Source organism: Mesorhizobium sp. STM 4661 (assembly GCF_000359125.1).
Classification (GTDB): domain Bacteria; phylum Pseudomonadota; class Alphaproteobacteria; order Rhizobiales; family Rhizobiaceae; genus Mesorhizobium.
The window spans coordinates 170,608-224,837 of record NZ_CAAF010000038.1; the positions used below are offsets into that span (position 1 = coordinate 170,608).

The window sequence follows — 54,230 nt, forward strand, 5'->3', positions numbered from 1 at the left end:
TCGTGCTTGCCGGCGACTTCGATCTTGTCGGCGGCGGCTCCTACGATTTCGTTGCGGATTTCCGCAAGACCTATCTGGACGATCTGACCAGGGACAAGCGCATTTCGAGAAAGCTCAAGGTGGTCGCCGCCTGCGGCAATGGCACCGCCGGCGCCTTTGCGCCCGAAGCGCTGACGCGGATCGGCTGCGAGGTGATCCCGCTCGACGTCGATCTCGATCATACGTTTCCGCACTACAACCCTAATCCCGAAGACATGCAGATGCTGCACGCGATCCGTGACAAGGTCTTGGAGACAGGAGCCGATGTCGGACTTGGCTTCGACGGCGACGGCGACCGCTGCGGCGTGGTCGACAATGAAGGCAACGAGATCTTCGCCGACAAGGTCGGCGTCATGCTCGCGCGCGACATTGCGCGCCTTTATCCGGGCTCGACTTTCGTCGTCGACGTCAAGTCGACCGGCTTGTTCAACACCGACGCCGCCTTGCGCGCCGATGGCGCCGTCACCGATTATTGGAAGACCGGCCACTCCTACATCAAGCGGCGTGTGGCCGAACTCGGCGCGATCGCCGGTTTCGAGAAATCCGGCCATTTCTTCTTCAACCCGCCGATCGGCCGCGGCTATGACGATGGCCTCATCACTGCCATCGCCATCTGCGAGATGCTGGACCGCAGCCCGGCAAGCAGCATGGCCGATCTCTATCGCGATCTGCCGCTGACCTTCGGCACACCGACCATGTCGCCGCACTGCGCCGACGCGGTGAAATATGGCGTCGTCGAGCGGGTCGTTTCCGACTTTCAGGCCATGAAGCAGGATGGCGCGGCGTTTGCCGGGCAGAAGATCGCCGACCTGATCACCGTCAACGGCGTTCGCGTCGTTGCCGAGGACGGCACCTGGGGCCTGGTGCGGGCGTCGTCGAACAAGCCTGAGCTTGTCGTCGTGGTCGAGAGCCCGGTGTCATCCGAGCGGCGCCGGCAGATGTTCGAAGCCGTCGACGCCGTGCTGCGCCGCAGCCCGGAGGTCGGCGCCTACAACCAGACTTTCTAGGTTCAGGGCCTCATCGCATCGCGCGGTGACAAGGCCATACAAGGGAAGCGGAGCCAGCTTGCCGCTGATCCGTTTCCGTCCGGACCTCATCGCCAACGGGAGCTCAGGCGGGCTTAAGATGTCTGCCCAAGAACGTTCCAGTCGAACTTCCGCGCCCAGTCGGCAAAACTGTGCCAGCGGACCTCCTGGAAATCTCGGTGCAAGGCCTCGATATCGACGTCGTAGCCGATGCGGTCGAACCACTCGAACATCAGCGCCGCGTCCTCGCTTTGCTGGCGGGCTACCGCGATCGGGATTTCCTGATAGTTGATCGGACGGCCGATGGCATGCGAAAGGATCTTCGCCTGGTCTTCGCCGGACAACTCGTCTCCCGCAATATCGAAACGCTTGCCGAACACGCGTTCGCGCCGCTCGACCAGTGCGGCAACGAAGGCCCCGATGTCTGCCAGGGTGACCAGCTGGAGGAGGCGTTTGGCAGGCATCGCGAAAGCGTGCGTGCCCTGGCTGAGCGCCCCGATCGACCACGGCGCGACGATGTTCTCCATGAAGGCGACCGGCGCGCTGATCGTGTAGGGGATGCCGAGCCCGGCAACATGGTTCTCGACGAGATATTTGCTTTCGAAATGCGGGATGCCGGTCTTCTTGTCGGCGTCGGCAACGGACGAATAGATCAGATGTCCGACGCCGGCAGCCTTGGCTGCGTCGGCGGCCAGAATCCCTTGGCGGGTCTCCTCTTCCATCCCCGCCTCATAGCTGTTGCCCATCAAGAACATGGTGTCGACGTCTTTTGCGGCCTTCACAACAGAGGCCATATCGCCGAGATCGCCGGCCACGATCTCGACGCCCGCCGGCGCCAACTGCCGCGCGGCCTCGCTGTCCGGCTTGCGGGTCAAAGCCTTGACGCGATGTCCCCTCGACAGCAGGGCACGCGCAACCGCGCCGCCTTGTTGGCCTGTGGCGCCGGTAACGAGAACGCTTCGTTTGGTGGTCATGTGTCTGCTCCTTATTTCGCTGGAGCAAAACTAGGGTCTGTCAGATTGATGCATAATAGCCTATAATTGAAAAACTTTGTCTCATATCTGGATACAATGTTCGATCTCAACGATATCGTGGTGTTCGTTCGCGTCGTCGAAGCCGGCAGCTTCACCGCTGCCGCGCGGCTGCTTGCCATGCCCAAGACAACAGTCAGCCGGCGCGTTGCCGCGCTCGAGCGCGAGGTTGGGGTCCGCCTGCTGCAGCGCACGACGCGCAGCCTCAACGTGACGGATGCCGGGCGTCTCTACTATGAGCAGAGCAGCCAGGCGCTGCGGACAATCGAGGATGCAAATCTGCGCCTCGCCGAAGCAAGAGCGGAGCCATCGGGCACGATCCGTATTTCGGCTCCCGTCGGCTTCGGCGGCTATTTCCTTACTCAGGCCGTGGTCGACTTTCTTGCGATGTATCCGAAAACCAAGGTCGAACTCCGCCTGACCGACGACAAGCTCAATCTGGTCGAGGACGGCATAGATCTCGCCTTCCGCACCGGGTTCCTTCAGGATTCCACGCTGATCGCTCGCAAACTCGGCTCCGCGCAGAGGCTGCTCTGCTCCAGTCCAGACTATCTCGCGCGCCACGGAGTACCGAAAGCGCCTGTGGACCTCACCCACCACCATTGCGTCATTGCAGGCCCCTCGACGTCAGGCGCTCACTGGCTGCTGGACGGCCCGCACGGACAGGAAACGGTTACGGTGGCCGGACGCTTCGCCGCCAATGAGATGCAGGCGGTGGTTGCCGCTGCTGTTGCAGGCTTCGGCATCGCCCAATTGCCTAATGCCATCGCCGAGCCACTGATCGATGAGGGGCGGTTGCAGCGCGTTCTCAAGGATTACGCGACGCCGGCCGGTGGCCTTCACGTTCTCTACCCGAGCAGCCGGCACCTTTCGCCCCTGGTCAAGGCATTCATCGAGCTGGCAGTCGAACGGATTTCCAATCGGGTAATCACCGCTTAAAAAGCCGGTCAAAAGCGAGAAAGGTTCATGGACCGAATCCGGCTAGGCGGACCCGACCTCAAGCCCCGTCGACGATCAGTCGTACCTGGCAGAATCAATAGGGGCTCGCCACATCCCCAGTCTCGACATAGACCGACTTCAATTGCGAATAGAGCGCCAGTGCTGCCAGCGAGTTCTCACGGCCGATGCCGGATTGCTTGAAGCCGCCGAAGGGTATCTCGACCGGCGTCAGATTATAGGCGTTGATCCAGCAGGTGCCGGCCTGCAGCTCGGCGATGACGCGGTGGGCGCGCGGCAGGTCGCGCGTGAAGACGCCCGCCGCGAGGCCGAACTCGGTGTCGTTGGCGCGCTCGATCACTTCATCTTCGCCATCGAATTTCAGCACGCTCATGACAGGCCCGAAAATCTCTTCCCGCGCGATGCGCATGCCGTCGGTGACCCCGGTGAAGACGGTCGGCTCGACGAAGAAGCCGCCCTGGAAACCCTGCAGGGAAGGTACCTTGCCGCCGCAGGCAAGCGTGGCGCCGTCCTGCTTGCCGGCCTCGATGTAGCCGATCACCTTCTCGTGCTGCGCCTTGTTGACCAGCGGCCCCATCTGCGTCTCTGGATCGAGCGGATCGCCGATGCGGATCCTCTTCGTCCGCTCGGTCAGCCGTTCGACGAAGCGGTCGTGGATGCCCTTCTGCACGAACACCCGCGTGCCGTTGGAGCAGATCTGGCCGGTCGAATAGAAATTGCCGAGCATGGCGCCGCCAATGGCGTTTTCGAGATCGGCGTCGTCGAAGACGATCAGCGGCGACTTGCCGCCGAGCTCCATGGTGGCGTGCTTCATCCTCGAGCCGGCGAGCGACAGCACCTTGCGGCCGGTCGGCACCGAGCCGGTCACCGAGACCTTGGCGACGACGTCGTGCTCGACAAGCCCGGCGCCGACATCGCCATAGCCTTGCACCACATTGAACAGCCCGTCGGGCAGCCCGGCCTCGCTGTAGATCTCGGCCAGCGCCAGCGCCGACAGCGGCGTGTTCTCGGATGGCTTGAACACCATGGCGTTGCCCATGGCGAGCGCCGGTGCGGATTTCCAGCCGGCGATCTGGATCGGGTAGTTCCAGGCGCCGATGCCGACGCAGACGCCCAGCGCCTCGCGCCGCGTATAGGCAAAGGGCCCGCCGAGATCTATCGCTTCGCCATTATAGGATGCGACAGCGCCGCCGAAATATTCGAGGCAGTCGGCCGCCGAAGGCGCGTCCGCCACCAGCGTCTCTTGAATCGCCTTGCCGGTATCGAGCGTCTCGATGCGGGCAAGATCGGCATTGCGCGCCCGCAATATGTCGGCGGCGCGGCGCAGGATGCGACCGCGCTCGACCGGCTTCAGCCGCGCCCAGGCCGGTTGTGCCACGCGCGCCGCCTCGATGGCGAGTTCCAGCACGTTAGGCGTCGCCGAGTGCAGCACCGCGATGGTCTCGCCGGTCGCCGGATAGATCACCGGCAGCGCAGCACCGCCTTCGTCTTCTATGTAGCGTCCGTTGACATAGTGCGATGCCGTTGGCTGGGCGCGCATGGCTTTCTCCAAGTGTGTCGCTGGGCAGACCAGCCGACAATGCTCTATCTGTCCGACGCCTGCCAGCGTGGATTAATCCATGGCTCCTGGTTGGACGGCGCCAGCGGCGTGCGGCCAAGGATGTGGTCGGCGGCCTTCTCCCCGGTCATGATCGACGGTGCGTTGAGATTGCCGTTGGTGACGCGCGGAAAGATCGAGGAGTCGGCGACCCGCAGCCCGTCGACGCCGATGACGCGGCATTCTGGGTCGACGACGCTCATGGCGTCGTCGGCGCGACCCATCTTGCAGGTGCCGCAGGGATGATAGGCGCTTTCGGCGTGATCCCTGATGAAGGCGTCGAGATCGTCGTCCGACTGGACATGTGACCCCGGCGAGATTTCCTTGCCGCGATAGGCATCGAACGCCGACTGGCCGAAGATCTCGCGCGTCAGCCGGATGCAGTGGCGGAACTCGGTCCAGTCGTCCGGATGCGACATGTAGTTGAAGCGGATCACCGGCTTCGATCGGGGATCGGGCGAGCGCAGCGACACCGAGCCGCGCGACTTCGACCGCATCGGCCCGACATGCGCCTGGAATCCATGTGCCTTGGCCGCGGCCTTGCCGTCATAGCGCACCGCGGCGGGGATGAAATGGTACTGGATATCGGGATAGTCGACGCCGGCCTGTGAGCGCACGAAGGCCGCCGCCTCAAAATGGTTGGTCGCGCCAAGGCCGGTTTTGAAGAACAGCCATTGCGCGCCGATCAGCGCCTTGGAAAACGGGTTCAGCACCGAATTCAGCGTGATCGGCTTGGTCGATTCCTGCTGGATGTAGAGCTCCATATGGTCCTGCAGATTGCGGCCGACGCCGGGCCGGTCCGCGACCACCTGGATGCCATTCTCGCTGAGATGCGCGGCCGGGCCGATGCCGGACAGCATCAGGATCTTGGGTGAGTTGATCGAGGACGCAGCGACGATCACTTCGCGGCGCGCCTTGATCACCTGAATCTGGTTGCGAGCCTCGATCTCGACGCCGGTGGCGCGTTGATTCTCGATGATCACCCGCCGCGCGAAACCCTTGACCAGACTCACATTTTGCCGCTTGAGCGCCGGCCTGAGATAGGCGCTCGCCGTCGACCAGCGGCGGCCTCCGAAAATGGTCTGCTCCATCGGCCCAAAGCCTTCCTGCTTCGACCCGTTGTAGTCGTCGGTCAGTTCGAAGCCGGCCTGACGGCCGGCCTCGACGAAGGCGCCGTAGAGCGGATTTTTGCGCGGGCCGCGCTGCACGTGCAATGGGCCGCCATGGCCGCGCCAGCCATCCTCGCCGCCATTCGCGTTTTCCATGCGTTTGAAATAGGGCAGCACGTCGGCGAAGCCCCAGCCGGCTGCGCCTTCTTTGGCCCAATGGTCGAAGTCCCGCGCATGTCCCCGCACATAGACCATGCCGTTGATCGAGGACGAGCCGCCGATGACCTTGCCGCGCGGCGTCGCCAGCACGCGGCCGCCGAGATGCGGCTCCGGCTCGCTGGCAAAACCCCAGTCGTAAAGGCTCATATTGAGCGGGATCGACAGTGCCGACGGCATCTGGATCAGCGGCCCGATATCGCTGCCGCCAAATTCGATGACGATCACCGAATGCTTGCCGTCCTCCGACAGCCGGTAGGCCATGGCCGAGCCGGCCGAGCCGGAGCCGATGATGACGAAATCCGCTTCAAGCATGGTTCATATGCGCCCATGGTTCATATGCGCAATGAAATCGGCGAGCGAGACATTGCCGCCGGTTGCCACCACGAGCACCGTCTTGCCGGCCACATCCACCTTGCCGCCGAGCAGCGCCGCCAGCGATGCCGCGCCCGACGGTTCGAGCACCAGCTTCATCCGCTCGAAGGCGATCCGCATCGCGTTGCGCACCGATTGATCGTCGACCGTGATGCCGCGAACGCCGGCCGTCTTGACCGCCGCGAATGGCGCGTCGCCGGGCTTGCGCGCCATCAGCCCGTCGCAGATCGATTTCGGCCCGATCGGCATGGTTTCGATGGCGCCATGCGCCAGCGACGAACCCATGCCGTTGAAACCTTCGGGCTCGACACCGATGATTTCGGTTGCCGGCGACAGATAGTGGAAAGCCAGCGACACGCCGCCGATCAGCCCGCCGCCACCGACCGCGCAGAACAGCAAATCGGCGCTGGCATCCCTGGCATCGAGTTGCTCGAGTGCTTCCAGCCCCGCACCGGCCTGGCCGGCGACGATTTCCGGATCGTCGAAGGGATGCAGCAGCGTAAGCCCCTCGGTCTCGGCGATCTCGCGCGCCTTGGCGGCGGCAACCTCCTCACGCGCGCGCTCGCCATGGTCGGTCAGCACGACGCGCGCGCCATAGCCGGCAGTTGCCTCGCGCTTGGCGGCCGGCGCGTCGATCGGCATGACGATGGTGACGGGGATGCCCAGCGCCTGGCCGGCGGCGGCCAGCCCTTGCGCGAAATTGCCGGAGGAATAGGCGACGACGCCCTTGCTCGCCTCATCGGGCGACAGCCGCTTCAGCCGCCAATAGGCGCCGCGCACCTTGAACGATCCCGCCCATTGCAGCGATTCCGGCTTGACGAAGACGCGGGCAGCACCCGTCTCGCGGGCAAGGGCCGCCGACTCCAGCAATGGCGTGATCTGCGTCGCCTTCGAAGTGACGGCATAGGCCTGTTTGAGATGATCGAGGGAGGGGATAAGGGTCGTCATCATTCGCCTCGCGGATACCTTTTGCTCTCTTCGAGATTGTCGAGGTTCATGTGATTGCGCATGTAGCGCTCGGACGCCTTCTGCAGCGGCTGGAAATCCCAGGGGTAATAGGCGCCGTTGCGCAGCGCGGGATAGACGATCCAGCGGCGCGCCTGGCTCTCGCGCACGGCGGCGTCGAAGCCGGCCATGTCCCAGCGCGTTCGGACCTTGTCCATGAATGCCGCCACCAGGGCCGCGTTGGCCGGGTCGTCGGCCAAATTGTCTCGCTCGAGCGGATCGGCTTCGAGATCGAACAATTGCGGCGGGTCGAGCTCGCAATGGACGAACTTGTATTTGCCGTCGCGGAGCGCCACCAGCGGCGCGTAGGAGCCTTCGGCGGCATACTCGATCAACACAGGCGCGGTGCGCTCCCCACCGGTGGCAAGCGGCAGCAGCGACTGGCCATCGGTCCATGGCGCAATCGCGCTCATGTCGATGCCGGCGAGGTCACAAAGCGTCGGCGTCACGTCGAGATTGGAGACCGGCGCCTCGATCAGCCCTGCTGGCACACCCTTGCCGCCGATCATCAGCGGCACCCGCACCGAGCCTTCGAAGAAGCTCATCTTGAACCACAGGCCGCGTTCGCCGAGCATGTCGCCATGGTCCGAACAGAACAGGATGACGGTGTCGTCGAGCATGCGCGTGCGCTTGAGAACATCCAGAAGCTCGCCGAGCTTGTCGTCGACATAGGAGATGTTGGCGAAATAGCCCCGCCGCGAACGTCGCACCTGCTCAGGCGTGATCTCGAAAGCGGGATAGTCGCTGGCGCGGTATAGGCGCTGCGAATGCACATCCTGCTCGTCATGCGCGATGAACCCGGTTTCCGGATCCAGTGCCTGGCAGTTTTCGTAGAGATCCCAATACTGCTTGCGCGCGACATAGGGATCGTGCGGGTGCGATAGCGAAACAGTGAGGCACCACGGCCGATGGTTCGCATCGTCCTGCTCGCGCGAAAGCTGGTAGAGCTTCTGCGTGGCCAGGAACACGACCTCGTCGTCATACTCCATCTGGTTGGTGGTCTCGGCGACGCCGGCGCCAGTCACCGAGCCCAGATTGTGATACCACCAGTCGATGCGTTCGCCGGGCTTGCGATAGTCCGGCGTCCAGCCGAAATCGGCGGGATAGATGTCGGTGGTCAGCCGCTCCTCGAAGCCGTGCAGCTGATCCGGTCCGACGAAATGCATCTTGCCCGACAGGCAGGTGTAGTAGCCGGCGGCGCGTAGATGATGGGCGAAGGTCGGGATCGAGGAGACGAATTCGGCGGCGTTGTCATAGACGCCGGTGCGTGACGGCAACTGCCCGCTCATGAATGAGGCGCGGCCCGGCGCGCAGAGCGGCGAGGCGGTGTAGTTGTTGGCAAAGCGCGCCGAGCGGGCGGCCAGCGCCTTGAGATGCGGCACGTGCAGGAAGTCCGCCGGCCCGTCCGGAAACAGGGTGCCGTTGAGCTGATCGACCATGACGATCAGGAAATTGGGTTTCTTGCGTGTCACTGCGTCTGCCGCCGGCTGAGTTTCGTTTCGAGATAGTCCTCGACCAGCGCGATCGCCGTCGCGGCATCAGGCACGCCGTCCTTCAGCGCGCGCCTGATATAGAGCCCGTCGATCAGCGCCGCCGTGGCCTCGGCGACGCGGTCGGCCTCGCTTCTGGGCAGGATGCCGGTCAGCCCGCTCAACAGGTTGGAATGCAGGCGCCGCGCATAGACCCTGAGCAGCCGGCGCAGCGCCGACGATTTCTGCGCCTCGACGTAGAAGGCGAGCCAGGCGGCAATGGTTTCCGGTTGGAACTGCAGGTCGGAGAAATTAACGGCGACCACTGCCGAGACGCGCTCGCGAGGGGTGCCGGCAGAACCGAGGGCGCGTCGCGTGTCGGCGGTCAGCTCGGCCAGGATATGCCGCATCGTCGCCAGCAACAGCTCGTCCTTGGCGCCGAAATAGTGATGGGCCAGCGCCGACGAGACGCCGGCGCGACCGGCGATCTCGGTCATGGTCACGTCAAGCGAGCCGCGCTCGCCGATCGCCGAGATCGTCGCATCGATGAGCGCCTTGCGGCGCAGCGGTTCCATTCCGACTTTCGGCATGCTTGCTCCGGCCCTCTGCAGCAATGATTATTTTTTATTGACGGATCAATCAACAAAAATCCAATCCAATTTTTATGCCGAAGGCCAAGCGCCCGGACAGCCGCCAAGATCGAACTCGAAGATCAAACGATTGTGTGTTTCCGGCCCCTTCACGCGGCCTGAAAAACGGTTCATAGTTGAACAATATTAGAGGCTCGCGCCGCGATATGAAGTGTTAGGCTCGCGGAGAATGGAGATCGCCATGGCAGCATGCATCGTCGGCTGGGCGCATTCGCGCTTCGGCAAGCTCGAAGGCGAGACGCTGGAGAGCCTGATCGTCAAGGTCGCAACAGACGCGCTCGATCATGCCGGAATCGGCCCGGACGATGTCGACGAGATCGTGCTCGGCCACTTCAACGCCGGCTTCTCGGCGCAGGATTTCACCGCCAGCCTGGTCCTGCAGGCCGACGACCGGCTGCGCTTCAAGCCGGCGACGCGCGTCGAGAATGCCTGTGCCACCGGTTCGGCGGCGGTCAGGCAAGGCATCCGCGCCATCGACGCCAATGCCGCCCGTATCGTCCTGGTGGTCGGCGCCGAGCAGATGACGACGACGCCCGGTCCCGAAATCGGCAAGAACCTGCTCAAGGCTTCCTATCTGCCCGAGGATGGCGAGACACCGGCGGGCTTCGCCGGCGTCTTCGGCAAGATCGCGCAAGCCTATTTCCAGCGCCATGGCGACCAGTCGGACGCGCTGGCGATGATCGCGGCCAAGAACCACAAGAACGGCGTCGACAATCCCTATGCGCAGATGCGCAAGGATTTCGGCTATGAGTTCTGCCGCCACGAAAGCGAAAAGAACCCCTTCGTCGCCGGTCCGCTGAAGCGCACCGACTGCTCCCTGGTTTCGGATGGCGCCGCCGCTCTGGTCCTTGCCGACACCGCGACGGCTCTGAAGATGCGCCGTGCCGTCGCCTTCCGCGCCAACCAGCATGTGCAGGATTTCCTGCCGATGTCGAAGCGCGACATCCTCGCCTTCGAAGGCTGCGAGCAGGCCTGGAACCAGGCACTGAAGCAGGCCGGCGTGACGCTCGACGACCTCTCCTTCGTCGAGACGCATGACTGCTTCACCATCGCCGAGCTGATCGAATATGAGGCGATGGGGCTGGCGAAACCGGGCGAGGGGGCGAAGCTGGCGATGAGCGGCGAGACGGCGAAGGACGGCCGGCTGCCGGTCAATCCCTCCGGTGGTCTCAAGGCCAAGGGCCACCCGATCGGCGCCACCGGCGTGTCGATGCATGTGCTGACCGCCATGCAGCTTGTCGGCGAGGCAGGCGGCATTCAGGTGCCGGGCGCAAAACTCGGCGGCATCTTCAACATGGGTGGCGCCGCGGTCGCCAACTACGTTTCCATATTGGATCGGATCAGATAGAAGCTGCCCGTGTTTTTGCGGGGGATCCATGACAAATCCGGTTCTGGTCGAGATTCTGCGCGGCGCGATCGTCGAGAGCGCTCATCGCGGCGCCATCGCGGTCTTCGATGCCGATGGCAAGCCGTTCCTGGAGATCGGCGATACATCGCGCCCGGTGTTCCCGCGCTCGGCGGTCAAGGCGATCCAGGCGCTGCCGCTGCTCGAAAGCGGGGCCGCCGATGCCTATGGCTTCGGCAACCGCGAACTGGCGCTCGCCTGTGCTTCCCACTCGGGCGAGCCGGCGCATGTCGAACTGGCGCGGTCCATGCTGGCTAGTGCAGGCCTCGACCACTCCGCACTGGAATGCGGCGCGCATTGGCCATCGAACCACCATGCGGAGATTGCGCTCGCCCGCGCCGGCGGCTTGCCGAATGCATTGCACAATAATTGCTCCGGCAAGCATTCCGGCTTCCTCTGCACTTGCGTCCACTCGGGCATTGCGCATGGCGGTTATGTCAGGACGGATCACGCCTTGCAGGAGATGGTGCGCGATACAATGCAGACGGTAACCGGCGCTGCCCATGGCGCGGCTGATCGAGCCACCGACGGCTGCTCGATCCCGACCTATGCAGTGCCGCTCAGGAGCTTCGCGCTCGGCTTTGCCCGCATGGCGACGGGGGCCGGATTTACGCCGCTGCGCGCCCGGGCGGCGAAGCGGCTGCTGTCCGCCTGCATGGCCGAGCCGTTCTTCGTCGCCGGCACCGGCCGTGCCGATGTGGCGCTGATGCAGGCTGCTCCTGGACGGATTTTCGTCAAGGGCGGAGCCGAGGGCGTCTATTGCGCAGCATTTCCCGACCTTGGGCTCGGCGTCGCGCTCAAATGCGATGATGGCGCTGGCCGGGCGGCCGAAGCCATGGTTGCCGCGGTCATTGCCAAGCTGCTGTATGCGGACGAGGTTCTGGCGGCGAAGCTGATCGAGCTGGCAAACGCGCCCATCGAAAGCCGGCTTGGCGCCAAGGTGGGTTCGCTCCGGCCGACAGCCGCGCTCAACTGACGTGATTGCGCTCGACGGTCAGATGCGCATAACCGGCATTGCCTGACGAGGCGAGGTCGCCGGTCACCGGCTCGGCCCAGCGCTGGCCGATGATGGCACCGTTCTGCGCGCCGTCGATGACGTTGTCGGAAATGACGGCCGTACCGGCGCCCTCGACCACGGTGACGACGATGCCGGTTCCGGCCTTGCGGATGATGTTTCCCGTCGCGACCACATTGCGCATATACGGTCCCCAGCCGATCTGCATGCCGTAGAGCGGCGCGTTTTCGACGACATTGCCCGACACCGTGGTGTCGGCCTCAACGCTGATGCCGACGCCGAAGCCGGGCGGGTCGGCGGTGTAGGGGCCTGTGGTCGACAAGTTGCGCACGATGTTGCCCTGGCATACCCCCATGCGGCCGCCTTCGTTGAAATTGACGATCGAGATGCCGTTGGCGGCGCCGTCGACGATGTTGTTGCCGATGATCGCGCCTTCGAAGGAGAACTCGGAATAAAGCGCCGTTTCACCGGACCGCGAGCAGGTGTTGCCGGTCATCTGCAGATTGCTGGCGCTGTTGGCGCGGATCGCCGAAAACGCGCAGTCCGAGACGATATTGCCCGAGATGACGACATTGCCGGCGCGGAAGGCATTGATGCCGTTGCCGTTCTGGCCGGTTCCGCCGCTGCGCGCCTGGATGCGTTCGACGCGGTTGCCGCTGACGATGGTGCTGTCCTCGGCCGCTTGCCAGCGGTGCACGAGGATGCCGCCATTGCCGCAGTCGGAAACGGTGTTGCCTGAAATCTCCAGGCCGTCGGCCTCGACCGAATAGATGCCGGCGTCGGCCGCGCCCGATATGTCCGAGCGCTCGATGCGGCCCGAAGCGTGTTCGAGCGACAGTCCGTGCTTGCCGCTGCCTGATATCTGGCAATTGTCGACGACGAGGTGGCCGACGCGGCGAAGATCGAGCAGGCCTTGCGCATAGTCGCCCATCCAGCGGTTGCTGCCGTCGAACACCAGACCGCTGAATTCGATATGCTCGGCCTGTTCGGCCATGAAGAGATGGCCGTTGCCGCCATAGACGATCCGCGATGCGCCGGGCACGCCGGACAGCCTGACACGGCTGGGCAGCGAAAGGTTGGACACAATATAGGTGCCCGGCGGCAGGAACACCGGCATGTCGCGGTCGTTGGCCTGACGCAGCAGCTTGGCGAAGTCCTTGCTCTGGTCGTCAAGCGCGCCGGGCTGCACGCCAAGGTCGGCAGCGTTGATCGAGCCGCGCATCGAGGCATACTCGATGCCGGGCAGGGCAGTCGCGGCCGCCTTGCCGAGCGACAGGCCGATGACGGCAAAGCCGGCGGTTCCCGTGAGAAACTTTCGTCTGTTCAGCATCGGCACAGATTCCCAACATTCAGCCGTCAGATGGCAGGAATCGTGCCAAGACCGGATCGGCTGCCGGCAATGGCTTGTGAAGTCGCGGCTACGCGCCTAAATTCGACGGATGAGCAGGGCCTTCACCCGGGAAGAAGACAGCGAAAACGCCACCGCCGGCATCGGCGAGCGGCCGGTCAGCCCGCTGCGCAATCTGGTGACGGAAAACGGCCTGGCGATGATCGACGCCGAACTCGCCGGTTTGCGCGAAGATCTCACCAAAGCTGAAACCGACGCCGATCGCGAGCGCATCGCACTGGTGTCGCGCGATCTGCGCTACTGGACCGCGCGGCGTGAAAGCGCCGAGCTTTCCGTGCCGGAGCCGGGCAGCGACCTGGTTCGCTTCGGCATGGGCGTCACGCTGGAAAGCGACGACGGCAGGAAAGTGCACTGGAAGATCGTCGGCGAGGACGAGGCCGACCCGGCCAAGGGCAGCATTTCCCACGTTTCGCCGATGGCCTTGGCCTTGTACGGCAAGAAGGTCGGCGACGTGGCGAGCGTCAACGGCAAGGAGTGGGAGATCGTCAAGCTGTCGGACGGCTAACCCTCGAGCTTGACGACATGGTCGCGGAAGAATGCCGCTGCGCCCGCCTCATCGATTTCGCCTGAAGCTACGCCCATGACGAATTCGTAAAGCGTGCCGTTGTCAGCCGTCAAAACATGGACATTCACGATCAGAAATGCGCCGGCGGCAACGATGGCCGTGCGCTTGTTACCGTCGACAAACGCATGATTTCTGGCAATACCGAAGACATAGGCGGCTGCGAGGTCTTCAACCGATGGGTCTCCGTAATTCGCCTTGTTCTCGGCGCGGGCGAGCGCGGATTCGAGGGCATTTTCATCCCTCAAACCTTGCGCTCCACCATGCCTGCGCAGTTGCTCGGCGTGCATTGCTTCGACCGCGCGCCGGGTCAGAAACTCCCAGCTCATTCGGCGAGCTTCTGAAGCGCGACCTTGTACTTGTCCATGACCTGGCGGGCAGCTTCCATCTGCCGCTCAAAGCTGTCGTCCACCGGCTCAAGGGCAATGCCCTTGCTGGTTTCGACGATCTCAAGCTGATCACCCGCCTTCAAATTGAGGCGGTCGAGAATTTCCTTGGGCAGAATCACGCCTTCGGAATTGCCGATCTTGCGAATGGTCGTGTTCATAATGGATCATCCTGTTGCAACGCCGATTATAACTCGATCAGTCGATTGTTGCAACAAGGATTATAACAGGCGTCAACTCGCCTACAGCAGCCGGTCCATCAGCCGGTCCGCCGCTTCCGGAATGACGGTGCCAGGCGGGAAGATTTCCGCGGCCCCCGCTTGCAGCACCGCGTCGTAATCCTGTGGCGGGATGACGCCGCCGGCGACGATCAGCATGTCGTTGCGGCCGAGCTTCCTTAGCGCGTCCCGGAGTTCGGGAATGAGCGTCAGATGTCCCGCCGCCAGCGATGAAGCGCCGATAATGTGCACGTCATGCTCGACCGCGAGTTTGGCGATCTCTTCCGGCGTCTGGAACATCGCTCCGACGGTGACGTCGAAGCCAAGATCGGCAAAGGCGGTGGCAATCACCTTCTGGCCGCGATCATGGCCGTCCTGTCCCATCTTGGCGACGAGAATGCGCGGTTTGCCACCGGACCTTTCCTCGAACGCCACGATCTTGTCCTGCAGCCGGTCGACCACCGGATTGTCGCCAAGCGCCTTGCGATAGACGCCTGAGATCGTCTGCACCGAAGCGACATGACGGCCGAACACCTTTTCCAGCGCCAGCGAAATCTCACCGACCGTGGCATTGGCGCGCGCGGCACGGATGGCGAATTCGAGCAGGTTTTCGCCACTCACGGCGGCACGGCTCAGCGCATCCAGCGCGCTCTCGACCGCGCCGACGTCGCGGGTGCCTTTCAGCCTTTGCAGCTTCGACAATTGGCGGGCTTTGACCTCGGCATTGTCGATCTTCAGCACGTCGACCTCGATGTCCGTCTCAGGGCGATGTGCGTTGACGCCGACCAGGATCTGCTCGCCCGAATCGATGCGCGCCTGCGTGCGGGCGGCCGCCTCTTCGATGCGCAGCTTCGGGATGCCCTTTTCGGTTGCGGCGGCCATGCCGCCAAGGCTTTCGATCTCCTCGATATGGGCGAGCGCGCGCGCCGCCAGATCATGCGTCAACCGCTCGACATAGGCGGAACCGCCCCACGGGTCGATGATGCGGGTCGTGCCGGATTCCTTTTGCAGGATGAGCTGCGTGTTACGGGCGATGCGGGCCGAATGGTCGGTCGGCAGCGCCATCGCCTCGTCGAAGGAGTTGGTGTGCAGCGACTGCGTATGCCCTTGAGTCGCGGCCATCGCCTCGATCATGGTGCGGGTGATGTTGTTGTAGGGATCCTGCGCGGTCAGCGACCAGCCCGAGGTCTGGCAATGGGTGCGCAGCGACAGCGAGCGCTCGTCCTTCGGCAGGAAGTTCTTCAGCATCAGGCTCGACCACAAAAGCCGCGCCGCCCTGAGCTTGGCCACTTCCATGAAGAAGTTCATGCCGATCGCCCAGAAGAAGGAAAGCCGCGGTGCGAAACGGTCGATATCGAGACCTGCGGCGACGCCGGCGCGGGCATATTCGATGCCGTCGGCGATCGTATAGGCGAGTTCCAGGTCGGCCGTCGCACCCGCCTCCTGCATGTGGTAGCCGGAGATCGAGATCGAATTGAATTTCGGCATATGCTGAGACGTGTAGGAAAAAATGTCCGACACGATCCGCATCGAAGGCTTGGGCGGATAGATGTAGGTGTTGCGCACCATGAACTCTTTCAGAATGTCGTTCTGAATGGTCCCGGCGAGATCCTTCCGCGCAACGCCCTGCTCCTCGGCCGCCACGATATAGAGCGCCATGATCGGCAGCACCGCGCCGTTCATCGTCATCGACACCGTCATCTCGTCGAGCGGGATGCCGTCGAAGAGCTGGCGCATGTCGAGGATGGAATCAATGGCGACACCGGCCATGCCGACATCGCCTGCGACGCGCGGATGGTCGCTGTCATAACCGCGATGCGTGGCGAGATCGAAGGCGATCGACAGCCCCTTCTGGCCGGCGGCAAGGTTGCGCCGGTAGAAGGCGTTCGATTCCTCCGCCGTCGAGAAGCCGGCATATTGCCGGATCGTCCAGGGCTGCTGGACATACATGGTCGGGTAGGGGCCGCGCACGAAGGGCGGCAGGCCCGGATAGGTGTCGAGATTGGGCAGTCCCTTGAGATCGCCCTGGTTGTACAGATGCTTGACGCTCAGGCCCTCCGGCGTCAGCCGCTGACCCTTGATCTCGATCGGTACGCGGCGTGGCGCCGACCAGCCGACCTTGCTGAAATCCGGGATCATGACGCTGCTCCGATCACCTGATCGATCTGGATCGGAAACAGCGGCTCGCAGACCGCCACGCTTTCGGTCAACGCTTGTCGCCTCTCGGCCGCCAGCGTTTCGACCGCACGTTCGCCTTTTGACGGGTAAAGCGTCGTGCCGACGATGGCGCGTTCGCCCGCCCGGTAGGCAGCGTTGCGGCGGGCTGAGGCCGCTTGGACCCGCTTCTGGATGTGCCCTTGCTGGAGGCTGGACAGCACGCCGCCTTCCGCCTCGATCCGCTGGAATTCTTCCCAGGCAGCCTCACAGAGATCCGCGGTGAGCGCCTCGACGGCGCCCGAACCGCAGGCGGGGTCGGCGACATGATCGATATGGCTTTCATTGGCCATGATCAGTTGCGCGTTGCGGGCGACGCGGCGGGCAAAACCCGCCGGCAAACCATGCGTGATCGTGTGCGGCAGGATGGAGATCGAATCCGCGCCGCCGGCCGCTGCGGCAAAACCGGCAATCGCGGTGCGCAGGATGTTCGTCTCAGGGTCCACGGTCGTCATCATGCGGAAGGACGTTTCGGCATGGATGTTGGCAGTGGAGGCGGGGATCGAGCAGGCCTCCTGAACGCGCGCCCACAGCCTGCGCAGCGCCCTGATCTTTGCCATCGACACGAACTGGTCCTGGTCGACGCTCAGCGCGAAGCCGATATGGGGCGCTGCATAGACGAGCGGCTGGCGGGCCTCCTCGAACATCCGGAGATAGGAGACCGCCGAGGCCATCATCGTGCCCAACTCCTGCGCCTCCGTGGCGCCTGCATTGTGGAAGACGCGTCCATCCGCTTCCAGCAGAACCCCTGGCACCCCCATCGAGAAAAAATGCGCCAGCGATTGCGGCATCGACGCCTTCAGGGCTTCGATCGACATGCGCAGCCGGCCGGTTCCGGCAAAGATCGCCGCCGGATCGATGCCGAAGGACAGATTGAGCTTTGCCGGGTCGGACCGGCGCTTGGTCAGGAACGCCACCAGCCAGTCGGCCACGGCGCGGCTCCAGGGATGGGCGTCGATGCGGACCTGGACGCGGTTGAGCGGCACGCCGTCGAGCACGGTCTCCAGCGCCTTGGCCGTCCTTGGCAGACCGTAGCCAAATGCATTCGGCGCGCCTTCGAAAACCAGCGACAAGCCCGTGGCGCCTTGCGCGACGTCTTCCAGCGCCTGGCTCCTGGCGCGGTCGATATCCGGATCGTCGACACGCTGACTGATGATCCATGGCGATCTGGGGTTTGCCCGCACCAGAGGCTCCGCCGCCGCGCGATCATAAAGCGGCTCGATGCGGATGGCATCGTCGGTATGGGAGACGAGCTTTTCCTCGAAGGATCCGCCGGCGAGCGCCTTTTCCGCCAGCGCCAGCCATCGCTGCCGCTCGGCGTTCGGAAGTTCGGCATCGTGGATCAAGGCACCGGCGCCCATCCGCTCTCCTCGTCTACAGCGCCGCGCGTCCTTTGGACGTGCAAAGGACGCTGTAGCACTTTTGATCTTGCGCATGATCCACAGCGAAAATCGATTCCGATTTCGGGGTCATACGCTTGTCGGCCGCATCGGCCTGCAACGACAGTCTACGGTTCCCGGTTCCATATCACAATGCGACACGCTTCCTGTGACGGTGAACCGTCAACCGATTGCCAAACATGCACAAAATCCGCAAGCTCCAAAAATCCAATTTCGACCATGGGCATTGTCGCTGCGCAGTACCGTCTTTATACCTGCGGCGACGCCCCTTGCTTTCAACTCTTCAGGGCTTCAACACTTCAGGTTTGCGGAGACCGGACAGATGGCCGACGACACGAGCATTTTCATAGGAGCCAGCCGCAAGCCGGACGACAGCTACCAGCGCCCCGAAAACCTTTTGCTGCAATATGGCAATCGTCACGGCATGGTCACCGGCGCGACCGGCACCGGCAAGACCGTCACCTTGCAGATACTGGCGGAAAGTTTCTCCAATGCCGGCGTGCCGGTCTTCTGCGCCGACATCAAGGGCGACCTGTCGGGCATCGCCATGATGGGCACGGCACAGGATTTTCTGGTCAAGCGCGCCAAGCAGGTCAAGCTCGATCCCTATGAATTCCAGGAATTCCCGGTCATCTTCTGGGATCTGTTCGGCGAGCAGGGCCATCCGATCCGCGCCACCATATCGGAAATGGGACCGCTGCTTCTGTCACGCCTGATGAACCTCTCCGAGGCACAGGAAGGCATCATGAACATCGCCTTCCGCATCGCCGACGAGGAAGGCCTGTTGCTACTGGATCTGAAGGACCTGCAGGCGCTTCTTTCCAATATCGCCGATCGCGCCCAGGAAATCGGGGGCCGCTACGGCAATGTCACCAAGCCTTCGGTCGGCGCGATCCAGCGTACCTTGCTGGTCCTGGAGCAGCAGGGCGCGGCGAACTTCTTCGGCGAGCCGGCGTTGCGGATCGCCGACATCATGCGCACCACCCGCGACGGGCGCGGCGCCATCAGCGTGCTGGCCGCCGACAAGCTGATGATGAATCCCCGGCTCTATGCGACGTTCCTATTGTGGCTGATGTCGGAACTGTTCGAGGAGCTTCCCGAAGTCGGCGATCCCGACAAGCCGAAGCTGGTCTTCTTCTTCGACGAGGCACACCTTCTGTTCGGCGATGCGCCCAAGGTGCTGATCGACCGGGTCGAACAGGTGGTCCGCCTGATCCGTTCGAAGGGCGTCGGCGTCTATTTCGTCACCCAAAATCCGCTGGATATCCCTGAAACGGTTCTGGCCCAGCTTGGCAACCGGGTGCAGCACGCGCTCCGCGCCTATACGCCGCGCGAACAGAAGGCCGTGAGGACGGCGGCCGATACGTTCAGGCCCAATCCCGATTTCGACTGTGCGACCGTGATTACGCAGCTCGGCACCGGCGAGGCGCTGGTCTCGACGCTGGAAGCCAAGGGTGCGCCGTCCATGGTCCAGCGGACGCTGATTCGCCCGCCGTCGTCGCGCCTTGGTCCGATTACGCCTGACGAGCGTCGCAAGCTGATCGCCGAGAGCCCGGTTGCGGGACAGTACGACCAGGTCGTCGATCGCGAATCGGCTTTCGAGATGCTTCAGAAGAAAACCCAGGAAGCCCAGGAGGCGGAGGCCCAGCAGCAGGAGGCCGGCCGCTCGCGCTGGACCATTCCGGGTTTCGGCAATGACAGTCCCCCGCCCCAAACCACCGGCGGCAGGCGCGCCCCGGCGCCGAGACCGTCCAATCGCCAGACGGTGGCGGAAGCGGCGATCAAATCGGTGGTTCGCTCGGTCGGCTCATCCGTGGGCCGGGCGATCGTCCGCGGCATCCTGGGCAGTCTGTCCAGGGGGCGGTAAGGGCATCGTGGGAATGTCAGCTTCGCGCATGAATTGCCATCGCGATGCGTGTTGGTGAACGACCGAAATTGACCGGTAGCGAACCGGCAGCTTCTGGCACGAGATGTGGGTGAGCGGACGTTCAGATCTCAAGGCTTGATGGCTGAAGCTGACCCTAGACTAAAGCGGACCGTTCCCTGACGCGCAGTCCGCCTGAGCCCTTGCCGTTGCCGCACATAGGACTCCACTCCAATACACCTCAAGACGCCAATTCGTCCTGGCGCGGCTGGATCAGTGTCCCCGCCGCATCTTTCCCTGCCGCAAGGATGCGATCCGACAATTCCGTCCCTTCCACCGCGCGGGCCAGCTGAAGCGTGCCGATGAGGGTTGCAAAGACACCCATGGCGGCGCCTTCCGGATCCTTGGTCTGCGGAAGCGCTGCGGACAACTGGCGCACCAAAACCAGCAAGCGTTCGGAATAGACTTCGCGCGTTTCCGGTGGCTGACGCGCGAGCTCCGGCAGCAGCGCGGCAGACGCGCAACCCGTTCCCGGATTATCCCGGTGCTCGGCTGACAGATACGCTGCTATGCCCATCTCCGGGCCACCGGCGGCCAATGCCTCCTGCAACTGCTGCGACTGAATCTCCATGGCCGCCACCAGGCTTTCACGCACAAGCTCCGCCTTGGATCGAAAGTGCGGATAGAAGGCCCCGTTCGTCAGCCCGGCGTCGCTCATGATGGTTGCCAGTCCGGACGCCGCGATGCCGTCACCACGAAAACGTTCGGCGGCGACCTCCACGATCCGGTCGCGGGACGCGTCCTTTCGGCCCTTTTCGTAGCGCATGGCGGCCTTTCCTTTCTGCTATTGCATTATGCTCGTAATGTGATATTATGATCGTAATTCAACCAACGACAAAAAGCTAGTCCTCATGGCTCTGGAGTATCAAATGAGTACCCTTTCGGGAAGAACCGCTGTTGTGACCGGAGCCTCCTCGGGCATCGGCCGCGCCAGCGCCGAGGCATTGGCGCGGGCAGGATTTACCGTTTTCGGGACAAGCCGCCGCAAGGTCAGCAACGGGCCGAGGCAGGTGTCCATGCTGACGTGCGACGTGACCGATGGTGACTCCGTCAGCGCCCTCGTTTCAACCGTGCTCGCGCAGACCGGGCGGATCGACCTCCTGGTCAACAATGCCGGTGTCGGCCTGCTTGGAGGCGCCGAGGAATCCTCGGTTGCGCAGGTGCAGGCCCTGTTCGACGTCAATCTGTTCGGCGTCATTCGCATGACCAATGCGGTGTTGCCGTCGATGCGGCGGCGCGGCGAAGGACGCATCATCAACATCGGCTCGGTGTTGGGCCTCGTCCCTGCACCGTATTCAGCGCACTATTCGGCGGCCAAGCACGCGCTCGAAGGCTATTCGGAATCGCTCGATCACGAGGTTCGCGCCTTCAACATTCGCGTCTCGGTCATCGAGCCGGCATTCGTTCGCACCGTCTTCGACCAGAACGGGATCGAGCCGGATTCCGTGCTGAAGGAATACGATCAGGCGCGAGCCGGGGTCGATGCGCTGCTTCGCGATGTGATGCCCAAGGCCGATCGGCCCGAAGTGGTGGCGGATGTGGTCGTCAAGGCCGCGACCGATGCCCGTCCGCGACGGCGCTATACCGCCGGCAAGGCAGCGCGGCAGGTCAGCATGCTGCGCCGCTTCGCCCCCGCCGGGATGTTCGACAAGAGCTTGCGCAAGCAGTTCCGCTTGCCGGTCTGAACAACAGTGAGACGAAGGATTTCATGCACATGCGACACGCAACCACGACACAATTGGCCGGGCCCCACAGGACGGAGGTGCCGAGCATGACACATGCATTCAATCAGAGTTCACGGGCATTGTTCCAACACGCGCCAACTCGCTCTGTCGATGTCGGCGGCACGGCATTTGTTTACCGGGAGCTCGGACCCAGGACGGGCGTGCCGGTGATCCTGCTCAACCATCTGGCCGCTCAGCTGGACAACTTCGATCCACGCATCGTCGATGGCCTCGCCGCGACCCGGCGGGTGATTGCCTTCGACAATCGCGGCATCGGTGCCTCGGGTGGCAAAACTCCGTCGACCATTTCCGGGATGGCGCGGGATGCCGTTGCCTTTGTCCGGGCGTTGGGGTTCGAGGAAGTCGATCTCTTCGGCTTTTCACTCGGCGGCTTCGTGGCGCAGGAGATTGTGCTGACCGAGCCCAAGCTTGTGCGCAAACTCATCCTGGCCGGCACGGGGCCGGCAGGTGGCCAAGGCATCGACAAGGTGACGGCGCTAACGATTGTGGACATGATCAAGGGCGCGCTGACTTTTCGGGATCCGAAATACTATCTCTTCTTCACAACGACGCCGAATGGTCGCCGCGCCGCGAACGCATTTCTGGAACGGCTGAAGGAGCGCCGGACCAACCGGGACAAGGCGATATCGCTGCGCGCGTTCGGCGCGCAACTCAAGGCGATCAAGGCCTATGGGCAGCAGGCGCCGCAAGACCTGAGCGCCATCCACATTCCCACTTTGGTTGCGAATGGGGACCAGGACAAAATGGTGCCGAGCAGCAATACTCTCGATCTCGCCCGGCGTATTCCCGGGGCGCAGCTGGTCATCTACGCGGACGCCGGGCACGGCGGGGTCTTCCAGAACTACGTCGATTTCGTCCCGAAAGCCCAGTCCTTCCTCGCGGCCTAACGCCCAAGAAACAGTTTTGGAAAGTAACAGCCATGAAAGCATTCGTTGTCGATAAGTATAATAAAAGGGGCATTCTGCGGTTGGCCGAGATGCCAGAGCCGGTTCTCGGGGACAACGATGTCCTGGTCGAGATCCATGCCGCGGGGGTGAACCTGCTGGATTCCAAGATCAGGACTGGCGAATTCAAACTCATCCTGCCCTATCGCCGGCCCTTCATCCTGGGCCACGACGTGGCTGGGAAGGTTGTCAGGGTGGGATCAAAAGTCCGCGATTTCAAATCCGGCGACGATGTCTATGCGCGGCCGCGCGATGGCCGGATCGGGACATTCGCCGAATTCATTGCCGTGAATGAAGCCGATGTGGCCCTGAAGCCCAAGAACCTTAGCATGGAAGAGGCGGCCTCGATCCCCCTGGTCGGTCTAACCGCCTGGCAGGTGCTCATTGAAAGGGCAAATCTGAAGAAGGGACAGAAGGTCTTCATTCAGGCTGGCTCCGGGGGCGTGGGGACGTTCGCCATCCAGCTGGCAAAGCACCTTGGCGCGACCGTTGCGACAACCGCGAGCGCGGCGAGTGCCGATCTGGTCAAGGGTCTCGGCGCCGACGTCGTCATCGACTACAGGAAAGACGACTTCGAGAAGGCGCTGTCGGGCTACGACGTCGTCCTAAACAGCCAGGACGCCAAAACGCTTGAAAAATCCCTGAATGTGCTGAAACCGGGTGGCAAGCTTATCTCCATCTCCGGTCCGCCGGATCCCGAATTTGCCAAGAAGCAGGGGCTGAACGTCGCGCTGAGGCTATTGCTGCGCCTGCTCAGCCGCGGCATTCGAACCAAAGCCAGGCGTCGCGGCGCGCAGTTTTCGTTCCTTTTCATGTGGGCGCAGGGTGATCAGCTGGGCAAGATCACCGCTCTCATCGAATCCGGGGCGATCCGCCCGGTTGTCGACAGGGTCTTTCCCTTTGAAGCGACCAATGAGGCTCTGGCTTACGTCGAAACAGGACGTGCCAAGGGCAAGGTCGTCGTCAAGGTCAGATAGCTAACTCCCTATTTTGTGGGATGCAAGACGCCTTCGCTTGATGTCCGCTCAATGCTGCCGTAGGCACGCCGACTGTGGACGTCGCCTTCGGGTCGCACATCGTGCGGCAAAGTCGGAGGGCTCAGGCCGCTACTTTACAGAAAACCGGATAGAGCGAGAAAGTTCTCGCTCGGCTGTGCTTCAACCAGCTCAGAAAACCTGATCGGCAATCGCCCTAACCGGGCCGAGCAGGATCGATCCTTCCGGCACGCCGGCATCGATCGGAATGGCCTTCCGGTTTGCCGTCGCCACCATCTGTTGGCCGACACCGGCGGTAACGATCACAGGCGTCTTCTGAGGCACGCGATCGTAGAGATCGATGATGTCCTGGTTTATCAGGCGAACGCAGCCCGAAGATACCGATTTGCCGATCGAGTTCCACTCCGGCGAGCCGTGCAGGCGGTAGAGCGTGTCCTGGTTGCCCTGGAACAGATAAAGCGCCCGCGCGCCAAGCGGGTTCTTGAGCCCGCCAGGCATGCCGCCATTGTCGGCGCTGTATTTTGCCAGTTCCGGCTGCCTGGCGATCATTTCTTCCGGCGGGGTCCATTTCGGCCATTTCTGCTTCCACTGGACGACGGCGTTGCCGGACCATTCGAAGCCGGCGCGGCCGAGCCCGACGCCGTAACGGATGGCTTGCCCGCCCGGACGCACGAGATAGAGATGGTGGCCGACCGTGTCGACGACGATGGTGCCGGGCTGCTGGCCGGTCGGATCGGGAACGATCTGGCGCAGGAACTGCTCGTCGATTTTCTCGTACGGGATGCCCGGCAGATCGAATCCGCCGTCGCTGACCGGAGCATACATTGTTGCATAGTCGAGCAGCGGTGGCTCGACATAGGCAGGCGGCGGAGGCTCGACCGGCTGTGGCCCCACGGTGGCGCAGGCGGAAACCGCAATCGAGGCGGCGCCAAGCGCCGCGGCGTTCAGAAAGCCGCGGCGGCTCAGGCGATAGGATTCGGTGTCGGTTGTGAACATGGTTGCCTTTATTAAGTCTCAAATCGAAACAAAGCGTGAATACCCTGATTGGTATGGCGCCAGCCCTACCAATGCCCGGCGCGATAGGCGGTTCCGAATCTGGCCTGACGGTGGACAAACAAAGGCAAAGCTGTGACCGCGCCGTCCCTGTTGCACTGAGGCCACAGGTTTACTTTACGCATGATCCTTTCCAAAAATCGATTCCGATTTTGGGGCCATGCGCTAGCCGCCCGTCAGCAGGCCTTCGAGCGTGGGCAGGATCAGCGCCGGCGGAAAGTCCCGGTATTCCTCGGGTTGGTTGGCGCGGTTGATCCAGACGGTCCGGAAGCCGAATTTGGTGGCGCCGGCGACGTCCCAGCGGTTGGACGACTGGAACGACACAGCACCCGGATAGAGGCGCCAGCTCGTCGTGACCATGTCGTAGACCGACGGGTCGGTCTTGAAACGCTTGACGGCATCGACGGAATAGATGTCGTCCAGGACCTGGTCGAGCGCGGCGGATTTGACCGCCGCTTCCAGCATTTCAGGCGAGCCGTTGGACAGGATCGCCAGTCTTGCGCCCGACGCCTTGAGCGCCTTGAGCACGGCCGGCACCTCCGGATAGCAGTCCAGCCGCCAATAGGCTTCAAGCAGTTTCGTCTTGAGCCCCTTGTCCGCCGATGGAACCTTGCGCAGGGCGAAATCGAGCGCCTGTTCGGTGAGCTGCCAGAAGTCGGCATAGGCGCCCATCAGCGTTCGCACCCAGGAATATTCCAACTGCTTGGCGCGCCAGATGTCGGACAGAAGCTGGCCGTCGGGTCCGATCTGGTCGGCATGACGACGCACGGCCGCATGCACGTCGAACAAGGTGCCGTAAGCGTCGAAAACGTAAGCCGTATAATGCATGGCGACAGTTTTGCGGTGCGGCGGCACAAGGTGCAAGCACTGATTGCAGTCAGGACCAAATCGACGCCGACGGGTCGCAGCCGGGTTAGACGCCCCAGGTCAGGCGCCGATGTCGGTTGGTCCGGGCTGCTGGCCCGAACAAATCTCGGCCATGCCGGGTTGACGACAGCCGCCAAAGCCTCTTCCATGGTCGGCTAAAAGGCACCGAAACGGAACCAACCAATGACACTGGCGACTGCGGCGCAATCCGCGACATGGACCTTCGTCGACGGCGACTGGTATGAGGGCAATGTCGCCATTTTGGGACCGCGCAGCCATGCCATGTGGCTCGCCACCAGCGTGTTCGACGGCGCCCGCTGGTTCGAAGGTGTCGCCCCCGACCTCGACCTCCACGCCGCAAGGGTGAATGCATCGGCGATCGCGCTCGGTCTCAAGCCGTCCATGAGCGTCGACAAGATCGTCGGGCTGACCTGGGACGGGCTGAAGAAATTCGACGGCAAGACGGCGGTTTATATCAGGCCGATGTACTGGGCCGAGCATGGCGGCTATATGGGCGTGCCGGCCGATCCGGCCTCGACCCGCTTCTGCCTTTGCCTCTACGAATCGCCGATGATCCCGCCGACGGGCTTTTCGGTCACCGTCTCGCCGTTCCGGCGGCCGACCATGGAAACCATGCCGACCAACGCCAAGGCGGGCTGCCTTTACCCCAATAACGGCCGGGCAATCCTCGAGGCCAAGATGCGCGGTTTCGACAATGCGCTGGTGCTCGACATGCTGGGCAATGTCGCCGAGACCGGGACCTCGAATATTTTCCTGGTCAAGGACGGTCACGTGCTGACGCCAGCCCCGAACGGCACCTTCCTGTCCGGCATCACCCGCTCGCGCACGATGACGCTGCTCGGCGAATATGGCTTCAAGACCACCGAAAAGATGCTGTCGGTGCGCGATTTCCTCGAGGCTGACGAGATATTCTCGACCGGCAACCATTCGAAAGTAGTGCCGGTCATCCGCATCGAGGATCGCAACCTCCAGCCCGGTCCGGTGGCCAAGAAGGCGCGCGAACTCTATTGGGACTGGGCGCATTCGACGTCCGCCGGCTGACCCCGCCGCTTTGGCCGTTGTTTTGGCGCGGGGTTGGCGGAAACCGTGTGACACTTTTCCGGAACCCGCTTAGAAAGGAACCGGCGCTTCATTCCGGAGTTGCCCCAGCTCAATCCAGACCTATCTTAATCCGGTATCGACACCCGGTTCTTTCCACGAGGGAGTATCATCCATGGCTTTTGAATTGCCCGCTCTGCCCTACGACTACGAGGCGTTGCAGCCTTACATGTCGAAGGAGACGCTGGAGTATCACCACGACAAGCACCACAAGGCCTATGTCGACAACGGCAACAAGCTGGCCGCGGAGGCTGGCATGGGCGACCTGTCGGTCGAGGAAGTCGTAAAACAGTCCTTCGGCAAGAATGCCGGGCTCTTCAACAATGCCGCCCAGCACTACAACCATATCCATTTCTGGAAATGGATGAAGAAGGGCGGCGGCGGCAACAAATTGCCAGGCGCCCTGCAGAAGGCCGTCGACAGCGACCTGGGCGGCTATGATAAGTTCAAGGCGGATTTCATCGCCGCCGGCACCACCCAGTTCGGTTCGGGCTGGGCTTGGGTTTCGGTCAAGGATGGCAAGCTGGCGATCTCCAAGACGCCGAATGGCGAGAACCCGCTCGTCCATGGCGCGACGCCCATCCTTGGCGTCGATGTCTGGGAGCATTCCTATTACATCGACTATCGCAACGCCCGGCCGAAATATCTCGAAGCCTTCGTCGACAGTCTCATCAATTGGGACCACGTCCTCGAACTCTACGAAAAGGCCTGATCGATTTGCAGAAAGCCCCGGCCAACCGGGGCTTTTCTTTTTTTCGGCCCAAGATTGCAAGATTCACACAAGCGTGAGGCGAAGTTCCGGAATTTTTAAGCCATCCTTGCCGTTATCGTTCCGTCTGAAGTGCCTCAACATGGAGCCAATCGATGAGAAAGCTTGTTATCGCCATCTCAATGCTCGCCTTTGCCGGCTCGGCGGCTTTTGCCGACCCGATACTGGATCGGCAGGCTCTGATGAAGGACCGCGGAAAGATCGTTGGCGGATTGTCGAAAGTGGTCAAGGGCGAAGAGCCTTTCGATGCAGCGGCGGTGCTGACGCAGTTGCAGGCGCTTCAGGCCAACGCCGAGAAATTCGATACCGACGTCGAAACTCTTTTCCCGGCGGGCAGCGATACTGGCGACACCACGGCTTCGCCAAAGATCTGGGAAGACATGGCCGGCTTCAAGACCGCCGAACAGAAGTATCTCGCTGACACCAAGGCCGCGGTCGCCGCTGCACCCGCTGATGTCGACAGCCTGAAGGCGCAGTTTGGAACAATCGCTTCCAATTGCGGCACTTGTCATCAGAGCTACCGGATTAAAAAGGGCTGATCGAGGGTAATGCCCTTGCTGAAAAAACTCGCCGGCGCCGCCCTCGTCCTGGGCGGCGTCGGCGCGGTTGCCGGATGGTTCCTGTCGGCGCCGGTCAGGCTCGATGCTGAAACACTGGCGCAACTCGGTCCCGGCGACGCCGCCAGGGGCAAGCGCCTTTTTTATGCCGGCGGCTGCACGTCGTGCCATTCCAAGCCGGGCTCGCAGGGCGATGCCCGCCTTCAACTGGTTGGCGGTCTCGAACTCAAGACGCCATTCGGCATTTTCGTGCCGCCGAACATTTCGCAGGATGCCAAGGACGGCATCGGTGCATGGTCGGTCGAAGACCTCGCCAACGCCATGCTGAAGGGTGTCTCGCCGAGTGGCGAGCATTTCTACCCGGCGTTCCCCTACGCATCCTATGCCCGCATGAAGCCGGCCGACATTGCCGATCTCTACGCCTTCCTGAAGACGCTTCCGGCGGTGGCCGGCAAGGCGCCGGCCAATTCGCTGGGCTTCCCGTTCAACATCCGTCGCGGCATCGGGCTGTGGAAACGGCTCTATCTGAACGACCAGCCGGTGATTGCTTTCGCCGACGGCACGCCGGAGCCGGTGTTGGCCGGCCGCTATCTCGTCGAAGGACCGGGCCACTGCGGTGAATGCCACACGCCTCGGGACTTTACCGGCGGCACGACGAAGAGCGAATGGCTGGCCGGAGCCACTGCCGCCGAAGGCAAGGGCATCGTACCTAACATCACCTCGGGCGAAGGCGGCATCGGCGAGTGGTCGCAGGCCGACATCGCCAACTATCTCGAAACCGGCTTCACGCCGGATTTCGATTCCGTCGGCGGCGCCATGGTCGACGTGCAGAGAAACATGGCCGAGCTGACGCCGGACGACCGCGCGGCGATCGCAGCCTATCTGAAGGCCGTCCCGCCGCACCCCAATGGCTATCCCGCGCGCAAGCCGGCGAATTAGCAACCGTCAGCCGATTGGTGCTGGCCTATTTCTCAGGCCGGCTGGCCTTCATTAGGTCGAGGATCTTTTCTAGCCGGGCGACGACATCGCTGGTTTCCAGGAGCAGCTGCTTCTGTTCGATACTGATCGACAGCAGCGGCGCAAGCGTGTCGGCTAGCTCACCGGGATCGCCGATGGAGGGCAGGCCGCGACGGGCCTCGGGCCTTCGTTGAAGCGAGGAGAAATCGATGTTGGCGTAGCTCTGATATGTATCGAGAACCGCGCTCGAACGTGCTGCTGCCTCCGCCGATTGGGCACGCTGCTCGTCGACCGGCGCGACCTCCGCCGCCAGGAAGTCGGCGTTGACCATGCGAAGGATCGCGGCTCGCTGGAGGCCGGAGACGGAGACCTTGAGGATCCCATCCACCTGCGTCTGGCAGTTTATCACGCTTGCCGTGACACCCACCGGATAGAGGGATTCAAGGTTGCCGGGATCATCGTCGGTCGCCCGCCTCTGGGCGACCACAAGAACGCGGCGGTCGCCTGCCATGGCGTGCTTCACCGCGCGCCGTGTTTTGTCGCGGTTCACGAAGACCGGAACGGTCATTTGCGGAAAGAGCACGAGATCCCGCATTGGAAAAATCGGCAGATCCGCGCCGGAGGAGGGCGGGGTGGCGTCGGGCGCAGGGTTTTTGGATCCGGCACCGATCGGTTGGCTCGCCTGAATCCTCGCAGCCAATACGTTCCAGTCGCGGAAGCCGAGGGTCTTGGCAATGAGCTCGAGGCTTTCGCTGTGGGACAGGGAAACGGATTTGGCGCTCAACGCTTCGGACAGCGTTTGCGCCATGGCTTTTGCATCGCGGAAATCGCGCATGGAATGATCCTTTGCTTCGAAGAACGGAAGACGTCAGGGCTTGCATTACTGACCCGTTCGTTCGGGCAAAGGGAGCCTGAAGTGGCTCGATACATTCACCTTACCCCGGAGGGTGCAAGCAGCAGGTTGTATCCACCTATCCGAAGGGTGCGCTGAAGGTCAGGTGTTGTCAATCCTGCCCGCGCAGCATTCCACGTTCCCGATTTACGGGTGGCGATCGCCCAGGAAATCGAAACCGGTTTCGAAGAAATGATTGTAGTCGCAGGTCATTTCCTCGCCGGCTGCGATGTCGCGCAATGCATATGTCTCCTCCGGCGAGGAAACGTCGCAATTCGGATTGTCGTCATGGTTCATGTAGCGTGCATCGTCGGCTTCGAAGACGATGTAGTTGGGGTCGCGGCGATCGGGGTAGGCGTAGCGGTCGAGATAGGCTTTGACCGGCCCGGTTTCGCGCTCATAGGTCTCGACCTCGATGCGGCGGTCGTATCTGGGATCAAGCTTCCAGACCAGCGTGCCGCGAGGGATGTGGTTCTTGGCGAAAACGCCGATGCCCTGGATGGGCGATTTGTCGAGATAGACGTCGACGAGCAACATGATGGACCCTTGCGCGATTGTGGCTGCCGTGGCCTGTGAAAAGCCGCGCACTGGGTAGCGCGCGGCCTTTGCAATTGCGAGCGGAAAATCATTAGGCGCATGACCCCGAACATCGGCTTCGATTTTCGGAAAGGATCATGCGCAAAAGTCAAAAATGCTACAGCGTCCTTTGCGCGTCCGAAAGGACGCGCGGCGCTGTAGACACGGGATCTTTGGTAAGGTCTGCCTTCCCCGTCACTTTGAGCGCAAAAGCATATGAAAAGGCGATCTCCTCCAGCCGCGAAAACCGGCCGGAGGCGCCGGCGTGGCCGGAATCCATGTTGATCTTGAACAGCACCGGATTGTCGCCGCTCTTGCGTTCGCGCAGCCGCGCCACCCATTTGGCCGGCTCCCAATAGGTGACGCGAGGATCGGTGAGGCCGGCCAGCGCCAGGATAGGCGGATAGTCGAGCGCGCCGACATTGTCGTAGGGCGAGTAGGCGGCGATCGTGCGGTAATCCTCTTGCGAAGCGATCGGATTGCCCCATTCGGGCCATTCCGGCGGCGTCAGCGGCAAGGTCGCGTCGAGCATGGTGGTGAGCACGTCGACGAACGGAACCTCGGCGACGATGCCGCCGAAGCATTCCGGCGCCATGTTGGCGATCGCGCCCATCAGCATGCCGCCGGCCGAGCCGCCTTGCGCGACGATGCGGTCATGGGCCGTGTAGCGTTCGGCGACGAGATGATGCGCGACGGCGATGAAATCCGTGAACGTGTTCATCTTGTGCGCCCGCTTGCCGTCGTCGTACCAGCCGTAGCCCTTGTCCTTGCCGCCGCGGACATGGGCGATCGCGTAGACAAAGCAGCGGTCGACCAGCGAAAGGCAGTTGGTGTTGAACGAGGCCGGCACCGTGATGCCGTAGGATCCATAGCCATAGAGCAGGCAAGGCGCCGATCCGTCGAGCGGCGTGTCGCGGTGATGGATGAGCGAGATCGGCACCAGCTCGCCGTCGCTGGCGGGTGCCATCAGCCGCCGCGTCACATAGTGGTCCGGGTCGTGTCCGGACGGGACTTCCTGGGTCTTCAGCAGCTCCCGCTCGCGGGTGCGCATATTGTAGTCGAAGACCTGCGCCGGCGTCGTCATCGACGAATAGGAAAAACGCATGATCTCGGTGTCGTATTCGTAGGAACCGGACAGGCCGAGCGAGAAGGCTTCCTCGTCGAGCGAGATGAGGTGTTCCTCGCCGCTCTTGCGGTCGCGCACGATGATGCGCGGCAGGCCCTCCTTGCGTTCGAGCCTGACCATATGATCCCTGAAGCCGATCACCGAAAGAATCAGCCGGCCCGCTTCGTGCGGCACCAGTTCCTGCCAGTTGGCGCGCACCGGATCGCCGGCCGGCGCCGTCATGATCTTGAAATCCTTGGCGCCGTCGGCATTGGTGAGGATGAAGAAGATATCGCCGCCTTCCTCTAGGTCGTATTGCAGGCCGGTCTCGCGCGGGCAAACCAGCTTCGGTTCGGCCAGCGGCTCGTCGGCGCGCATGATGCGGTATTCCGAGGTCTCGTGATCGTTGATGCCGATCATGATCCACTCGTTGGAGCGGGTGCCGCCGACATCCATGAAGAAGCCGGGGTCGGTTTCCTCATAGATCAGCCGGTCGTTTTCAAGCCTGTCGCCAAGGGCGTGGAACAGCACCTTGGAAGGGCGATGGTTGGGATCGAGGCGGGTGTAGAAAAATCCGTCATCGCCGGCATCCCACACCCCGCCGCCGCCCGTATCCGCAATCTGGTCCGTCAGCTCGTTGCCGCTGGCGAGGTCGCGCACGCGAAGCGTGAAGAATTCGGAGCCCTTGTCGTCGAACGCCCACAAAAGCTTCTGATGATCGGCCGAATGGTCGACGCCGCCGAGGCGGAAATAGGCCTTGCCCTCGGCCTCCGCGTCGCCGTCGAGCAGGATCTGCTCGTCGCCGCCATCGCGCGGCATACGGAAATAGCGCGGCTGCTCGCCGCCAAGCTTGAAGGACGAGCCGTAGGCATAGGGTCCGTCCTTCATCGGCACGGACGAATCGTCTTCCTTTATGCGGCCCTTCATTTCCCCAAAAAGCTGCTTTTGCAGCGGGGCTGTGTCGGCCATCAGCGCCGCCTGATAGGTATTCTCGGCTTCGAGTTGAGCGCGGATATGGCTGTCGAGCAGGGACGGATTCCTGAACATCTCTTGCCAATTATCGGCTCTCAGCCAGGCATAATCGTCCGTCCGGGTCACTCCATGATGGACGTCGAAGACCGGCCGCTTCTCTGGCTGTGGCGGGTTGACGGTCGGAAATGCTGGGGTTCTGGTCATTGCGTCTCGCTGTGGAAGTTACTTTGAATGGCGAATGAACACGCCGATCAGCGCAGGTTCAAGGGTCGGGATGCATTGTCGTGCCAGGCTCCGATGCATTCCGTGCCAGCATCAGTGCTGATTTCTGTTTTGCTAATGCATGTCGCGCAAAAGTGCGCAGCGGTTTTGCGACAACGACATGCATAAAACAGGAACTTAAAGCGCGTCGCATGAATCGACGCGCTTTAATGTGCAGCGCAAGCACATCGCAACCTGTGGTTTTGTTGATTTTCGAAACAACCAGATAGCCATGCGCCACGGTCAAGCATAGCCAAGCATTGACATCTCTCTGCTGGATATCACGGATGTAAAGACGGCTTGACGTTGCGTCAACGGCTGCTGGTCTGGCCAGAGAAATATCCCAAGTTACACAGCGCACGAAAGATTGAAGCTGATCGCGGAATATTTGACTAACATCGACGAATATAGCACAAGAAACGAATTGACTTACTTGGTTTACAGGCCCATTAAGATGCCGCGACGCGAATCGTAGAGGCTCTTTCCTGCAAAAAGTTCGCGCGATGCCCGACCTGCCAAAAACGGGCGCAGACAGAAACAACTCTCGTTGGGGCCGTGAAGATCATGGATATTGTCGAAACACCTTCCAGAAACAGTGATGCGCTGATCGAATTGACGGCCGATGTGGTGGCCGCCTATGTCAGCAACAACCCGGTGCCGGTCGGCGAGCTGCCGAACCTTATCGCTGATGTCCATGCCGCTCTCGGGCGCGTGGGAGGTGCCAGCGAACAGCCTCCTGCCGACAAGCAGAAGCCGGCGGTAAACCCGAAACGCTCCGTCCATGACGACTACATCGTCTGTCTTGAGGACGGCAAGAAGTTCAAATCGCTGAAGCGTCATTTGATGACCCATTACGGTCTGACGCCGGACGAGTATCGCGAAAAGTGGGGCCTGGACGCAAGCTATCCGATGGTTGCTCCAAACTACGCTGCTGCCCGCTCCCAGCTCGCCAAGAAGATGGGTCTCGGTCGCAAGCGCAAGGGGCGCTGAAGCGGGCTCGCTTCGCAGCCTGCATACGACAATCGACGGCGCCCTCGGGCGCCGTTTTGCTTTTTGGGTGATCAGGCGGTCTGCTTCAAGGCCGCCTCGGCATCGCGCCTGATGCGCTTGACCATCGAGCGAAGACCATTGGCGCGCTGCGGCGACAGGTGCTCGTCAAGGCCGAGCGCCTTCAAAGTGGCTTCGGCGTCGGTGTTCTGGATCTCGCTGGCGGGTCGCTCCGAAAACAGCGCCAGCATGATGGCGACGAGGCCGCGCACGATATGGGCGTCCGAATCACCCTTGAAGGTGATGACCGGGTCGGCGCCCGGTCCTTGTTCGGTCGTCAGCCACACCTGGCTGACGCAGCCGGGCACCTTGTTGGCGGGGTTGCGGTCGGCGTCGGGAAACGGCGGCAGCGCTTCACCCAGTTCGATCACATAGCGATAGCGGTCTTCCCACTCATCGAGCAGGGAAAAGTCGTCGCGTATCGTCTGGATCGTCGTGGTCATCACCCCGGATATAGTCACCCAGCGCTGCGGCGTCACGGAAAAAGAGGAAAAACACCGTCGAGAGGTCGGACGCGCCTGCGGTGTCGCCAAGAAGGCGGCAACTGTCTCAGTTTGTCGTCGGCACCCGGACCGGTATGTCGACTGTCGCCGGCAGGACGATCGTCTCTGCCACGCTGCCGGTGGCAACCGAAGTGTCGGGGCCGGTCGGTTGCCCGTCGTCAGCCTGCCCGTCGTCGGTCTGCTTGTCGTCCAGCATGGCGGCCGCGATCTTGGCGGTCTCCTTGGCGCGGGCAGTGATCGTATGCATTGCCGATTTGCCGGTCTCGCAGACGTCGGGCTTGCGTTCGCATATGCCGGCAATGTCGCCGACCGCTTCGCGTGCCGCAAACAGAGCCTGGAGAGGGCCGACGCTTTGGCGGCCAGCCTCGTCGGTTCCGACACTCAGCGGCAACGCCAGAAGCACCAGCGAAAACCAGAAAGCCATTCTTATCAGAAAGCTCATATGCCTGCCCTCATTCGTGACCGGATCATGCCTTCGTGCGGCGTGACCTCTTTTATGGGCATGATCGTGGCACAAGCGCGCAAAGGACGGCTTGCCGGGTCAGCGAAAATTTTCCTCAAATTTTAGGCAAATTCGAAACGAAGCGTTTTGCAATGGGTTTGCTTCAAATCCGGTCGATTTCCTTAAGTGAAAAGTAACCATCTAACTATTTGTTTTTAAAGTATTTTAATAGGAAAGACGACACGCTGGCGCCGATTGTCCGGGGCGCAATCGCAGCCCACCTGGATAACCCTCCGTTTACTATGGCTGCAATTGCCCCGGCTTTCCGCCGCTGGCCTCCCAATATTTGTCACATGCCGGGCATTGGTCGGCCCGGCCTTATCCATTCCTTAAACGCTGGATGCGAGTTTCAGATCAATAAAAGCGACCTGCGAAGCAGGACAGTTCACGACCGGGTGCGAGTGCGTTGAGTTCGATCGGGGCCAGATACGTTGAATTGCCCGGCGCGATGGCTGCCGGTTGCGAGCGTATGGTTCATCCGTCCATCCTTGGGCAGAACGATCGCTTGCGCCAGCGCCGCTTCATCGGCGTCATGCTGGCCGCTCCGTTCTTTGCCGCGGGCGCTGCGGTCACGCTGGTCACCTCAGGCATGGGCGCGGCAGTCACCATGGCCGCGATCTTCGCGAGTTTCGGCCTTTGCTGGTTTGCGGCTTTGCTGGTGGCGGCGACGGGCAAGATGGCGCTTGCCGGACGGGCCGCCCTGGCGATGGGCGGTCTTGCCGTGGCCGGTGTCATTGCCGCGGCGGGAGGTCTGGCCTCGCCAGTCGCTCTGCTTGCCGTGGCGCTGCCGTTCGAGGCCTGGTGGATCGGCGCGTCGCGGCGCGCGGCACTATGGGGGGGCGTGGCCGCGCTCGCAGCCGTCCTTCTGCAATATTTTGCCGGTTCTGTCTTGCCGCTCAGTCCCACGGAAATTGCCGCGTGGCACTGGCTGCTGCCGCTGGCCTGGGCGTTCACGCTTGTTCCTCGCCTCGCAGCACCTGGCAATCCTGCCGGCGCGCGGCTTGGCCCGGCGATCGACGATCGGCTCGAGAATATCATGGACGCCGTTGTCCTGCGGGTCGGCAGGCATGGCGAGGTTCTGGATGCGTCGGCCAAGGCGCGCACCATCCTGAAGCTGCCGCCCGAGCTGTTGTTCGGCACCGGCCTGTTCGACCGGATCCATCTGTCAGATCGTGTGGCATACCTCAGCGCGCTGGCCGACATGCGCGATGGCGCGTTGGCGCGCCGGCTCGATCTTCGTGTCCGGCTGCCGCAAAACGGCAATGGCGCGACGGCGGACAATTACCGGCCGTTTTCCCTTGAGCTGGCGCGTTTGGAAAAACAGCAGGACGTCTTCACGCTCGTCCTGCGCGAGAATGGCGAAGTGGCCGGATTGCGCGAAGACCTTGCCGCCGCGAACGAGGCGGCGGCTTCCGCCGAAGTGGCGAAGGGGCGGTTCCTGGCGGTCGTCAGCCACGAGCTTCGCACGCCGCTCAATGCCATCATCGGTTTTTCCGACATGCTGCTGCACGAAATGTTCGGCGGCTTCAAGGACCCCCGCCAGAAGGAATATGTCGGCCTGGTCAGAGAGTCCGGCCAGCACTTGCTTGCCGTCGTCACCTCGATACTCGACGTATCGAGGATCGAATCGGGCGCCTATGCCACCGAGCCGGAACCGTTCCGTTTCGTGGAAGCGGTCGAAATGTGCCGGTCCATGATGCGCCTGCAGGCCGAGGCGAAGAACATCGACCTGCAAACGCAGATCGCCCCGGATGCGGGCGAGATAAATGCCGATCGTCGTGCCGTACAGCAGATCCTCATCAACCTCGTCTCCAACGCGATCAAGTTCACGCCCGACGGCGGCGATGTCGTCGTCGGCGCCAAGCGGATCGGCTCGCGGCTGCATTTCTGGGTCAGGGACACCGGCATTGGAATTGCGGAGGAAGATTTCGAAAATCTCGGCAAGCCGTTCATGCAGATCCAGAACGATTACACGCGCCGCTTCGAGGGAACCGGCCTCGGCCTGTCGCTGGTCAAGGGCCTGGTGGCGCTGCACGACGGCACCATGTCGATCGAGAGCATGCCGGGCGAGGGCACGACTGTCACGATCAGTCTGCCGGTGAAGGGACCAAGGGGACGTTCGACCGACAAGCCCGGCGTGCTGCCGATGCCCGCGGCCAGGACGAAGGGGGAAGGGGACAGGAATGGCTCGCTCCGCAAAACTGCCTAAGGCGGTCAGGCGCCGCGACAATGCCTTTCAGGGCGGCGCGGTCGCGGTGGGCAGCCTGATTTCACGCAATCCGGTTCTGGTCGGCGGCTCGACCGCATTCCTGGTGACGCTGTTCTATGTCTCTGCGAATGCCCTGTGGTACCAGCCCTTCCCGCATGCCGGCGCGTTTTTCGCCACCAGAAGCATCGAGGCCTTTCCTCGCGCGGACGCCGACGAGCCCGAAACCACCATCAACATCGTGCGGCCCGGCCCAGCCCCGGCGCCGGTCAAGAGCGACCCGGTCGTCGAACAGGTCCAGGGCATATTGAAGGACCTCGACTTCTACTCCGGTACGGTTGATGGCATCACCGGCCCCAACACGCGCAAGGCCATCCAGGCCTATCAGCAGAAGGTCGGGCTCAATGCTTCCGGCGAGATCGACAGCGTTCTGCTCGATCAGCTGGGCGCCACGCCAACCGCCTCGACTGTGCCGCATCCGGCGCCCCGCCCGGACCAGACGGCCGCCATCCCCATTCCGGCATCGGCGCCGGCAGGTGCGGCAGCGCCGGCGCCCGATGCCCGCATCGTCAAGATCCAGGCCGGGCTGAAGGCGTTCGGCAATGACGACATGCAGCTCGATGGCGTGGTCGGCGCCCGCACCAAGGCGGCGATCAAGGAATTCCAGTCGCTGTTCGGACTGCCGGAAACCGGCGAACCCGACGAGGTCGTCTACGTCAAGATGCGCCAGATTGGCCTGACCAACTGACCTTAAGGTGTGCCGATATTCAGGTGAGGCCGGTCTGCAAATGGCGGCCTCCTGCGCTTCCGGTGCTCACATACCCAAAAGTATGCTCCGCTCCGGTTCTCGGAGCCCACCATTTTCGACTCGGCCTGACCTGAATCTCAACACACCTTGGCGAGCATAGACCAATTTCAGTTTCCGGACCGATGCTGTAAGGAGCGCCGCATGTTGCCCGGAATCCTGCCATGCGCGTAACCACCGATCTGTGGGTGTCGGCCCTTCTGCGTCGGGTTTTCGGCGCCGGCGGCTTTGCTGCCGTGGTCAAGCGCGGCGCCACCGAGGCCGGCGCTGTCTTTGTGCTGGCGCGGAGCAGGCTGGGCGAGCTTGCCTTGTTCGGGCCGGCGCCGCAAACGAGCTACGATTCGGCCAAGCCCGATGAACGTTTTTTCAGCTTGGTCGGCGCCGGCGACGATGCCGCCGCGCTCGACGCAAGGCTGGAGAGGGAGAAGAAATTCGATCCCGATATCTGGGTGGTCGAGATCGAGGCCGGCGCCGTTCCGGTCGAGGAGCTTATTGCCGTCAAGACGCCTTGAGGCTGGCGACCGCGGAACCATTGTCGCTGCCTGAAGCCATGCGCATATCGGCGTTCGCGGCGGCGCGCACGATGCCGCGAACCGCCCTCGACAATGTCTCGGCTTTCCAGTTGCGGACCTTGTCCAGCGCCGCGTCGCGGTGCAGCAGGCGGTAACGGTCGAGGAAGATGCGGATCGCCTGCGGATGCGGAAACGCGGTGGGATAGACGGCGACCGCGATCAGGAACGCCTTGTCCTCGCCGAGGTCAAGCGCGCGCAAGGCGGCCAGCAGCGACGCATAGTTCTGGTTTGCGGTCAGCGACCGCGCCGTTGAGAAGTCGATGTCGAGCGCGTCGGCCAGCGCGGTCTGGAAGAATGCCGCGTTGCCGGTCAGCGCCGTCTCGCGCAGTTTGACATAGGTTTGCGCGCCGACGAACGGATTGACGGCCGCGCCGCCCTCCGCATCCGCGCGCATCATCGACCGCAGCCGGCGCCGTGCATTTTCGGCGCTGGCGCCGGGTAGCGGCTTTCTGTCAGGGACGGCAGGAGCGATTTCGGCGCTCTCGGGTGCATCAGCGACCGCGTCGGGCTGCCGCAAGCGTACCAGCGTCGGTTTTTCGAGAGCCCTGATCAGGTGGGCGATGGTCGGGTTCAGATCCTTGCGGCGCGCGATGGCGCGCGCATGCGGCAGCCCGTGACGCCCGATGAGCATGATGAGGTCGACGTCGCTGATGGCGCGCGAGCGGATGAGCAGCGGCGCGGCGATGTCTACAGGTTCCTCGCAAAGCCGCCTAACCAGCGCGGCAGGAGCATATTCGCATTCGGAAAGCGCCGCGGCAACGTAACGGCGCGACTCGACCGACACATTGTTGAAAAGCGGAAGCGTCAGATCTTCGAGTTGCGCGATCTCCCGGCGCGAAGGACGGGTAAGCGAGCAGAACGCCGACACAGCGGCACGGAACAGCCTTTCGGCTTTTCCCGATTCAGCCCGTATAGCGATTTGCCTGAAATCCGAAGATGACACGAAGGATACGCCCGACACTCGACACGATCTGGCCATGCTCAACCGGGACTGTGTCGGTTTCGCCTTTGCCAAGAACAAAGATCAAGTTAGCGACGATCCGTTAGCGTTGCGTTAACCTACTGCCATCCTTAATCAGAATTGGAGGCGTTGCGTTATGCTCCGGGGCAACCGAGAGGAATGCACGAACCATGGGCATGGTACTGTCTTTCGTGCCGCGAACGGCGGCAACCAATCGAGCAGATCGAAACACCGGAACACCGGCGGCGGTGATCATCTTTCCCGGTGTCCGCTATGAACAGCGGCCACTGACGGGCGAGACGAGGCCGGGCGCCGGTCCGGACAAGCCGGGCTCGTCGGGAACGCTGCCTGTTCCGCACCACTGAGTTTCGGGATCAGCTTTAGAAATCCTGCAGCTCACAGGAACCCTGATCGAGAAACCGCGACACGGTTGGCTTCCAGCTGTCGTCGGGCACAAAGGCGCGGATGACGAATATGCCTTCGTCGATAGGCGCTTCGACGAAGATCGCTCCTTGCAATTCCTCGGGAAGATCCTTGCGCACCTCGATCATCTGCGCGGGCGTCAGCACCACACTATCGAGCAGCCCCGCCGTCGTGCCGTGATCGTTGAAGGAATAGACATTGTAGCCGCTGCGGTCATAGACGGATATGGACCAGAACGGCACGTTCCCCGGCGCCTTGACCCGCACCATGCCGTCGGTCAGGTCGAACCGGCAGGCGGCCGCGTAAAACAGCGGGTCGACCGACTTCACCACCGGAGCGCCGCCGGCCTCGGCGTCCAGCCTGGTCATCTTGTAGAGGTCCGAGGCCATGGCCAGCCGCGACCAGGCATCGCGTTCGGAAAATTCCGGAACGAGCAGCAGCACGATGATATGCACGATGCCGGCGCCAAGCAGGCCGAGCAGGATCGCGTGCAGCAGCTTACGCATTGCAGCCGACCTTGAGGATCCGCGGCAGCGTGACATCAGAGAGACCCGTGCTGCTGGCGATCGGCGTGTCATAGAATGTCAGCACGAAATACATTCGGCCGGCGCCCTCGGTCAGCAGCCAATTGCCTGGCGCGGCGCGGCTGCCGACGGAAATGATCACCGAATTGTCGGGCTGGCGCAGGACCTGGTAGGATTGCAGCGCCGCAAGCCTTGGCCTGCCGGTCTGGACCACGCCCAGCGACTGATCGGCGGCGTAGAGGGTCCAGAACCGCGCCGTGGGAAATCCGCCTTCGATCGTGTAGGCGCATTGGCGCATGAGCTGTTCGCCGCTGGAATCGCGCTCGGCGATGAAGGAGAGTCCCTCAGCCCGCCCGAGCGCCAGCACGCCTTCGCGCGCCACGCGAGCCTTCGAATAAGGGTCCGCCGCCGGCGTGCCGATGTCGGGGAACGCCGTCCATTGGCCGATCCTGATCGCCCCGACGCCATCCTGCGTCTTCAGGGCATACCAGACGCTGCCGCCACCGCCGCCGATGGCCATGGCAAGCGAAAGCAGCGTGAGCAAGGCGTTCTTGAGCATGAAGAGCCGCGGGTGAGAAAGCAGAAGTGCTGCTCGGGATATCGCGGGGCAGGGGGCCATGGCAAGCGTGGCGCTGCGCAGGCTCGGCGCGGAGCCCGCGGCAGGTCAAAGCGCCGACAGGGTCTCCGGCGTCGCGGGAGGCTGGAGGACGGGCGCCGACTGGAACAGCCTGGTCATGTCCCGCAGCGCCTGCGTGGTCTGGCTGGACAGCACTGGCGGGCGCTCGGCGGCGGCATCGGCCGCTGCCTTCTCGGCGTTTTTCTTCTGCGCCTCCTCGGCCTTGGCCGCGACCTCTTCGTCGACGAAGGGCTTGTCGAGACCGGGGATCGGCTTGAGGTCGATATTCTGGTGCGCGTAGACCATCAGGCGTTGCCACACCATGGCCGGCAGCGTGCCGCCGGTCATGTTCCTGGTCGGGGTGAAATCGTCATTGCCGAGCCAGACGGCGGCCGTATAGTTGCCGGTGAAGCCGACATACCAGGCGTCGCGATTGGACTGGGTGGTGCCGGTCTTGCCGGCGGAAACGATGTCGGGAAGGGCCGCGCGCCGTGCCGTGCCCATCACCGGCACCGCCGCCAGCATGGTGTTCATGTATTTGAGCGCCTGTTCCGACAGCACACGGCGCGGCGGCGGCGCGTCCTTGGCGAAGTCGTAGACCACTTCGCCGGTACGGGTTACGAGCTGTGAGATGCCGTGCCGGGTGCCGGCAAAGCCGTTCTGCGCGAACACGCTGTAGCCTGTCGCCTGGTCCATCACTGTCATGCCCGATGTGCCGAGCACCATGGTTTTGTGCGATTCGAGCGGCGATTCGACGCCCATCGCCTCCGCCATCGCCTTGATCGGCTTGATGCCGAGATAGTCCTTGGCCAGCCGCACCGGCACGGTGTTGATCGATTTGGCGATCGCGGTGATCAGCGTGACGTTGCCGGCCGATCCGCCGTTGTAATTGCGAGGCGACCAGCCGCCCCAGGAGATCGGCCCGCCGGAAACGACGGAGTTCGGCGTGAAGCCGTGTTCCATGGCCGTCGCGTAGACATAGGGCTTGAACGAGGAGCCGGTCTGGCGCAGCGCCTTGGTGGCGCGGTTGAACTGGCTGGCGCCGTAGTCGCGGCCGCCGACGATCGCCCTGACCGCGCCATTGGTCTCGATGACGACCATGGCGCCTTCGGTGACGTTGTACTCCTTGCCGAACTGACGGAGGTGGAACTCCATCGATTCTTCCGCCGCCTTCTGGATGTTGGCGTCGAAAGTGGTGTGCGCGACCAGGGAATGCTGGCCGGACTTGGCCGCGATCTTCTTGACCTCGTCGAAGGCCCAGTCGAGGTAATAGTCCGGGCTCTTCTGCTCGCCGCGGTCGACGATTTCGGCCGGACGAAGCCTCGCCTGCAGCACCTGGCCTTCGGTCATGAAGCCGGCATCGACCAGGTTGGACAGCACCACATTGGCCCGCGCGCGGGCGGCCGGCAGGTTGATATGCGGCGCGTATTTGGTCGGCGCCTTGAACAGGCCGGCCAGCATCGCCGCCTCGGCGAGGTTCAGGTCCTTGACGCTCTTGCCGAAATAGAAATCGGCGGCCGCCTCGATGCCGAATGTGCCGCCGCCCATATAGGCGCGGTCGAGATAGAGCTGCAGGATTTCCTTTTTCGACAGATTGGCTTCGAGCCACAGCGACAGGAAGGCTTCCTTGATCTTGCGCTCCAGCGTCCGCTCATTGGTCAGGAACAGGTTTTTCGCGAGCTGCTGGGTGATGCTCGATCCGCCCTGGACGACGGAATTTGCCCGCACATTCTCGAAGATGGCCCTGGAAAGGCCGAGCACATCGATGCCGTGGTGATCGAAGAAACGCCTATCCTCGGTGGCCAGCACCGCCTTGATGACCTGGTCCGGCATCTCGTCAACCGGCACCGAATCGCGCTGGATGATGCCGCGCTGGCCGATCTCATTGCCGTAGCGGTCGAGGAAGGTGACGGCGAAGTCGCCCTGGGCGCGCCAGTCGCCGGCCGTTTCCTGGAAGGCCGGCAAGGCAAGCGCCAGCATGACGACGATGCCGCCGGCGCCGAGCGTGAAGCCTTCGCTCAAGAATTCGATGATGCCGCGGCGCCAGCCGGTGACGCGAAAACGCCGGAAAAAAATGGTGGCCGCTTCCCAGAACTGGCGCGCCTTGAAGCCGATCTCGTAGAGCGAGGAATCGAGCCACGCATCGACCGCGAGCAGCCTGGCGGCGATCGGCCCTCTTCTCCTGCGTGGTTCCAAAGGACTGGTCATTCCCGAAATCCCCCACCGCGACCTGAGAACCGCAAGCGGGCAATTTCAGGGCGGTGCGCCAGCCTTGACTATGCGTCCATTTTGGCGCCGCTCACAAGGGCGAGGGAGGCTCATGCGGGAGGTTTGTTGATCGAAAGGGGCGCGCTTGTTGCACGCACGCAAGCCTCCAATGTCACCGCGCCGCGATGAAGCGCATGAAATGCGCCACGTCGGCCTCTGTGGGCTCCCGGCCGGTAAAGCTGCGCAGATAGGCGGCGAGATGGCTGACCCGCGCCTCGACCGGTTCCTTCAAGTCCAACACGTAGTAGCCGATCTGCATGTAATAGAGCACCCGGGCGCGGATGAAAGCATCCTCTTCATCGTAGCCATGCCGGCGATACATGTCGCGGATGGCGCTTAGCCGATCGTCGTCGGCTTGGTCGATTGCCCGGCGCACATCGTCGGAACGCCGCGCCCATTCGCGGATGGCGAAGTCGAGCCTGGGATCGAACAGGCGCTCGTCGGCCCAGCATTCGAACACGTTCATGACGCCCATGATGATGCTTTTGGCTGGTCGTCTGGCGCGTTCGACGATCGCCTTGGTGTTGGTGTCGTGCCAATGGGCGAGCAACTGGTCGAGCAGATCCTGACGGCTCTGGAAATACCAGTAGAAGCTCGAGCGCGACACGCCGAGCTTCTGGCCGAGCGGCAGCACCCGCACGCTTTCGACGCCATCGGAAATCAGCGTCTGCAGCGCAAGATTGATCCAGTCCCAGCGCGTCACCTTGATGTTGCCGGGCGCCGGCTCGTCCTGTGGAGCGATCATGATCATGGACCCACAATTGGCATGACGGGTGACGACGCGCAAGCCGACTGGACAGCTATGTCTACACTCTAGACACATATGTACAGTGCATATATGGTGCCGGGGTCGAACAGCCCGGAGGAAGCCGTGAAGTCGCACTATCGTGCAGTCGTCATCGGGGGTGGCGTGGTCGGGGCATCGGTGCTCTACCATCTGGCGCGCTTCGGCTGGACAGACGTCGCGCTGATCGAGCGCGCCGAACTGACGGCAGGCTCCACCTGGCACGCGGCGGCCGGTTTCCACGCCCTCAACGCCGATCCCAATGTCGCGGCGCTGCAGGACTATACGATCAAGCTCTATCGCGAGATCGAGGCCGAATCCGGCCAGAATGCCGGCCTGCACATGACCGGCGGCGTCAACATGGCCAGCGACCCTGCCCGCTGGGAGTGGCTGAAATCGGCCTGGGCCGTGTTCCAGTCGGTCGGCATCGAAACCGCCCGGCTGGTCACCCCCGAGGAGATCAAGGCGATCTGCCCGATTGTCGATGTCAGCGATGTGCTGGGCGGCCTCTACGATTCCAACGAAGGCCATCTCGATCCTTACGGCACGACGCACGCCTATGCCGGGGCGGCGAAAAAGCGCGGCGCCGATGTCATCCTGCGCAACCGCGTACTCGACCTGAAGCCGCGCACCGACGGCGGCTGGGACGTCATCACCGAGCAAGGCACGATCGTTGCGGAGCATGTCGTCAATGCCGGTGGTCTCTGGGCGAAGCAGCTCGGCCGCATGGTCGGCGTCGATCTGCCGGTGACGCCGATGGAGCACCACTATTTCGTCACCGAGGACATCCCGGAGGTCGCGGCGCTCGACAAGGAGCTTGGCCTCGCCGTCGATCTCGACGGCTTTGCCTATCTCCGCCAGGAGCGCAAAGGCGTCCTGCTCGGCCTCTACGAGCAGAACCCGAAACACTGGAACATGGACGGCGCGCCGTGGGACTACGGCATCGAACTGATCCCGGAAGACATCGAGCGGATCAGCCCGGAACTTTCCAGGGCCTATGAGCGCTTTCCCTGCCTTGCTACCGCCGGCATCCGCAAATGGGTCAACGGCGCCTTCACCTTCACGCCGGACGGCAACCCGATCGTCGGGCCGGTACGCGGCGTCAGGAACTACTGGGTCGCCTGCGGCGTCATGGCCGGTTTCAGCCAGGGCGGCGGTGTCGGCAAATCGCTGGCCGAGTGGATGATCCATGGCGAACCGCAGGCAGACATCTTCGGCATGGACATTGCCCGCTATGGCGCCTTTGCCGCCAACCGCGAATATCTCCGGCAGACGACGCGCCAGTTCTATGCGCGCCGCTTCGTCATGACCTTTCCCAATGAGCGCCTGCCAGCCGGACGGCCATTGAAACGCCCCGGCGCCTATGATGGCATGACGGCGGCCGGATGCGAATGGACCGCGTCGTGGGGGTTGGAAATCCCAGCCTATTTCGCGCCCATGGGTTTTCGCGAGGAGACGACGCTAAAACGCTCCAACGCCTTCGACATCGTTGGCGACGAGGCGCTGCAGGTGCGGCGCGCCGCCGGCCTCGTCGATACATCGGCCTTTTCGCGCTATGCCGTCTCGGGCCCGGGTGCCGAGGCCTGGCTCGACCGCCTGCTGGCCTGCAGGCTGCCGAAACCGGGGCAGGCGAAGCTCGCGCCGATGCTCGGCCATGACGGCCGGCTGAAGGGCGATCTGACCGTCTTCAACTGGGGTGGCGGCCAATACTGGATCATGGGCTCCTACTATCTCAGGGAATTTCACATGCGCTGGTTCGAGGCGCATGCGGCGGAAGGCGCGACCGTTACCGACATCTCCGACGCAATGTCCGGCTTCCTCGTCACCGGACCGAAGGCGCGGGCGGTTCTTGCGCGCACCACGCATCAGGATGTCTCGGCCGAGGCCTTGCCCTTTATGGCTTGCGGCGAATTCGACATCGGCATGGTGCGCGCCCGGGTTGCGCGCCTCTCCATTGCCGGCGAACTCGGTTTCGAAATCAATTGCCCGGCCAGCATGCATGCCACCTTGCGCCAAACGCTGCTTGCCGCCGGCGAGGATCTCGGCCTTGCCGAAATCGGCTTCTACGCACTCAACGCGCTCAGGCTGGAAAAGAGCTTCGGCATCTGGTCGCGCGAATTCACCCAGGGCTACACGCCCGGCCAGACCGGCCTCGACCGCTTCATTGCCTTCGGCAAGGGCGGCTTCATCGGCCGCGAGGCTGCATTGAAGGAGCGCGAGGGCGCCACCACGCAGTGCCTGGTGACGCTTGAGGTGGATGCGCTCGATGCGGATGCCAGCGGCTTCGAGCCGGTCTGGCACAAAGGCCGGCGCATTGGCTTCGTCACGTCGGGCGGCTATGGCTATTCGGTCGGCAAGAGCCTTGCGCTGGCGCTGGTCGACCGCGATTTCGCCGGGGAGGGCACCGCCTTGTCTGTGCACATCGTCGGCGTCGAGCGGCCGGCACGGGTCATTGCGGCCTCTCCCTACGATCCGCTGGGCAAGGCGATGCGGCAATGAGGAGGTTCTGTCATGGTCGATGATGCCGCAAGGGATAGTAGGCGCGAGCGCCGGCGCGGCCGCACTGGCGAGGCCGGCAGCGAATCCAGCCGGCGGCCGGACTATCGTTCGCTGAAGAATCCCTTCCTGCCGCAGCCGGTCTTTTCAGCCGACCAGGTCGCCGCCATCCACGATACCGCGCTGCGGGTGCTGGAAGAACTCGGCATCAAGGTGCTGTTGCCGCAGGCGCGTGCAGCCTATGCCCGTGCCGGTGCGCTGGTCGACGAGGACAGCCAGATGGTACGCATCGGCCGCGATATCGTCGCGGCCGCACTTGCCTCGGCGCCGAAGTCGATCACGACACGCGCCGGCGACCGCTCGCGCGACATCGCGCTCGAGCTTGGTACGATGACGTTCCTGGCCGGCTGCGGCGCGCCCAACGTCACCGATCTCGAGCACGGCCGGCGGCCGGGAACGCTTGCCGCCTTCGAGGACTTCATCCGGCTGGTACAGCATTTCGACGTGCTGCACATGCTGGGGCCTTGCATCGAGCCGCAGGACGTCGACAACCGCTTCCGCCACTATGCCGTCAACCGCGCCCAGCTGACGCTGTCGGACAAGGTGCCGTTCGTCTTCGCGCGCGGCACGCCGCAGGTCGAGGACGGTTTTGCGATGATCAGGCTGGCGCGTGGGCTGTCGGAGGACGAATTCGCCAGCGGCGTCCATTGCTACACCGTCATCAACACCAACTCGCCGCGCCAGCTCGATATTCCGATGGCGCAAGGCATCATCGATTTCGCCAGGGCAGGGCAGGTATCGATCATCACGCCCTTCTGCCTGGCCGGCGCCATGGCGCCGATCACCGTCGCCGGCGCGCTGACATTGCAGCACGCCGAGGCGCTAGCCGGACTGGCGCTCGCCCAGATCGTGCGGCCGGGCGCGCCGGTCGTCTACGGCTCCTTCTCCTCCAATGTCGACATGAAGTCGGGGGCGCCGGCCTTCGGCACGCCGGAGCATGTCAAGGCGACGCTGGGCGCCGGCCAGCTTGCCCGCTTCACCGGCCTGCCCTGGCGGTCCGGCGGCGGCAGCGCCGCCAACATCTCGGACGCGCAGGCGGCGCACGAAACGCAGTTCGCGCTGTGGGGGTCGGTGCTTGCCGGCGCCACCGTCTGCATCCATGCAGCCGGCTGGCTCGAAGGCGGCCTGAGCGTCTCCTTCGAGAAGCTGATCACCGACATCGAGGCGTTGCAGACGGTCGCCGAACTCTGTGCTTCGACGCCTGGCGACGAAAGCGCGATCGGCTTCGACGCCATCGCCGAAGTGCAGCCTGGCGGGCATTTCTTCTCGGCCGAACACACCATGGCGCGCTACCGTACTGCCTTCTACGAACCGCTGGTCGCCGACTGGTCGAATTTCGGCAACTGGACGCAATCCGGTTCAAAGACAGCGACCGAGCGCGCCACCGGCATCTGGAAACGGCTGGTCGCCGACTTCCAGCCGCCGGCATCGGCTGCTGCCACATCAGGTATTCTCGATGAATTCATAGCGCGGCGCACCGAAGAGGGTGGGGCAGCGCCGGTTTCGTGATGTAACGCGGCAGCGCGTCACATGGGCCGCTTGTCGCCGGTCTTTTGCGGGCCGCGGCGTATCGTGCCGGCATCGGCCTGTCTGTGCTTGTCGGCGGCAAGCCTGCGAATGCGATCGAAGCGGCTTTCCTCGGCCGCTTTGGTCTTCGCCACGGCATTTGGCTTCGGGACGAATGCAATCATGGATCAATCTCCTTGCCGGCGGGTGCGCGCCGGGGAAGATGCCCCGGCGCTATCGTTCAGGCTCGTTAAGAGTGTTGCCGGGCCGCTGTTACCTGGATCGGCCGGCCCTGCGGCCGGCCGTTTCGGCCAATGGTCAGTAGCCCATGCCGCCGCCGGCCGCAGGCGCGGCATCCTTTGCCGGAATGTCGCTGATCATCGCTTCCGCGGTGATCAGCAGGGCCGCGATCGAACCGGCGTCCTGCAATGCGGTCCGCACCACCTTTGCCGGGTCGACGATGCCGGCCTTGATCATATCGACATAGGTCTCGTTCTGGGCGTCGAAGCCCTGGTTGTGATCCTTGCTGTCGGAGAGCTTGCCGACGACGATCGAACCTTCGACACCGGAATTCTCGGCGATCTGGCGGATCGGCGCTTCGAGCGCCCTCAGCACGATCGAAATGCCGGCAGTCACATCGGCATTGGCGCCCGTCAGCCCGGCCAGAGCCGACCTAGCGCGCAACAGCGCAACACCGCCGCCGGGAACAATGCCTTCTTCCACCGCGGCGCGCGTGGCGTTCAGCGCATCGTCGACACGGTCTTTCTTTTCCTTGACTTCCGATTCGGTGGCGCCGCCGACGCGAATGACCGCGACGCCGCCGGCGAGCTTCGCCAGGCGCTCCTGCAGCTTCTCCTTGTCGTAGTCGGAGGTGGTCTCCTCGATCTGCCCCTTGATCTGGGAGACACGCGCCTGGACGGCGGCTTTCTCGCCGGCGCCGTCGATGATCGTGGTCGTATCTTTTTCGATCAGCACGCGCTTGGCGCGGCCGAGCATGTCGAGAGTGATGTTTTCCAGCTTGATGCCGAGGTCTTCGGAAATCATCTGGCCGGCGGTGAGCACCGCAATGTCTTCCAGCATCGCCTTGCGGCGGTCACCGAAGCCCGGCGCCTTGACTGCCGCGACCTTGAGGCCGCCGCGCAGCTTGTTGACGACCAGCGTCGCCAGCGCTTCGCCTTCGACGTCCTCGGAGATGATCAGCAGCGGCTTGCCGCTTTGCACGACGGCTTCGAGGATCGGCAGCAGCGCCTGCAGATTGCCGAGCTTCTTTTCGTGGATGAGAACGTAGGGGTCCTCCAGTTCGGCGCGCATCTTCTCGGCATTGGTGACGAAATAGGGCGAGAGATAGCCGCGATCGAACTGCATGCCCTTGACGACGTCGAGTTCGGTTTCGGCGGTCTTGGCTTCCTCGACGGTGATGACGCCGTCATTGCCGACCTTGTCCATGGCCTTGGCGATCATGGCGCCGACGGTGTCATCGCCATTGGCGGCGATCGTGCCGACCTGCGCGATCTCGCTTGAAGATTTGACCTTCTTGGCTCGGGCCTGGATTTCCTTCACCACGGCGGCGACGGCCTGGTCGATGCCGCGCTTGAGGTCCATCGGGTTCATGCCGGCGGCAACGAGCTTGGCGCCTTCGCGCAGGATCGAAGCGGCCAGCACCGTGGCGGTGGTGGTGCCGTCGCCGGCGAGGTCGTTGGTCTTCGAAGCCACTTCGCGCACCATCTGGGCGCCCATGTTCTCGAACTTGTCGGCAAGCTCGATTTCCTTGGCCACGGTCACGCCGTCCTTGGTGATGCGCGGCGCGCCATAGGCCTTGTCGATGATGACATTGCGGCCCTTGGGGCCGAGCGTCACCTTGACGGCGTTGTTGAGGATTTCAACACCGCGCAACATGCGGTCACGCGCGTCGGTGGAGAATTTGATTTCCTTGGCAGACATGTTTTTTCATCCCGTTTGTGTGTAAGGCCCGTTCGCTGTGACGCCCGGAAGGGTTCTCAGGCGGCTTTGTTGGCAGCGATGGTCTTCTCGATGATGCCCATCTCGCTCTTGTCGATGATGCCCATGATGTCGGCCTCCTTCATGATCAGGAGGTCCTCGCCGTCGATCTTGACCTCGGTTCCCGACCATTTGCCGAACAGGATGAGGTCGCCGGCCTTGACGTCGAGCGCGATCAGCGCGCCGCTTTCGTCACGCGCGCCCGGACCGACGGCGATCACTTCGCCTTCCTGCGGCTTTTCCTTGGCATTGTCGGGGATGATGATGCCGCCCTTGGATTTGGTGTCGCTTTCGGCGCGCCGTATGACGACGCGATCGTGGAGTGGCCGGAATTTCATGGGAACTCTTTCTGGGGCCGGCTTAGGCGGCCGCCCCCTTCTATAGGCCCGTTGGCACTCGATTGATAGGAGTGCCAAAAAATATTCATCGGCTGTTGGAAAATATTGAATAGTATTATTTCGCAGTTTCATTTTCAGTCGCTCGATAAATCCAAAATAATCCGGAAATTGATTTTTTCGCTCCGAGTCCCTATTTTAGATGGGAAACTCACTTTCATGATCTCGGTCAAAAGGAGATTTTATCGATGGCGGAATTCAGTCAGAATATCATGGAGAAAGCTGAAGCACGCTTCATGGAGAAGCAGAAGAAAACCGCTGAGCGAAACCAGGCAACCGCCGAATATGTTTCCGAGGCGAAGGCCAGGACCATCAAGACGGCAAGGCTACGGGCGCTGCGGCTGGCCAAGGAAGAGGCCGACCGTGCCGCGGAGGCCCTGAACCCGACACCGAAGAAAAAGCGCGCAGTAAAGAAGGCGACGGAGGTAAAATCATGAGCCTGACATTCCCCAATCGCAGCCGCAGCTATGACGAGGCGGGCCAACGCATCCGCTTCGTCGGCCATGACGGCATGTTCCAGATTTCCTTCTCGGTCGCAGCCGACGCCATGTCGAAGATGCAGCCGGGAACGGCCGCCGACGAGGCTGGCTATCTCGCTGCCTTCGACACGGCGTCCAGCTCCATCCATGACGTAGCCAGGAATGCTTATGCGCGCACCCGCAAGAGCATATATGTGCTGACCGCGGCCGATTTTCGTTAAGTTCGAACCTCGTCGCGTTCAGGGCCAACGCGCCAGATCAATCCCGATCCAGGCGCGCGGATGTGCCGGCCGGGGCCGGCGACAGCATCAGGACTTGCGGTCCGCCTTTGCCCGCCGCTTGACATCCTGGCTATTCAGTCGATCGACCATTGCGTCCGCATCGCGCGTGTTCATACCGACCATGACTTGGTGCTTGAGCTCGACCGGCTGGCCGGTGAAGACATCGAAGACGGTCCAGCTATCAGACTCCTCCATGCGCAATGCATAACGTTTTCCCATTCTGTCGCCCTTTGACTGTCGCACCCGACCGACAGATGTCGATGGCGTCAGGCCTGCATGATGAAGAACACTGCTGCCAGAACAGTGACTGTCCAGACCACCACGGACAGTTTCAAGGCCATGCCCCCATGCAGGGACAACATCTCCCGCATGCGGGCCACCATGGTGTTCATGCTCTTCGACACCGTCGGTGTCGCTGCAATCACAACCGATGGCTTGATCCCAAGCTTTCCAAAAACAGGCAGCAGCGATGGTTCGCGCACGAAAACGACCTCGAATGTCCGGAGAGACCAGGCGCCTTCATAGCACGCTTCTTCAAACTCCCTTGCATGCCAAATAAAAACAGGCGACCGCTACAAAAGGCGCCCCGAGCGCACCAGGGATGGCGATATGGTGGTCGGATGATCTGGCGCGCGAACCTCAACGCAGTTAGCCTGGAAGCAGGAAGCGTCGATGGGCGCAAGGCCTGTCCAACCGCGACGGGCAAGAGGACGACAGATGACGGCGCCCGGCGATTTGCAGCAGGCCTTGTTCCAGAGATTAAAAAGCGATGCATCGCTGTCGGCGCTGCTGGGCGGCGCCGGCCTGCTTGAGCAAGCAACCGGCAACGTCGCCTTTCCCTACGTGACTTGCGGCCAGACCAGTGCTTTTGACTGGGACACTGGTGCCGACAATGACGCCGATCAGCTTGTGACCCTGCATGTCTGGTCGAAAGCCCATGGCGAAGCCGAAACACGTAACATCATGGATAGGATCGAGGCGCGCCTTGCGGACGCGGCGCTGGTCATCGGCCCCAATGGTCAAACACGGCTGTCACTGGAATTCGCCGAAGCCCGCTTTGACGAGGACCTGGCGGTCCATCATGGACTGCTGCGCTTTCGCGCCATCACGCAGGAAAACGCCTGAGGCACTTTCAATATCGGTGAAACGGAGTCTAGACTGGACTTAGCTGACTTCACCGGGTTGGGCGGTAAAGTCTTAAGTAAATTGTCTCGCGTTCAGGGGTGTGGCGGGCATGGTTTTTCGGGCGTTCACCGTTCATTTCACGTTCAGCACCGATGCGTTACAACGCCGACCATGAAAACGCTTCGCTCCCACCTCAAAACCGCGATACTGGCGCTGATAGCGGCCGGTCTGTTCGCGTCGCAGGCGACGGCGCTGCCCGTCGCCATGCCGGAGCAGGCTCCACCGATCATCCTGGCCGCGTCCGATTGCTACGCGATCGGCCAGCAGGTTGCCCAGCAGAATGGCGGCACGCTGGCCAAGGCCTCGCAGTCGACGCGCGGTGGCCAGCCCGTCTGCGTCATCGTCGTGCTGGTCCCCGGCAAGGACGGGCAGCGTCCGCGTCGCTCCGAAATCGTCGTTCCGCTGAACTGACCCAATCTTCCATCCTAAGGGCCTCCGTTCCCAGGCCGCTGGAATCGGCCTATATCTGACACCGGCAACAGGCCAACGCTTCAACAGGTATCGATCCCCGCATGCGCGTACTCGTCGTCGAAGATGACAAGGATCTCAACCGGCAGATATCGGACGCATTGGTTGATGCCGGCTATGTCGTCGACAAGGCTTTCGACGGCGAGGAGGGGCATTTCCTCGGCGACACCGAACCCTATGACGCTGTTGTCCTCGACATCGGCCTGCCGCAGATGGACGGCATCAGCGTGGTCGAGCGCTGGCGCCGCGGCGGCCGCAAGATGCCGGTGCTGATCCTGACGGCGCGCGACCGCTGGAGCGACAAGGTGTCCGGCATCGACGCCGGCGCCGACGACTATGTCACCAAGCCGTTCCACATCGAGGAGGTGCTGGCCAGGGTCCGGGCCTTGATCCGGCGCGCGGCCGGTCACGCCTCGTCGGAGCTGACATGCGGACCGCTGCGTCTCGACACCAAGGCGTCCAAGGCCGATGTCGACGGCGTGCCGCTGAAGCTGACGTCGCACGAGTTCCGCCTGCTTGCCTATCTGATGCATCATATGGGCGAGGTCGTGTCCCGCACCGAGCTGGTCGAGCATCTCTACGATCAGGATTTCGACCGCGATTCCAACACAATCGAGGTCTTTGTCGGGCGGCTTCGCAAGAAGATGGGCATCGACATGATCGAAACCGTTCGCGGCATGGGCTACCGCATGCGTGAGCCGGAGGCGTAAGGCGGAACCGCTGCCCACCAAGCAAACCATAAGGTCGCCGCTTTCGCTGCGGTTCTGGCCGCGGTCGCTGGCGTTTCGGGTGATCGCCTTTTCCACGGTCTGGGCGATCCTCACCCTGATCGTCATCTTCACCCTCATCACCACGCTCTACCGCCAGGCGAGCGAGCGTGGCTTCGACAGCCTGCTTTCGGCGCATCTGTTCAATCTGATCGGTTCCGTCGGCGTGTCCGAAGGCGGTTCGCTGACCGGCGCCCCCGATCTTGGCGACTTGCGATTCTCGGAGCCGAATTCAGGTTGGTACTGGTCGGTGGAGCCCGCGTCGGAAGGTGTGCGCGGTGATCTTCATTCTTCCTCGATGACGAAGCCGATCCCGTCGCCGAGCGTCGCCGAAGTTCCCTTCAATTCCAGCTTCCAGCGCAGCTATGCCACCGAAGGCATCGATGGCGAGGAGCTGGAAGTGTTCGAGAGCGAGTTCGTTCTCGACGCGAAAAATCGCGCCGCGCGCTTCCGTGTCATGGGCAACCAGACCGAGCTCGAACAGGAGATCGCCACCTTCCAGCGTCGCCTGCTGACCTATCTTTCCCTGTTCGGCGTCGGCATGATCGCCATCAACGCGATTGCCAT

Annotated in this window: 55 protein-coding genes, 1 tRNA gene and 1 pseudogene (1 of these 57 running past the window's edge); 26 read left to right on the plus strand and 31 right to left on the minus strand. The window is 62.8% G+C overall.

All coding sequences use genetic code 11. The features are described from left to right. Positions 1–1,046, plus strand: partial view of a phosphomannomutase/phosphoglucomutase gene (locus tag MESS4_RS12780; RefSeq protein ID WP_006330896.1) — the 3' portion only. Its footprint begins 475 nt before the window's first position; only the last 1,046 of its 1,521 coding nucleotides appear in the window; its start codon lies off the left edge, out of view; it ends in the stop codon at positions 1,044–1,046. A gap of 113 nt (positions 1,047–1,159) precedes the next feature. On the opposite strand, the gene MESS4_RS12785 is transcribed toward MESS4_RS12780, so the two are convergent. Further along, a complete protein-coding gene (locus MESS4_RS12785) occupies positions 1,160–2,038 on the minus strand; it encodes an NmrA/HSCARG family protein (protein ID WP_006330898.1) in 879 nt (292 codons plus the stop codon). A gap of 96 nt (positions 2,039–2,134) precedes the next feature. On the opposite strand from MESS4_RS12785, the gene MESS4_RS12790 reads away from it, so the two are divergent. Then, positions 2,135–3,034: a LysR family transcriptional regulator gene (locus MESS4_RS12790; protein ID WP_006330900.1), complete on the plus strand. Its 900-nt coding sequence runs from the start codon at positions 2,135–2,137 to the stop codon at positions 3,032–3,034. 94 nt (positions 3,035–3,128) lie between these two features. Here the strand turns inward: MESS4_RS12790 and betB are convergent, their stop codons facing one another. From betB to betI, 5 genes are read right to left on the minus strand one after another with little or no spacing between them, the layout of a single operon-like run. Next, positions 3,129–4,592: a betaine-aldehyde dehydrogenase gene (gene betB, locus MESS4_RS12795; protein ID WP_006330902.1), complete on the minus strand. Its 1,464-nt coding sequence runs from the start codon at positions 4,590–4,592 to the stop codon at positions 3,129–3,131. Positions 4,593–4,636: 44 nt separating this feature from the next. Continuing rightward, positions 4,637–6,289 (minus strand): choline dehydrogenase, encoded by a 1,653-nt coding sequence (betA, locus tag MESS4_RS12800; protein ID WP_006330904.1) that lies wholly within the window; start codon positions 6,287–6,289, stop codon positions 4,637–4,639. 3 nt (positions 6,290–6,292) lie between these two features. Further along, positions 6,293–7,300, minus strand: coding sequence for a threonine/serine dehydratase (locus MESS4_RS12805; RefSeq protein WP_006330906.1), 1,008 nt, complete (start codon positions 7,298–7,300; stop codon positions 6,293–6,295). After that, positions 7,297–8,826 carry a choline-sulfatase gene (betC, locus tag MESS4_RS12810; protein ID WP_006330908.1) on the minus strand — a complete coding sequence of 510 codons (1,530 nt, stop codon included), beginning with the start codon at positions 8,824–8,826 and terminating at the stop codon, positions 7,297–7,299. The genes MESS4_RS12805 and betC overlap by 4 nt, the downstream gene beginning before the upstream one ends. After that, a complete protein-coding gene (betI, locus tag MESS4_RS12815) occupies positions 8,823–9,413 on the minus strand; it encodes a transcriptional regulator BetI (RefSeq protein WP_006330910.1) in 591 nt (196 codons plus the stop codon). Before betI ends, betC begins: the two co-directional genes overlap by 4 nt. 241 nt (positions 9,414–9,654) lie before the next feature. Between betI and MESS4_RS12820 the strand changes: the two genes are divergently transcribed. Both MESS4_RS12820 and MESS4_RS12825 read left to right on the plus strand, forming a co-directional pair. Then, positions 9,655–10,821, plus strand: a complete 1,167-nt coding sequence (locus tag MESS4_RS12820; protein WP_006330912.1) for an acetyl-CoA acetyltransferase — start codon at positions 9,655–9,657, stop codon at positions 10,819–10,821. Between the two features lie 28 nt (positions 10,822–10,849). Beyond that, positions 10,850–11,854, plus strand: a complete 1,005-nt coding sequence (locus tag MESS4_RS12825; protein WP_006330914.1) for an asparaginase — start codon at positions 10,850–10,852, stop codon at positions 11,852–11,854. On the opposite strand, the gene MESS4_RS12830 is transcribed toward MESS4_RS12825, so the two are convergent. Further along, positions 11,847–13,223: a TIGR03808 family TAT-translocated repetitive protein gene (locus MESS4_RS12830; RefSeq protein ID WP_006330916.1), complete on the minus strand. Its 1,377-nt coding sequence runs from the start codon at positions 13,221–13,223 to the stop codon at positions 11,847–11,849. The genes MESS4_RS12825 and MESS4_RS12830 overlap by 8 nt on opposite strands. 109 nt (positions 13,224–13,332) lie before the next feature. Here MESS4_RS12830 and greA point away from each other — a divergent pair, with 109 nt between their 5' ends. Next, positions 13,333–13,806 carry a transcription elongation factor GreA gene (gene greA, locus MESS4_RS12835; RefSeq protein WP_006330925.1) on the plus strand — a complete coding sequence of 158 codons (474 nt, stop codon included), beginning with the start codon at positions 13,333–13,335 and terminating at the stop codon, positions 13,804–13,806. Here greA and MESS4_RS12840 read toward each other — a convergent pair. The 4 genes from MESS4_RS12840 to MESS4_RS12855 all read right to left on the minus strand — a co-directional run bounded on the left by MESS4_RS12840 (position 13,803) and on the right by MESS4_RS12855 (position 18,042). Beyond that, on the minus strand, positions 13,803–14,192 hold the full coding sequence (locus MESS4_RS12840) for a type II toxin-antitoxin system death-on-curing family toxin (RefSeq protein WP_006330927.1): 390 nt from the start codon (positions 14,190–14,192) through the stop codon (positions 13,803–13,805). The two genes, greA and MESS4_RS12840, sit on opposite strands and share 4 nt — an antisense overlap. Next, positions 14,189–14,410, minus strand: a complete 222-nt coding sequence (locus tag MESS4_RS12845; RefSeq protein ID WP_006330929.1) for an AbrB/MazE/SpoVT family DNA-binding domain-containing protein — start codon at positions 14,408–14,410, stop codon at positions 14,189–14,191. Before MESS4_RS12845 ends, MESS4_RS12840 begins: the two co-directional genes overlap by 4 nt. Before the next feature lie 81 nt (positions 14,411–14,491). Then, positions 14,492–16,606: a methylmalonyl-CoA mutase gene (gene scpA / locus MESS4_RS12850; protein ID WP_006330931.1), complete on the minus strand. Its 2,115-nt coding sequence runs from the start codon at positions 16,604–16,606 to the stop codon at positions 14,492–14,494. Then, the gene (locus MESS4_RS12855; protein WP_006330937.1) at positions 16,603–18,042 is read right to left on the minus strand and encodes a methylmalonyl-CoA mutase subunit beta; all 1,440 of its coding nucleotides are present in this window, start codon (positions 18,040–18,042) and stop codon (positions 16,603–16,605) included. Before MESS4_RS12855 ends, scpA begins: the two co-directional genes overlap by 4 nt. Positions 18,043–18,403: 361 nt before the next feature. Here MESS4_RS12855 and MESS4_RS12860 point away from each other — a divergent pair, with 361 nt between their 5' ends. Beyond that, a complete protein-coding gene (locus MESS4_RS12860; RefSeq protein ID WP_006330938.1) occupies positions 18,404–19,948 on the plus strand; it encodes a helicase HerA-like C-terminal domain-containing protein in 1,545 nt (514 codons plus the stop codon). Between the two features lie 238 nt (positions 19,949–20,186). On the opposite strand, the gene MESS4_RS12865 is transcribed toward MESS4_RS12860, so the two are convergent. Continuing rightward, positions 20,187–20,771 (minus strand): TetR/AcrR family transcriptional regulator, encoded by a 585-nt coding sequence (locus MESS4_RS12865; protein ID WP_006330939.1) that lies wholly within the window; start codon positions 20,769–20,771, stop codon positions 20,187–20,189. Positions 20,772–20,874: 103 nt separating this feature from the next. Here MESS4_RS12865 and MESS4_RS12870 point away from each other — a divergent pair, with 103 nt between their 5' ends. The 3 genes from MESS4_RS12870 to MESS4_RS12880 all read left to right on the plus strand — a co-directional run bounded on the left by MESS4_RS12870 (position 20,875) and on the right by MESS4_RS12880 (position 23,671). Continuing rightward, positions 20,875–21,690 (plus strand): oxidoreductase, encoded by an 816-nt coding sequence (locus MESS4_RS12870; RefSeq protein ID WP_006330940.1) that lies wholly within the window; start codon positions 20,875–20,877, stop codon positions 21,688–21,690. Positions 21,691–21,776: 86 nt separating this feature from the next. Further along, positions 21,777–22,637: an alpha/beta hydrolase gene (locus MESS4_RS12875; protein ID WP_006330941.1), complete on the plus strand. Its 861-nt coding sequence runs from the start codon at positions 21,777–21,779 to the stop codon at positions 22,635–22,637. Positions 22,638–22,669: 32 nt separating this feature from the next. Continuing rightward, positions 22,670–23,671 carry an NADP-dependent oxidoreductase gene (locus MESS4_RS12880; protein ID WP_006330942.1) on the plus strand — a complete coding sequence of 334 codons (1,002 nt, stop codon included), beginning with the start codon at positions 22,670–22,672 and terminating at the stop codon, positions 23,669–23,671. A 189-nt stretch (positions 23,672–23,860) separates the two neighbouring features. Here MESS4_RS12880 and MESS4_RS12885 read toward each other — a convergent pair whose 3' ends face one another. The 3 genes from MESS4_RS12885 to MESS4_RS33445 form a co-directional block, all read right to left on the minus strand. Beyond that, positions 23,861–24,685 carry a L,D-transpeptidase gene (locus tag MESS4_RS12885; RefSeq protein WP_006330943.1) on the minus strand — a complete coding sequence of 275 codons (825 nt, stop codon included), beginning with the start codon at positions 24,683–24,685 and terminating at the stop codon, positions 23,861–23,863. Positions 24,686–24,907: 222 nt separating this feature from the next. Next, a complete protein-coding gene (locus tag MESS4_RS33440; protein WP_157385565.1) occupies positions 24,908–25,207 on the minus strand; it encodes an HAD-IA family hydrolase in 300 nt (99 codons plus the stop codon). Then, a tRNA-Phe gene (locus tag MESS4_RS33445) sits at positions 25,170–25,248 on the minus strand. The genes MESS4_RS33440 and MESS4_RS33445 overlap by 38 nt, the downstream gene beginning before the upstream one ends. 544 nt (positions 25,249–25,792) lie before the next feature. Between MESS4_RS33445 and MESS4_RS12895 the strand changes: the two genes are divergently transcribed. The 4 genes from MESS4_RS12895 to MESS4_RS12910 all read left to right on the plus strand — a co-directional run bounded on the left by MESS4_RS12895 (position 25,793) and on the right by MESS4_RS12910 (position 28,993). After that, positions 25,793–26,671, plus strand: a complete 879-nt coding sequence (locus MESS4_RS12895; protein ID WP_006330949.1) for a branched-chain amino acid aminotransferase — start codon at positions 25,793–25,795, stop codon at positions 26,669–26,671. A gap of 172 nt (positions 26,672–26,843) precedes the next feature. After that, entirely contained in the window at positions 26,844–27,440 is a 597-nt protein-coding gene (locus tag MESS4_RS12900) for a superoxide dismutase (protein ID WP_006330956.1), read from the plus strand. Between the two features lie 152 nt (positions 27,441–27,592). Continuing rightward, positions 27,593–28,036, plus strand: a complete 444-nt coding sequence (locus MESS4_RS12905; RefSeq protein WP_006330957.1) for a cytochrome c — start codon at positions 27,593–27,595, stop codon at positions 28,034–28,036. 9 nt (positions 28,037–28,045) lie between these two features. Further along, positions 28,046–28,993, plus strand: a complete 948-nt coding sequence (locus MESS4_RS12910) for a cytochrome c (protein WP_006330958.1) — start codon at positions 28,046–28,048, stop codon at positions 28,991–28,993. Positions 28,994–29,018: 25 nt separating this feature from the next. Here MESS4_RS12910 and MESS4_RS12915 read toward each other — a convergent pair whose 3' ends face one another. From MESS4_RS12915 to MESS4_RS33450, 4 genes are all read right to left on the minus strand, one after another. After that, positions 29,019–29,846, minus strand: coding sequence for an LON peptidase substrate-binding domain-containing protein (locus tag MESS4_RS12915; RefSeq protein ID WP_006330959.1), 828 nt, complete (start codon positions 29,844–29,846; stop codon positions 29,019–29,021). A 204-nt stretch (positions 29,847–30,050) separates the two neighbouring features. After that, on the minus strand, positions 30,051–30,440 hold the full coding sequence (locus MESS4_RS12920; protein ID WP_006330960.1) for an SET domain-containing protein-lysine N-methyltransferase: 390 nt from the start codon (positions 30,438–30,440) through the stop codon (positions 30,051–30,053). A 157-nt stretch (positions 30,441–30,597) separates the two neighbouring features. Then, positions 30,598–32,760: a S9 family peptidase gene (locus MESS4_RS12925; RefSeq protein ID WP_006330961.1), complete on the minus strand. Its 2,163-nt coding sequence runs from the start codon at positions 32,758–32,760 to the stop codon at positions 30,598–30,600. Between the two features lie 58 nt (positions 32,761–32,818). Continuing rightward, positions 32,819–33,058, minus strand: coding sequence for a hypothetical protein (locus MESS4_RS33450; RefSeq protein ID WP_157385566.1), 240 nt, complete (start codon positions 33,056–33,058; stop codon positions 32,819–32,821). Positions 33,059–33,381: 323 nt separating this feature from the next. On the opposite strand from MESS4_RS33450, the gene MESS4_RS12930 reads away from it, so the two are divergent. Next, positions 33,382–33,807: a MucR family transcriptional regulator gene (locus MESS4_RS12930; protein WP_006330963.1), complete on the plus strand. Its 426-nt coding sequence runs from the start codon at positions 33,382–33,384 to the stop codon at positions 33,805–33,807. A 71-nt stretch (positions 33,808–33,878) separates the two neighbouring features. On the opposite strand, the gene MESS4_RS12935 is transcribed toward MESS4_RS12930, so the two are convergent. Continuing rightward, positions 33,879–34,307, minus strand: coding sequence for a SufE family protein (locus MESS4_RS12935; protein ID WP_006330964.1), 429 nt, complete (start codon positions 34,305–34,307; stop codon positions 33,879–33,881). A gap of 106 nt (positions 34,308–34,413) precedes the next feature. After that, a complete protein-coding gene (locus tag MESS4_RS12940) occupies positions 34,414–34,809 on the minus strand; it encodes a DUF5330 domain-containing protein (protein ID WP_006330968.1) in 396 nt (131 codons plus the stop codon). A gap of 529 nt (positions 34,810–35,338) precedes the next feature. Between MESS4_RS12940 and MESS4_RS12945 the strand changes: the two genes are divergently transcribed. From MESS4_RS12945 to MESS4_RS12955, 3 genes are all read left to right on the plus strand, one after another. After that, a complete protein-coding gene (locus MESS4_RS12945; RefSeq protein ID WP_006330974.1) occupies positions 35,339–37,078 on the plus strand; it encodes a PAS domain-containing sensor histidine kinase in 1,740 nt (579 codons plus the stop codon). Beyond that, the gene (locus MESS4_RS12950; RefSeq protein ID WP_006330977.1) at positions 37,053–37,823 is read left to right on the plus strand and encodes a peptidoglycan-binding protein; all 771 of its coding nucleotides are present in this window, start codon (positions 37,053–37,055) and stop codon (positions 37,821–37,823) included. Before MESS4_RS12945 ends, MESS4_RS12950 begins: the two co-directional genes overlap by 26 nt. A gap of 221 nt (positions 37,824–38,044) precedes the next feature. Further along, entirely contained in the window at positions 38,045–38,392 is a 348-nt protein-coding gene (locus MESS4_RS12955; RefSeq protein WP_006330979.1) for a DUF1491 family protein, read from the plus strand. Here MESS4_RS12955 and MESS4_RS12960 read toward each other — a convergent pair. Further along, entirely contained in the window at positions 38,379–39,395 is a 1,017-nt protein-coding gene (locus tag MESS4_RS12960; protein ID WP_036241142.1) for a hypothetical protein, read from the minus strand. The two genes, MESS4_RS12955 and MESS4_RS12960, sit on opposite strands and share 14 nt — an antisense overlap. Before the next feature lie 194 nt (positions 39,396–39,589). Between MESS4_RS12960 and MESS4_RS32135 the strand changes: the two genes are divergently transcribed. After that, positions 39,590–39,778: a hypothetical protein gene (locus MESS4_RS32135; protein WP_244441127.1), complete on the plus strand. Its 189-nt coding sequence runs from the start codon at positions 39,590–39,592 to the stop codon at positions 39,776–39,778. Between the two features lie 15 nt (positions 39,779–39,793). Here the strand turns inward: MESS4_RS32135 and MESS4_RS12965 are convergent, their stop codons facing one another. From MESS4_RS12965 to MESS4_RS12980, 4 genes are all read right to left on the minus strand, one after another. Continuing rightward, a complete protein-coding gene (locus MESS4_RS12965; protein ID WP_006330983.1) occupies positions 39,794–40,342 on the minus strand; it encodes a DUF1254 domain-containing protein in 549 nt (182 codons plus the stop codon). Next, on the minus strand, positions 40,335–40,919 hold the full coding sequence (locus MESS4_RS12970) for a DUF1214 domain-containing protein (RefSeq protein ID WP_006330987.1): 585 nt from the start codon (positions 40,917–40,919) through the stop codon (positions 40,335–40,337). The genes MESS4_RS12965 and MESS4_RS12970 overlap by 8 nt, the downstream gene beginning before the upstream one ends. Positions 40,920–41,024: 105 nt before the next feature. Further along, positions 41,025–43,184 carry a penicillin-binding protein 1A gene (locus MESS4_RS12975; protein WP_006330990.1) on the minus strand — a complete coding sequence of 720 codons (2,160 nt, stop codon included), beginning with the start codon at positions 43,182–43,184 and terminating at the stop codon, positions 41,025–41,027. A 172-nt stretch (positions 43,185–43,356) separates the two neighbouring features. Continuing rightward, entirely contained in the window at positions 43,357–43,989 is a 633-nt protein-coding gene (locus tag MESS4_RS12980) for a TetR/AcrR family transcriptional regulator (RefSeq protein ID WP_244441128.1), read from the minus strand. Between the two features lie 126 nt (positions 43,990–44,115). Here MESS4_RS12980 and MESS4_RS12985 point away from each other — a divergent pair, with 126 nt between their 5' ends. Together MESS4_RS12985 and MESS4_RS12990 are read left to right on the plus strand one after the other, a co-directional pair. Next, positions 44,116–46,527 (plus strand): FAD-dependent oxidoreductase, encoded by a 2,412-nt coding sequence (locus tag MESS4_RS12985; protein WP_006330992.1) that lies wholly within the window; start codon positions 44,116–44,118, stop codon positions 46,525–46,527. Between the two features lie 12 nt (positions 46,528–46,539). Then, a complete protein-coding gene (locus MESS4_RS12990; RefSeq protein WP_006330993.1) occupies positions 46,540–48,093 on the plus strand; it encodes a trimethylamine methyltransferase family protein in 1,554 nt (517 codons plus the stop codon). Positions 48,094–48,110: 17 nt separating this feature from the next. On the opposite strand, the gene MESS4_RS33940 is transcribed toward MESS4_RS12990, so the two are convergent. The 3 genes from MESS4_RS33940 to MESS4_RS13000 all read right to left on the minus strand — a co-directional run bounded on the left by MESS4_RS33940 (position 48,111) and on the right by MESS4_RS13000 (position 50,426). Next, the gene (locus MESS4_RS33940; RefSeq protein WP_198292752.1) at positions 48,111–48,275 is read right to left on the minus strand and encodes a hypothetical protein; all 165 of its coding nucleotides are present in this window, start codon (positions 48,273–48,275) and stop codon (positions 48,111–48,113) included. A gap of 133 nt (positions 48,276–48,408) precedes the next feature. Further along, positions 48,409–50,031, minus strand: coding sequence for a chaperonin GroEL (gene groL / locus MESS4_RS12995; protein ID WP_006330994.1), 1,623 nt, complete (start codon positions 50,029–50,031; stop codon positions 48,409–48,411). A 56-nt stretch (positions 50,032–50,087) separates the two neighbouring features. Further along, positions 50,088–50,426, minus strand: a complete 339-nt coding sequence (locus MESS4_RS13000) for a co-chaperone GroES (RefSeq protein WP_006330995.1) — start codon at positions 50,424–50,426, stop codon at positions 50,088–50,090. Between the two features lie 245 nt (positions 50,427–50,671). Between MESS4_RS13000 and MESS4_RS13005 the strand changes: the two genes are divergently transcribed. Continuing rightward, positions 50,672–50,920: a hypothetical protein gene (locus tag MESS4_RS13005; protein ID WP_006331002.1), complete on the plus strand. Its 249-nt coding sequence runs from the start codon at positions 50,672–50,674 to the stop codon at positions 50,918–50,920. Continuing rightward, a complete protein-coding gene (locus MESS4_RS13010) occupies positions 50,917–51,183 on the plus strand; it encodes a DUF1488 domain-containing protein (protein WP_006331007.1) in 267 nt (88 codons plus the stop codon). The genes MESS4_RS13005 and MESS4_RS13010 overlap by 4 nt, the downstream gene beginning before the upstream one ends. 87 nt (positions 51,184–51,270) lie before the next feature. On the opposite strand, the gene MESS4_RS13015 is transcribed toward MESS4_RS13010, so the two are convergent. Together MESS4_RS13015 and MESS4_RS13020 are read right to left on the minus strand one after the other, a co-directional pair. Continuing rightward, entirely contained in the window at positions 51,271–51,462 is a 192-nt protein-coding gene (locus tag MESS4_RS13015; RefSeq protein WP_006331008.1) for a hypothetical protein, read from the minus strand. 47 nt (positions 51,463–51,509) lie between these two features. Then, positions 51,510–51,725, minus strand: coding sequence for a hypothetical protein (locus MESS4_RS13020; RefSeq protein ID WP_006331009.1), 216 nt, complete (start codon positions 51,723–51,725; stop codon positions 51,510–51,512). Positions 51,726–51,960: 235 nt separating this feature from the next. Between MESS4_RS13020 and MESS4_RS13025 the strand changes: the two genes are divergently transcribed. The 4 genes and pseudogenes from MESS4_RS13025 to MESS4_RS13040 all read left to right on the plus strand — a co-directional run. Then, complete coding sequence (locus tag MESS4_RS13025) at positions 51,961–52,368, plus strand: DUF3168 domain-containing protein (protein ID WP_006331010.1); 408 nt, start codon at positions 51,961–51,963, stop codon at positions 52,366–52,368. A 171-nt stretch (positions 52,369–52,539) separates the two neighbouring features. Then, entirely contained in the window at positions 52,540–52,839 is a 300-nt protein-coding gene (locus tag MESS4_RS13030) for a hypothetical protein (RefSeq protein ID WP_006331016.1), read from the plus strand. Positions 52,840–52,940: 101 nt separating this feature from the next. Then, positions 52,941–53,606, plus strand: a complete 666-nt coding sequence (locus MESS4_RS13035; RefSeq protein ID WP_006331024.1) for a response regulator transcription factor — start codon at positions 52,941–52,943, stop codon at positions 53,604–53,606. Then, positions 53,590–54,230, plus strand: a pseudogene (locus MESS4_RS13040) (histidine kinase); the annotation flags it as partial. The gene MESS4_RS13035 and the pseudogene MESS4_RS13040, both read left to right, overlap by 17 nt.

What these genes read in the sequence shown, in the direction of transcription:
- betA (WP_006330904.1), bottom strand. Translation starts at nt 6,289, where the DNA reads ATGCTTGAAGCGGATTTCGTCATCATCGGCTCCGGCTCGGCCGGCTCG.
- MESS4_RS13035 (WP_006331024.1), top strand. Translation starts at nt 52,941, where the DNA reads ATGCGCGTACTCGTCGTCGAAGATGACAAGGATCTCAACCGGCAGATA.
- greA (WP_006330925.1), top strand. Translation starts at nt 13,333, where the DNA reads ATGAGCAGGGCCTTCACCCGGGAAGAAGACAGCGAAAACGCCACCGCC.
- MESS4_RS12885 (WP_006330943.1), bottom strand. Translation starts at nt 24,685, where the DNA reads ATGTTCACAACCGACACCGAATCCTATCGCCTGAGCCGCCGCGGCTTT.
- MESS4_RS32135 (WP_244441127.1), top strand. Translation starts at nt 39,590, where the DNA reads ATGGTACTGTCTTTCGTGCCGCGAACGGCGGCAACCAATCGAGCAGAT.
- MESS4_RS12855 (WP_006330937.1), bottom strand. Translation starts at nt 18,042, where the DNA reads ATGGGCGCCGGTGCCTTGATCCACGATGCCGAACTTCCGAACGCCGAG.
- MESS4_RS12875 (WP_006330941.1), top strand. Translation starts at nt 21,777, where the DNA reads ATGACACATGCATTCAATCAGAGTTCACGGGCATTGTTCCAACACGCG.
- MESS4_RS12870 (WP_006330940.1), top strand. Translation starts at nt 20,875, where the DNA reads ATGAGTACCCTTTCGGGAAGAACCGCTGTTGTGACCGGAGCCTCCTCG.
- MESS4_RS12910 (WP_006330958.1), top strand. Translation starts at nt 28,046, where the DNA reads ATGCCCTTGCTGAAAAAACTCGCCGGCGCCGCCCTCGTCCTGGGCGGC.
- MESS4_RS12915 (WP_006330959.1), bottom strand. Translation starts at nt 29,846, where the DNA reads ATGCGCGATTTCCGCGATGCAAAAGCCATGGCGCAAACGCTGTCCGAA.
- betB (WP_006330902.1), bottom strand. Translation starts at nt 4,592, where the DNA reads ATGCGCGCCCAGCCAACGGCATCGCACTATGTCAACGGACGCTACATA.
- MESS4_RS13025 (WP_006331010.1), top strand. Translation starts at nt 51,961, where the DNA reads ATGACGGCGCCCGGCGATTTGCAGCAGGCCTTGTTCCAGAGATTAAAA.
- MESS4_RS12980 (WP_244441128.1), bottom strand. Translation starts at nt 43,989, where the DNA reads ATGATCGCTCCACAGGACGAGCCGGCGCCCGGCAACATCAAGGTGACG.
- MESS4_RS12865 (WP_006330939.1), bottom strand. Translation starts at nt 20,771, where the DNA reads ATGCGCTACGAAAAGGGCCGAAAGGACGCGTCCCGCGACCGGATCGTG.
- MESS4_RS33940 (WP_198292752.1), bottom strand. Translation starts at nt 48,275, where the DNA reads ATGATTGCATTCGTCCCGAAGCCAAATGCCGTGGCGAAGACCAAAGCG.
- MESS4_RS13010 (WP_006331007.1), top strand. Translation starts at nt 50,917, where the DNA reads ATGAGCCTGACATTCCCCAATCGCAGCCGCAGCTATGACGAGGCGGGC.
- MESS4_RS12990 (WP_006330993.1), top strand. Translation starts at nt 46,540, where the DNA reads ATGGTCGATGATGCCGCAAGGGATAGTAGGCGCGAGCGCCGGCGCGGC.
- MESS4_RS12920 (WP_006330960.1), bottom strand. Translation starts at nt 30,440, where the DNA reads ATGTTGCTCGTCGACGTCTATCTCGACAAATCGCCCATCCAGGGCATC.
- MESS4_RS12905 (WP_006330957.1), top strand. Translation starts at nt 27,593, where the DNA reads ATGAGAAAGCTTGTTATCGCCATCTCAATGCTCGCCTTTGCCGGCTCG.
- MESS4_RS12955 (WP_006330979.1), top strand. Translation starts at nt 38,045, where the DNA reads ATGCGCGTAACCACCGATCTGTGGGTGTCGGCCCTTCTGCGTCGGGTT.
- MESS4_RS12825 (WP_006330914.1), top strand. Translation starts at nt 10,850, where the DNA reads ATGACAAATCCGGTTCTGGTCGAGATTCTGCGCGGCGCGATCGTCGAG.
- MESS4_RS12940 (WP_006330968.1), bottom strand. Translation starts at nt 34,809, where the DNA reads ATGAGCTTTCTGATAAGAATGGCTTTCTGGTTTTCGCTGGTGCTTCTG.
- betI (WP_006330910.1), bottom strand. Translation starts at nt 9,413, where the DNA reads ATGCCGAAAGTCGGAATGGAACCGCTGCGCCGCAAGGCGCTCATCGAT.
- groL (WP_006330994.1), bottom strand. Translation starts at nt 50,031, where the DNA reads ATGTCTGCCAAGGAAATCAAATTCTCCACCGACGCGCGTGACCGCATG.
- MESS4_RS12820 (WP_006330912.1), top strand. Translation starts at nt 9,655, where the DNA reads ATGGCAGCATGCATCGTCGGCTGGGCGCATTCGCGCTTCGGCAAGCTC.
- MESS4_RS12785 (WP_006330898.1), bottom strand. Translation starts at nt 2,038, where the DNA reads ATGACCACCAAACGAAGCGTTCTCGTTACCGGCGCCACAGGCCAACAA.
- MESS4_RS12805 (WP_006330906.1), bottom strand. Translation starts at nt 7,300, where the DNA reads ATGATGACGACCCTTATCCCCTCCCTCGATCATCTCAAACAGGCCTAT.
- MESS4_RS33440 (WP_157385565.1), bottom strand. Translation starts at nt 25,207, where the DNA reads ATGCTGGAAGCGGCGGTCAAATCCGCCGCGCTCGACCAGGTCCTGGAC.
- MESS4_RS12845 (WP_006330929.1), bottom strand. Translation starts at nt 14,410, where the DNA reads ATGAACACGACCATTCGCAAGATCGGCAATTCCGAAGGCGTGATTCTG.
- MESS4_RS12930 (WP_006330963.1), top strand. Translation starts at nt 33,382, where the DNA reads ATGGATATTGTCGAAACACCTTCCAGAAACAGTGATGCGCTGATCGAA.
- MESS4_RS12935 (WP_006330964.1), bottom strand. Translation starts at nt 34,307, where the DNA reads ATGACCACGACGATCCAGACGATACGCGACGACTTTTCCCTGCTCGAT.
- MESS4_RS12945 (WP_006330974.1), top strand. Translation starts at nt 35,339, where the DNA reads ATGGTTCATCCGTCCATCCTTGGGCAGAACGATCGCTTGCGCCAGCGC.
- MESS4_RS12900 (WP_006330956.1), top strand. Translation starts at nt 26,844, where the DNA reads ATGGCTTTTGAATTGCCCGCTCTGCCCTACGACTACGAGGCGTTGCAG.
- MESS4_RS12895 (WP_006330949.1), top strand. Translation starts at nt 25,793, where the DNA reads ATGACACTGGCGACTGCGGCGCAATCCGCGACATGGACCTTCGTCGAC.
- MESS4_RS12840 (WP_006330927.1), bottom strand. Translation starts at nt 14,192, where the DNA reads ATGAGCTGGGAGTTTCTGACCCGGCGCGCGGTCGAAGCAATGCACGCC.
- MESS4_RS12965 (WP_006330983.1), bottom strand. Translation starts at nt 40,342, where the DNA reads ATGCGTAAGCTGCTGCACGCGATCCTGCTCGGCCTGCTTGGCGCCGGC.
- MESS4_RS12790 (WP_006330900.1), top strand. Translation starts at nt 2,135, where the DNA reads ATGTTCGATCTCAACGATATCGTGGTGTTCGTTCGCGTCGTCGAAGCC.
- MESS4_RS13000 (WP_006330995.1), bottom strand. Translation starts at nt 50,426, where the DNA reads ATGAAATTCCGGCCACTCCACGATCGCGTCGTCATACGGCGCGCCGAA.
- MESS4_RS12830 (WP_006330916.1), bottom strand. Translation starts at nt 13,223, where the DNA reads ATGCTGAACAGACGAAAGTTTCTCACGGGAACCGCCGGCTTTGCCGTC.
- MESS4_RS12975 (WP_006330990.1), bottom strand. Translation starts at nt 43,184, where the DNA reads ATGACCAGTCCTTTGGAACCACGCAGGAGAAGAGGGCCGATCGCCGCC.
- MESS4_RS12970 (WP_006330987.1), bottom strand. Translation starts at nt 40,919, where the DNA reads ATGCTCAAGAACGCCTTGCTCACGCTGCTTTCGCTTGCCATGGCCATC.
- MESS4_RS13005 (WP_006331002.1), top strand. Translation starts at nt 50,672, where the DNA reads ATGGCGGAATTCAGTCAGAATATCATGGAGAAAGCTGAAGCACGCTTC.
- MESS4_RS12950 (WP_006330977.1), top strand. Translation starts at nt 37,053, where the DNA reads ATGGCTCGCTCCGCAAAACTGCCTAAGGCGGTCAGGCGCCGCGACAAT.
- MESS4_RS13030 (WP_006331016.1), top strand. Translation starts at nt 52,540, where the DNA reads ATGAAAACGCTTCGCTCCCACCTCAAAACCGCGATACTGGCGCTGATA.
- MESS4_RS12925 (WP_006330961.1), bottom strand. Translation starts at nt 32,760, where the DNA reads ATGACCAGAACCCCAGCATTTCCGACCGTCAACCCGCCACAGCCAGAG.
- MESS4_RS12860 (WP_006330938.1), top strand. Translation starts at nt 18,404, where the DNA reads ATGGCCGACGACACGAGCATTTTCATAGGAGCCAGCCGCAAGCCGGAC.
- MESS4_RS12880 (WP_006330942.1), top strand. Translation starts at nt 22,670, where the DNA reads ATGAAAGCATTCGTTGTCGATAAGTATAATAAAAGGGGCATTCTGCGG.
- scpA (WP_006330931.1), bottom strand. Translation starts at nt 16,606, where the DNA reads ATGATCCCGGATTTCAGCAAGGTCGGCTGGTCGGCGCCACGCCGCGTA.
- MESS4_RS13015 (WP_006331008.1), bottom strand. Translation starts at nt 51,462, where the DNA reads ATGGGAAAACGTTATGCATTGCGCATGGAGGAGTCTGATAGCTGGACC.